This is a genomic window from Nonomuraea sp. NPDC049421, from assembly GCF_040677005.1.
GTDB lineage: Bacteria > Actinomycetota > Actinomycetes > Streptosporangiales > Streptosporangiaceae > Nonomuraea > Nonomuraea salmonea.
This window is the reverse complement of sequence record NZ_JBFAQA010000026.1, coordinates 53,651-111,321: the sequence shown is the minus strand read 5'-3', so window position 1 is coordinate 111,321 and position 57,671 is coordinate 53,651. Positions and strand designations below refer to the sequence as shown.

Genomic DNA, 57,671 nt, shown 5'->3' with positions numbered 1-57,671 from the left:
TCGGCCCCGTGCGTGAACCATGCGGCCAGCGTGATCACCGGCTGCCTCACGGGCGGTGGGCGAACAGGTGGGACAGCCGCTCGCCGAGCTCGTCGTAGGAGCCTTCGGCGGCGACGCGTCCCTCTTCCAGCAGCACGATGTGGTCGGCCTGGCGGATGGTGGACAGGCGGTGGGCGATGACGAGCGTGGCGCGTCCCGCGGCGGCTTGCCGGAGCGCCTCGGTGAGGCGGGCCTCGTTGTCGGGGTCGAGGTTGGCCACCGCCTCGTCCAGGACGAGCACCGGCGCGCTCGTGGCGAGCGCCCGGGCGACGGCCACCCTGGCGCGCTGGCCGCCGGACAGGGTGGCGCCCCGCTCGCCGACCGGCAGCTCCGGGTCGAGGGTGAGCTGCGCGGTGCGCAGGGCGGCCGCCGCGTCGGCGCCGGGGGCGCCGAGCCGCACGTTCTCCTCGATCGTGCCGGCGAACAGGCGCACGTCCTGCGGCACGACCGTGACGTGCCGGTGCAGCTCGGCGATCCGCGGCAGCGGCACGCCGCCGACCAGGATGCGCCCGCCGTCCGGGTCCCAGTAGCGCAGCAGGAGCGACACGCAGGTGGACTTGCCCGCCCCCGAGGCTCCGACCAGGGCGACCGTCTGGCCGTACGGGATGCGGAAGGACACGCCGCGCAGCACGTCGGGCCCGTCGGGTGTGTACCGGAAGCGCACGTCCTCGAAGACCACGTCCGGCCGTTCGGCCACCTGGAGGGGCTCGCTCGGCGGCGGCACGTTGGCGGGCGCGGTGACCAGGGTGTGCACGCGGCCGGCCGCCGCGCGCAACGTGCCGTACTCCTTGAGCAGCAGCGCCACCTGCGCCGCGGGGCCGAGCGCGCCGGCGGCCAGCACCATGGCCACCGGCGCGGCGGCCGGGTTCGGGATCACTGTCGCGACCAGGAGCAGCGTCCCGGCCGCCGCGACGGCGAGGAGCAGGTCGGTGAGGGCGGCCTCCAGCCCGCCGCGCGCCGCGTCGGCCGCCTGGGCGCGGGCCAGCCGGCGGGTCCTGCGCGCCAGCAGGCCCCTGCGGCGTTCGAGCGCCCTGAAGGCGGTGAGCTCGGGCATGCCCTGGACGGTGTCGATGACGTCGGAGGTCAGCTCGGCGGTGGCGGCCCTCAGTTCGTCGCCCTGCCTGCGCGAGGTGTCACGGAACCACAGCGGCACGGCCACCACGCATGCGGCCAGCGGCAGCGACACCGTCAGCAGCAGCGGATCGATCGTCGCCGCGGCCACGCTGCCCGCGACGAGCACCGTGCCGGCCGTGATGAGCTGCGCCAGCGTGTGGGCGAACAGCCACTCCAGGGTCTCGATGTCCGACAGCGCGACCGCCGACAGGTCGCCGCTGCGGCGGCCGAGCAGGCGAGCCGGGGCGATCCTGGCGATCGCGTCGTACACCTGGCCTCTGAGCCTGGCCAGCACCAGGTAGGCCAGGTCGTGCGCGACGTAGGTCTCCCACCAGGCGGCCAGGGTGGCGACGGCGACCAGCCCGCCGAGCACGGCGCCGGCCAGGTCGAGCGGGGCGCTCTGCCCGCTGATGGCGCGGCCGACGAGCCAGGCGCCGGTCACGGTCGCGCCGAGCGCGGCGAGTTGCCCGAGCAGGTTGGAGACGAGGGTGGAGATGAAGGCGCGGCGGTGCGCGCCGACGGCGCCCGCGACCCAGCGGATGGACGGGTTCATGCCACGGTCTCCAGAAGGGTGCCGTTCTCCAGGGTCACCACGTGGTCGGCCTGGCGGATGGTGTCGGGCCGGTGGGCGATCATCAGGCAGGTACGTCCGCGCCGCACCTCGGACAGGGCCTGCTCGGTGCGCGCGTCCACGTGCGAGGTGGCCTCGTCGAGCACCAGGACGGAGGCGTCGGCCAGCAGTGCCCGCGCGATGGCCAGCCGCTGGCGCTGCCCGCCCGACAGCGTCGCCCCGCGCTCTCCCAGGGGCGTGTCGTAACCGCCGGGCAGCTCGGCGATGAAGTCATGGGCGGCGGCCAGCCGGGCGGCGGCCATCAGGTCCTCGTCGGTGGCGTCCGGCCGGGCCAGGCGCAGGTTCTCGGCCACCGTGCCGTGGAAGAGGTAGGTGTCCTGCGCCACGACGGCGACATCGCCGCGCAGCGCGTCGAGCGTGAGGTCGCGCACGTCGATCCCGCCGATGGTGATCCTCCCCTGGTCGGGGTCGTGGTGACGGTGCAGGAGGGCGGCGAGCGTGCTCTTGCCCGCGCCGGACGGGCCGGTCAGGGCGACGGTGCGGCCCGGCTCGACGGTGAAGGAGACGTCGCGGACGGCGGGCCGCGGGGCGCCCGGGTAGGTGAAGGTGACGTGCTCGAACGTGATGGCGGGCGCGTCGGGGAAGTCGCGTCGCGTGCCCCGGTCCTCGACGGCCGGGGACGCCGCCAGCAGGGCCTCGATGCCGTCGACCGCCGTGATTCCGAGATATCCGGCGTGCCAGGCGTCGGAGAGGCCCTTCACCGGGCGGAAGCACTCCACGGCGATCACCAGGACCACGAACACCTCCCACGCGCTGCCCGCGGTAGCGGCGGCGAGGATGGCCGCGGCGGTGCCCGCCTGGACGAAGAACGTGCTGATCCCGGTCTCCACCAGCGAGATCCTGAGCTGGCGCATCGTCGTCAGGTAGAGGCCGTGAGCTCGCCCGGCCAGCCGCGCGCCCAGCGTGCCGTCGGCCCCGAACGCGCGCAGCGTCGCCATGCCCTGCGTCGCCTCCAGGTAGTCGGAGGCGAGCGCGGCGAACGCGGCCCACCGGCCGCGTCCCCTCCGCAGCAGGGTCGCGTCCCAGAACCGGGGAATGACCAGGACCCCGGCCACGGCCGCGGCCAGGACCGCCGCGGCCGGCGGGTTGACCGTGAACAGCCAGCCGACCAGTGCCACGGGCACGCAGCAGGTGACGACGACCTGCGGCAGGTAGCGGCTGAAGTACGGGTCGAGTCCCTCCACGCCCTCGACCACGGTGGTCTGCACGTTGCCGGTGCGCGTGCCGGTCAGGTGAGCGGGCCCTAGCCGGCTCAGGTGGACGATCAGCCGGTCGCGCAGCCTGGCCTTGATCAGCCCGCCCGCCCACACGGTCACGACCTGCCTGGCCCACAGGAGCACCGCCCGGGCCGCGATCACCGCCAGGGCCCAGGCCACCAGGCGAACGGCGATCATGGAGTCCCCGCGCGCCAGAGCCGTCAGGGCCGCGGCGAGCAGGACGGCCTGGGCGACGTACGCGCCGCTGACGGCCAGGCCCAGGCCCACGCAGGCCGCGATGGGCCCGCTCACGCTGCCGGCCAGTTGCAGCAGCCGGCGATGGACGATCACTCGCTGTCCTTCCGATCCGTTCGAGGCATGGATTGCCCCTGATGTGAAGCGAGCGTAAATGATAACTATTTTCACAGTCCAGCCGTGCTGACGCCGTGCTCACGCGGGGCGAGCGCCCGATCGCTCATCGCAGGGCGCCGAGGACGAGGCGGATCATCGAGCGGGCCAGCGCCTCCGGGTCTTCGTGAGTACTCTCGGGCAGCGCGCCGCTGAGCCACAGGCTGGTGAAGCCGTGCGCCAGCGACCAGGCGGCGATCGTGGTCATCCGGTCGTGCTCGGGACCAGGTGACAGGGCGCGGGCGCTGGTGATGAGCACGTTCGCGGCGCGTTCGTGCGCGGCCTGGACGGCCGGGTCGTCGGCGCGGTAGAGCTCGGGCCGGAACATCACCTCGAAGTAGGGCCGATGGTCGATGGCGAAGCGGACGTAGGCGACGCCGACCTCCCACACGTCATCGGCCGCACGCTCGAGCGCGTCGCCGAACAGCGCGAAACCCTCGACGGCCACGGCGGTCAGCAGGCCTTGCTTGTCGCCGAAGTGGTGGGCGGGCGCGGCGTGGGAGACGCCCGCGCGACGGGCCAGCTCACGCAGGCTCCAGCCCGCCGGGCCCGACTCGCCGATGGCCTGCAGCGCGGCGTCGATGATGACGCGTTTCAGGTTGCCGTGGTGGTACTGATCGATCTCTCTCACCTCCGGGTCCGGTGCGACGACCTCACCTTATCTTGACATTGACAAGATGCGCATCCTCCTCCAATCTTGCCAGCGACAAGATTGGAGGACGGGATGGTTCCGTTCATCGCCCTCACCGGGGGCTTCGTCGTTCTGCGTCTCATCGGCCTGGCCGGTGTCGACATCCTGGACGCCTGGCAGCCGGCCCTGCGCGGCGCGCTCGCCCTGATGTTCGCCTTCACCGGCGTGCCGCACTTCCTGCCCTCATGGCGACGCGACTTCGTCGCCATGATCCCGCCGGCGATCCCGCACAAGGAGCTCATGGTCACGCTCACCGGCGTGCTGGAGCTGGCCGGCGCCGCCGGGCTGCTGTACCCGCCGCTCGCGCCCTACGCCGCGATCGGGCTGGCCCTGCTCATGCTCGCCATGTTCCCGGCCAACGTCTCGGCCGCCCGCCGCGGTCTCACCCTGGCAGGCAAGCCGGTGACGCCCCTGCCCACCCGTACGGCCCTGCAAGTGCTGTTCATCGCCGCCGCCGTCGCGGCGGCCGCCTGACCCACCGAATTCTTGAGGACGATCCACATGACCGCCGACATCGGCTCCATCGACCACACGGTGCTCATCACCACCGACCTCGCCGCGGCCGCCGCCCGCTTCGAGGCTCTCGGCTTCACGCTCAGCCCCGTCTCACCTCACCACCTGGCCGAACGACCCGGCGGCCCGCTCGTGCCCACCTGCACCGCCAACCGGTGCGCCTACTTCGGGCAGTCGTTCATCGAACTGCTCGGCATCGTCGACCCGGCCGCCCCTGACCCCTGGGGCGTTCACCAGTTGCGCCGGACCTACCGCGGCCTGCTGATGACGCTCGGCTCACGCGACATCCAGACCACCGCCGACCGGCTGCACGCCGCCCGTCTGGCCTCCACCGGCATCCGCGCGCTGGAACGCGAGGTCGCCACCCCCGAGGGCGCCCGCACGGTACGCGCCGACAGCGTCCGCATCGACGCGGGACACACCCCGGAAGGAGCGCTCCAGGCCACCCAGCACCACACCCCGCAGTACGTCCACCAACCCCGCTACCTCGACCACCCCAACGGCGCCGTCGGCCTGCACGGCGTGCTGGTGGCCGTGCCCGACGACGAAATCGACGAGCACGAGGAGCGCTACGCCCGCCTCCTGGACGCCGACGTGTGGATCGACGGCCCCAAACACGTGCTCATGCTGCGACACGGCCGAGTGGAGATCATCCCGCAGTCCGCGCTCGGCGACGTCCTCCCTGGCCACACGGTGCCCGCCCTGCCCCTGCTGGCCGCCCACACCGTCGCCGTACGCGACCTGACCGCCGCACGCCACCTCATCGAGCACAACATGATCGACACCCGCACCACCCCCGACGGCTTCTACGTCACCGCCGAGGACGCCTGCGGCGTACCACTCGCCTTCACCCAGAACTGACCATCCTCTCGCGTGCGATGCGAGCGCGTCGGCGCCGTCCTGCGCTCGCCCGCGCGGAAGCCGGAGCGTCGTCGTCTGTCACGTTTCCTTCCTGGCCGCCGGATGGACCACGGCGACCGGGCAGTCCGCATGGTGCAGCACGGCGTGGCTGACCGACCCCAGCACGGCCGAGGCGAACCCGCCGAGCCCGCGCGAGCCGACCACGACCAGGTCGGCGGTCTTGGCCGCCCTGACCAGAGCGGTGGCGGGGTGGTCGCAGGGCTGTTCGTCGGTCACGACCAGGTCGGGGTTGCCGGTGCGCCAGGGCTCGGCCAGTGCACGTGCCGCGCGCGGCTCCTCCTGCACGATCTCCTCGACCAGGTTGCTGTAGCCGATGGCGTACGGGGAGAACACGGGCACCTGCCAGGCCGTCACCACGTGCAGTTCGGCCCGGCGGCTCCTGGCCTGCTCGACGGCGTACTCCATGGCCGCCCACGCGGGCTCGGACCCGTCGTAGCCGACCACGACGCGGCCGTGCTCCACCTCCTGCGGGCCACGGACGACGACGACAGGGCCCACCGCATGCCCGGCCACCGCGTTGCTCACCGAGCCGAGCAGCATGCCGGCGAACCCGCCGAGACCCCGGCGGCCCAGCACCAGGCTGTCCGCCAGAGCGGACTGGCCGATCAGTTCCTCGACGACGTTCCCTGTGCGCAGGTCCGTCGTCACCTCGATGCCGGCCGCGCGTGCGCGGGCCCGATCGGCGGCGGCCTCCAGCGCGGCGCAGTACTCAATGCCCTCGCTATGTGGCCACGACTCGCACACGTGCACCAGCCGCAGGCCCAGCCCGCGCCGCCCGGCGTCGGCCGCCGCCCATCTCACCGCCGCGCAAGCCGGGGCGGACCCGTCGACACCGACCACGATCTGCCTGGTCATCGATCTCCTCAAGCGCTCGATCTGTCGCTTTCAGCATCGAGCAGAGCCGCGGCGGAGCGCCGCGGAAGGAGGTCCCAGGAAGTCGGGTCTTTGGTCCCTTATCGGAGGGAGGAGCTCAGCCGCTCCCACGGGGACAGGCGGTCACAGGGGTTCAGGCCGGGCCGGCGGCGCGGGCGTGGGCGTCGAGGAGGTGGGCGACGGCTTCCGTTACCTGCACCGCGAACGGGATGTTCAGCCATTCGTCCGGTACGTGCGCGTTCGAGTCCGCACCCAGTGCCCCCGTGACGACGAACTGCGCCTGCGGATACCGCCTGCCGAGCATCTCCATGAACGGGATCCCGCCGCCGATGCCCAGGTTCTGGCACGGCTTGCCGAACACGCCATCGCCGACCTGCCGCAACGCCGACGCCAGCCAGGGGGTGGTCGCCGGGGCGTGCCAGCCGTTCATCACCATGTACTCACCGACCTCGACCTGCGCCCCGTACGGCACGTCGGTCGTGAGGATCCGCTCCAGCGCGGCCCGCGCCGCCTCGGCGTCGGCCGAAGGAGGCAGGCGGAAGCTCAGCCGCAGGGACGTCCGGTCGCGCAGCACGGCGCCCGCCACCGCCGGGTCGGGCAGGCCGGCGGCGCCGGTGATGGACAGCGTCGGCCGCCAGGTGTTGTTCAGGACGAGCTCGACCTCGTCGTCGGACACACGACGCATGCCAGGCAGCACCGGGAGCCGGGGCACCGCGACGTCCGGATGCCGGGCGACGAGCTCCGCCGCCTCCGCGCGCCGCTCCTCCGGGATGGGCACCACCATCTCGGGCACCTTGACCTCTCCGGTCTCCGGGTCCTCCAGCCGGTCGAGCAGCAGGCGCATGACGCGGAACGAGCTCGGCACGATGCCACTCCCGAGCCCGGAATGCACGCTCGCCTCCAGAACGCGCACCGTCACGGTCGCCTGCACCGCGCCGCGCAGGCTGGACGTCAGCCACAACCGCTCGTAGTCACCGCCACCGCCGTCGAGGCAGACCACCAGCGACACCTCGCCGAGCCGGTCGGCGAGATGCTCCAGGTACGCGGGCAGGTCAGGGCTCCCGGACTCCTCCCCCGTCTCCAGCAGCATGACGGCCCTGGCATGCTCGCCGCCCGCCTCGTGCACGGCCTCCAGCGCGGTCGTGGCCGCATAGCCCGAGTAGCCGTCGTCGGCGGCACCACGGCCGTAGAGCCGGTCGTCGCGGATCACCGCCTGCCACGGACCCAAGCCCTCCGACCAGTCACCGAGCGGCGGCTGCTTGTCGAGGTGCCCGTACAGCAGCACGGTCCCGGCCGCCGTCGCGCCCGGCGTCGCGGGCACGTCCACGAACAGCAGCGGAGCGCGTCCGTCCAGCTGCACGACCTCGCAGCGCGCGCCGGGCAGCCCCCGCGCCGCCACCCAATCCCGTACGTGCTCGACGGCGGCCCGCAGCTGCCCGTTCTCCTGCCAGGCGGCGTCGTAGGCGGGCGACACGGCGGGGATCTCGACCAGCCCGGAGAGACTGGGCAGCACGTCCGTCGCCCAGGCCTTGCCGATCGATTCGCGAAGTTTCTCAGAGTCCATCCCGCCATACTGTCGCAAACCCCACACCACTCACGCACCTCGGGCCCTGCCTTGGAGAAGGGACGCAGGTACGCCCGGCTCCGGCTGCCGTCAGTCTGGAAGACCGACGAACCACCGCGATCCAGCCCGGCATTCGGCGCGGGCTGAGCAAGACTGATGCCTTGACGGTTCAGAGACCGCCCACACGACAGGAGCCCGGTATGGCACGTCTTCAGCAGGTCGTCGTCGATTGCGAGACGCCGGCCGCGCTCGCCCGGTTCTGGGCGGCCGCGCTGGACGAGTTCGACATCCGGCCCTACGACGAGGCGGAGATCGCCCGCCTCGCCTCGCTCGGCTACACGCCGGAGACCGACCCGAGCGTCATTCTCGACGGGCCCCACCTCGAGATCTGCTTCCAGAAGGTCCAGCTCGAGCCGCGGTCGAAGACACCCGTGCATTTCGACATCGTGTCCGCGGCCTGGCTGTCGGAGATCGACCGCCTGGTCGGCCTTGGCGCGAACGTCAAGGAGCGGTTCGAGGCCCATGCCTGGATGCGGGATCCGGAGGGCAACGACTTCTGCGTCGTCGACGGCGATCACGGAGGCTCCGGCCTGCAGCACGGGGACGAGTTGACGTGAAGACCTGATCCCGGTGGATCACCGCCGCGACCGTCCGTGCCGCACAAATGCCACAACCGGACAAATCCCGAAATGTCACCTTGAATGCCCGAGCGTTTCAGGGAAGATCTTTTCTTGCATATCCGCCGGACTTTTGAGTGGGTCGACTAATTCCTTGGAAATACTTGCCGCCGCCTCATTTCGCGAGTCCAATGAACTCGTAACTTGCGAGCCGAGATGCGCAGTCATCCCGACCGAATGAGGTGATGCGCGTGGCATCTCCCATGAAGGGCACCACTTCAGCCCGTTCTCGCGGGCAGACAAGATGAGTGACGACCCCGTCGGTGGTGAAGGGCGACTTTCCCTCCACGAGCTGCTCGAACCGCGCGCCGTCCCGCACTCCAGCACGCCCAGCGTGCATGCGGGAAAGGGAGTGACACGCGGCAAACTCGGCCATTTCGACCAGGGCACAGCCGGGCTGATCGTCAGGAAGCCGGGCGCGCCGGGCCGGTACATGCTGACGTGCGCGCACGTCCTCGGCCTGGCGCCGTCCGCGGACGCGGCCGAGGACACCAAGGTGGTGTACTCACCGGAGCTGAGCAAGTGCTGCGAGATCGAGTGCAACAACCCGATCGGCACCGTGGTACGGGAGACCCTTGATCAGCTGATGGACAAGTCCATCCAGGCCAAGGTCAGGATCGGGCAGGTCGATTTCGCGGTGGACGCCGCGCTCGTCGCGCTCGCCGCCAAGACGGACGCGTCCAACGAGCTGCCGAAGATCGGCATGATCGCGGGGGTCCGTGACCTCATCGCGGAATGGACGCTCTCGGCGTCCGAGCCGTCGCCCGACGGCGCGGCGTCGTTGCCCGTCGAACGCCACATCGCGGTGCAGAAGTACGGCGCGAAAACCCAGTTCTCCCGCGGCAAGATCGTCGCGCTGAAACGGGTGCCGATCAAAGAGGTCGGCGGCGATGGACAGGCGTGGGTGTTCGAGGTCGAGGTCGTGCCTCCTCCCGGTCAGGAGCCGGTCACCGAGTACCGGCTGGACATGGAGCGGTACCTCACCGCGGACCCGACGAGCACCCCGCAGAAGATCAAGGCGCACTTCGACCAGTCCGGTCTGACCGTTACGGTCGGCGGCACCGCCGCCGAGCCGACGCTGATCGTCAGGGGCAAGCACTTCTCGGAGCCGGGAGACTCCGGCACCCCCATCGTCGACGACGACCGCAAGGTGGTGGGCATCCTCGCCCAGGGCCTCAAGCAGATCATTCTCGTCAAGGGGATGAGCGCTCCTGTGGAGATCCTCACCGGACGTTCCCAGGGCATCTTTGTCGGGGCCGCGTTCAAGCACCTGAATATCGAGCTGGCTCCGCCCGGCGTGACCACGGCCGGCCACGCGGTCGCCGTTCCCGGCATGGCCATCAGGCGCGGCGGGCGTCCGCTGGACTGGTCGGCGGTCCACGCCGCATGGACCCATCTCGAGCGCAGCGAGCTGGGCGAACGGCTCGGCAGGGTGATCCGCCGGCACGTGGCCGAGGTCCGCGAGCTGGTGCATCACAACCGGCGCGTCATGGTCACCTGGCACCGCCGCAAAGGGCCTGCGTACGTCAATGCCGTCCTGCGCGGCGCCGAGCGGCCGGACCGGCCGCTCCCGGCGGAGATCGACGGGGTGAGCCCGGTGGACACGCTGACCGCGATGCGCGACGTGCTGATGAGGGAGGGCAGTGAGGGGCTGCGCGCCGACCTCGCCACCCATGGCGAGTACATCCTGGACCTGGTGCGACGGGCGACCTCGCCCGACGGCAGGCTGAGCCTGCCGGGTCTTTTGGGGCCGCCGGCCGTGCGGATCGTCAACGCCCGCGGTGTGCCGGGCGTCGCCTCCGTCCTCGTACGCGACGCAGAAGGCGCCCTGCACCTGCTGACCGGGCACCACGTGCTCCACGGGTCCGGAGCGCAGCCGGGGGACGTCGTCTGGGCGCTGCCGTCCGACGGCGACGAGCCCGTCCGGCTGGGGCAGACCGGGCTCGGCCACCTCGGCACCGTCAAGCATGACGGCGAGGAGTACTTCGTCGACGCCGCGCTCATCAGGCTCGACGACGTACGGCACCTGCCCGGCTGGCTGCGGCTCGCGCTCGCCGGCCCATGGCCGGTGGAGATCGCCCGCCCCGAGCCGAAGGCGCTGGTGTGCAGGCACGGGCCGGGCACCGGCCGCACCGACGGCGTCCTCCTCGACGTCGCCTACCCCGACCGGCCGTTCATCGACGGCCGCGAGTTCCGCGCGCCGGGGCAACTGCTGGTCGGGCCGCGCGATCCAGGACGGGTCTTCTCGACCTCCGGCGACTCGGGCGCGGCGCTGCTGGACGAGCGGCGCCGCCTCGTCGGGCTGCTCTGGGGAGCCACCGCGGGCGGCGACGGTGTCGCCTGCCCCATCGCACCGGTGCTGGACCGCCTCGGCGTGACACCGGTCGGATCGGCCGAACCCGCGGGAGCGGGCCGGGAGGAGTCGCCATGAGCACGGTGGAGAATCTCACGACGCCACTCCCGTTCGCGGCGGCCGCTCCACCGTCCATCACGGCCGGCGCCAGTATCGAGACCAATCACGATAAAGGGCCCGGCTCGCTGGGCTGCTTCGCCCGCGACAGCAGCGGCCATCCCGTTCTGCTGAGCTGTTCCCACGTCCTGTTCCCCGGGTTCAAGGTGATCGACAACATGGCCGTCCACTCCCCCGACTACAGCTCCTGCTGCTCGGGCGGCGTACGGATCGGCCGTCCCGTCCACGACCCGAACCAGAAGGCCCAGCCCGTCGAGGGCGGCGAGTGGGTGGGCGGCTACCGCGAAGGCCAGTGGACGGGCGGCTTCAACTGGATCCCCGCCAAGGTCCGGGTGATGGGGACGGTGGTGAACGGCCACGCCAGCGAGACCGACTGCGCGATGGCCCGGCTCGACCCCGGTGTCATGTTCCGCAACGCCTGGCAGGTCGACCTCGGTGGCACGGTGACCACGATCCCGATCAGGGGGGCGGTCACCGACGGTCTCGGCATCGGCAAGGGACCTGCCCTGGGCACGTTGCCGAGTCGCGAGCAGTACGTGCGGGTGTACAACGCCGTCAACGGGCGGCTCAGGTACGGCACCATGCTGAGCAACACGCTCGCCGAGCCCGACGTCTCCGACCCCGACCGCATCATCATGCGGGTGGGGATCTCCGATCCCAGTGATCGCGCGGCCGGGTCCATGACGAACGTCAACCAGTTCCTGATCCTGCCGAGGCCCAGCCCGATCCCCGGGCAGTCGCTGATCGACAGCTACCGCAACGGTGAGGAGCTGACCTTCGAAAGCGGCGACTCGGGCAGCGTGGTGATCAACCACGAGAACCGCGTCGTCGCGATGATCATCCGGGCGGGGCCGATCGACCAGTACTTCAAGCTCGACCAGTCCGCGCCCGAGTTCGCGCACATCGGCAACATCGGCATCGCCACGCCCATCGGCCCGATACTCCAGCGGCTCCAGGTGGAGATCCCCGCCGTCGAGGACGGCTGGTCGGGCACCGCTCCCAGCGCCGGCGGCGCGGTCCACATCGTCATGGGCCGGCCTCCGTCCGCGGCCGAGCTGGCCCAGCGGCGCGGGGTGGCGGAGTTGCGCGACCAGCTGCGTACCAGCCTGCTCGGCCGGCTGCTGCTGGGCAAGATCGGACAGCACCGGAGGGAGGTGCGGGAGTTGCTCAGGTCCGAACGCCACGTCGCCGCCGCCTGGCAGGCCCTGCAGGGGGCGGCCTTCTACCATCACTGCGTGCGGGGCGTCCGCACTCCCGGGCACCCGGTCCCGACGGTGATCAACGGCGTGAGCCGCGCCCGGCTGGCCGGCACCATGCTCTCCCTGCTGATCCAGCACGCCGGGCCCGCGCTCCGCCGCGACCTCGAACGCTACGGGCAGAAGCTCATCGACGCGCTGCTGCCGGTCGAGACGATGCAGGACGTCCCCGCCGCGCTCGCCCGCCCGCGAGCACGGTCATGACCGGTGAGCGGGGCAGCCTCGACGGGCTGCTCGGCCAGCTTTCCACGCTGCTGTCGCCGCTGACCGGCCTCTCCCCGGCCGGGGCGCGCGAGTTCTTCGCCGGCGTCGGGCTGCCGCTGACGGACGCGCAGGCCACCACCATCGCGCCGGCGCTCAACGCCACCACCGGGTCCGTCGGCTTCCTCCTCGAGTTGCTGCGCGAGATCGAGGAAGCGGTCGAGGCCGAGCAGTGGGACGAGGTCCTGCGCCGGATCGCGCGCGCCGGCGGCCAGGTCAGCACGGTCATCTCCGGCTTCGACGGGCTGAAGACCGCGCTCACGGGCCTGAACCTGCCCGGCGCGGAGCCGATCCTGGCGACCTTCCCGCAGCGGGTGTTCAACCTGCTGCTCGCCGACTACCTGGGCCGGCAGCAGGGCGTCAACGAGCTGCTGGAGTTCTTGGGCGTCCTGGTGCGTACGGACCGCAACGTCGGCCTGTTCGACCCGCAGAAGCCGTTCCACACCGAGAACGACTTCCGCTTCGACCGCATCGGCGGCTGGCTGCGCGACCCGAACGCCCAACTGGCCGCCCTGTACGACTGGAACGTGCCAGGCTTCGACGGCACCGAGCTCCTCGCCGTGCTCGACCGGATCGCCGCGTACGCGGGACTGCCCTCGCTCTTCGACCAGAGCGCCACACCGCCCACCCTGGACCTGATCTTCGCCTCGTTCGTCCCGCGCACCGACCTCGACCCGCCGGGCATCGCGCTAAAGCTGCCGCAAGGGCTGAGCACGGGGTCGATCGAGCGCAGCGGCGAGGCATGGACCCTCACGCTGCGCCTCGACGCGGACATCCCGGTGGACACGACGCTGGTGTTCCAGCCCGGCGGAGCCAAGGTCGAGCCGCCGCCCGGCACGACCGTCGCGGGAACGGCCGAGGTGACCCACAGCTACCGCCGCGATCCCGCCGACCCGGTGGTCCTGCTGTCGCTGCCCGGCGGCAGCCGCATCTCAGTGGAGCAGGTGGACGTGACGCTACGCCTGCGCGCCGAGCCGGACGGACGGCTGGAGGTGCAGCTGGGGGCGCTGCTGCAGCGCGGCAAGGTCCTCATCACCCTGGGGGGCGGTGACGGGTTCGTCGCGAAGCTGCTCGGTGACGTACGGATCGAGAGCGGCTTCGAGCTGGGCGCCCGCTTCGGCCTGGCCGACGGCCTGCGCTTCGACGGCAGCGGCGGCCTGGAGGTGCGGCTCGCCTCCCACGCCGCCCTCGGCCCCGTCGACCTGTCGGCGCTCACGCTCCGGGTGGACATCGAGGACGGCGCGTTCACCCTCGGCCTCACCACGGATCTGAAGGCCGCACTCGGGCCCATCACGGGCGCCGTCCAGGGGCTGGGCATCGAGATCCCGTTCGCCTTGACGCCCGACGGCAAGGGCAGCCTCGGGCCGGTCGACGTGCGGCCGCGCCCGAAACCGCCGACAGGTGTCGGCCTGTCCATGGACCTCGGCATCGTCAGCGGCGGCGGGTTCCTCTTCTTCGACCCCGACCGCGGCGAGTACGCGGGCGCCCTGGCCTTCCGGCTGGCCGGGTTCATCGACGTGAAGGCGATCGGGCTGATCTCCACCCGCATGCCGGACGGCACGCAGGGCTTCTCGCTGCTGATCATCCTGACGGCCGAGTTCGGCGGGATCGGCCTGCAACTGGGGTACGGCTTCACTCTGCTCGCCGTCGGCGGCCTGCTCGGACTCAACCGCGGCATGAACCTCGGGGCGCTGGCCGAAGGGGTGCGCACCGGCGGCGTCGAGTCGGTCATGTTCCCCAAGGACGTGATCGCCAACGCGCCGCGCATCCTCAGCGACCTGCGGGCCTTCTTCCCACCTGAGCAGGACACCTTCCTGGTCGGCCCCATGGTGAAGCTCGGCTGGGGCACCCCGACCCTGATCAGCGTCTCGGTCGGCGTCATCGTCGAGATCCCGGGCAACATCGCGATCATCGGCGTGCTGCGCTGCGTCCTGCCCGCCAAGGAGCTGCCGCTGCTGGTGCTGCAGGTCGCCTTCATCGGCGCGCTGGAGTTCGACAAACAGCGGCTGTGGTTCTACGCCCAGCTGTTCGAGTCGCGCATCCTGTTCATGACGATCGAGGGCGGCATGGGCCTGCTCGTCGGCTGGGGCGAGGGCGACCTCGTGCTGTCGGTGGGCGGCTTCCATCCCTCGTTCAAGCCGCCGCCGCTGCCGTTCCCGGTGCCGCCGCGCATCTCGGTGGACATCATCAACCAGCCGTTCGCCCGCATCCGCGTGTCCGGCTACTTCGCCGTCACCAGCAACACCGTGCAGTTCGGGGCGAGCGCCGAGCTGGTGCTGGGCTTCGAGGACTTCGGCCTGCAGGGCCACCTCAGCTTCGACGCGCTGTTCCGGTTCTCGCCCTTCGCGTTCGTCATCGACGTCGCGGCGCACCTGTCGCTCAAGGCCTTCGGCGTCGGCCTGTTCAGCATCCACCTCAGGTTCCAGCTGGAGGGCCCGGCTCCGTGGCGGGCGCGCGGGCGCGGGTCGATCTCGCTGCTGTTCTTCGAGATCTCCGCGGACTTCGAGCTGACCTGGGGCGAGAGCGACAATCCGACGCTGCCGCCGATCGACGTCCTGCCGCTGCTCTGCGACGAGATCGGCAAGGTGGAGGGGTGGGCGACCAGGCTGCCGAACGGCGCCACCCAGGCGCTGGTCAACCTGCGCACGCTGCCGGAGACCGATCAGCTGGTCCTGCACCCGCTCGGCACGCTCTTCGTCCACCAGCGGCTGATCCCGCTCAATGTGCGCATCGACCGGGTCGGCGCGCAGCGGCCGCGCGACGGCAAGCGGTTCAGCATCGCGCCGGCGCCCGACAGCGGCCTGGTACAGGTGTCGGTCCAGGACGACAAGTTCGCCATGGCGCAGTTCCAGGACGTGGACGACGCCGCCAAGCTGACCATGGCCCCGTACGAGGACCAGGACGCCGGCCTCGAACTCACCGCCCTGCAGGGGACGCTCGCCTCGGCGCGCGCGGTGCGCCGCAGCGCCCGCTACGAGCTCATGGTGATCGACAGCAAGGCCCGCGGCGCGACCGAGCTGCGGGCCGCGCGCACGGCCCCGCTGCCGGACACCACGCCAACCCGCACGAAGCGGCTCTACAGCGTCAGCCCCGCGGTGTTCCAGCCGCTGCTCGACGGCGCCAGCACCAGCCGCTCCCCGCTGTCCCGGCACGAGGCGACGCTCCGCCAGCCTTTCGCCACGGAGGACACCCTCCAGGTGACCGGGCAGCGCTACGTCGTCGCCCACAAACGCAACAACCAGCAGGCGTTCCCGCCGGTCTCCGCCGGCGCGTCGAGCTTCCGCAGCAGGACCACGGCGGCCGAGGCGCTCGCCGCGTGGGTGGAGGCCGAGCCGAGCCTGGCCGGCACGCTGCACGTCATCCCCTCGTCGGAAGCGGCCGGCACCGCACCCGTCCCCGGCGGCTGGAGCGACGGCGCGGCACTGCCGGCCGCCGCCGCCACGGACACCGAGGTCCTGCTGTCCGGAGGCCGGGTGCTGCTCGCCGGCGGCGCGGACGTGACCGGAGCACCGCTGACCGCCAGTACGGTCTTCGATCCCGTGGCCGGTACGTGGACGCCGACCGGCCAACTGACCACCGCCCGCCACCTGCACTCCCTGACCCGGCTCTCCGACGGGCGAGTGCTGGCCTTCGGCGGAACGGCAGAGGACGGCTCCGCCCTGGCCACCGCCGAGGTGTACGACCCGATCGCCGAACGCTGGACGGCCGTCCCGGCGGGGACGTTCACGCCGACCGCCCGCCACGGACACACCGCCACGCTCCTGGCCTCGCAGAAGGTCCTGGTCACCGGAGGCACGGGACGCCGTGACGGCGAACCGGCCGTCCTGGACTCCGCCCACCTGTTCGACCCCGCCACGGGAACCTGGCAGGACACCGCGCCGATGACCGACGCCCGTACCGGGCATCAGGCCGTCCGGCTGCGTGACGGCCGGATCCTCGTCATCGGCGGCGCGCTGCTCACCGGCACCGGCCGCGCCGCGCTCGCCTACTGCGAGATCTACGCCCCGGCCACCGGCACCTGGACCCCGGCCGGCAGCCTCACCACTCCGCGCGCCGGCCACCAGGCGACCCTGCTGCCCAACGGCACGGTCCTGGTCACCGGGGGCGACACCCTCGCAGGACGGCACGGCACCACGTACAGGGCGGGCAGCCTGGACAGCGCGGAGCTCTACAACCCCGCCACCGACACGTGGACAGCGGTCGCGCCCATGCCGGGCGGGCGCAGCCGCCACCGCGCGGTCCTGCTGCCGAGCGGCAAGGTGCTGGTCCTCGGCGGCACGAGCGGCCCGCGCTTCGCCGCCGGTTTCCGCAACGCCGCCACCTACGACCCCGGCACCGACACCTGGACGAGCACCGGCGCCCTGGCAACCGGCCGCTGGGACTTCGCCGCGCTGCTCCTCACCGACGGGCGGGTCCTCGCCGCGGGCGGCCGCGTACGGGCGGGCGCGGCGGCACCGGAAGGCCAGGACGTCCTGACGGCCACGGCCGAGATCTTCACCCCATGAACGCACCGACGACGAAGGGTCTGCCAGCCATGACCAGCACAACCTTGGCGGCCGCCACCGGAGAATGGCGCGACACCGGCGCGCTGCCGGCCGCCGCCGCATGGTACGGCCAGCACGACGGCGCGATCGTGCTCGGCACCGGCAAGGTCCTCGTCACGGGCGGCGCGGACGGCGCGTCCGCCGCGCTCGGCCAGGCCGCGCTCTACGACCCCGAGGACGGCACCTGGTCGGCCACCGGTTCCCTGCGCACACCCCGCCGGCTGCACACCACGACCCTGCTGCCCGACGGCAAGGTCCTGGTCGTCGGAGGCATCAGCGGATCGGCGCAGTTCCCCGCGCCCGGCCTGGCCGCGGCGGAGATCTACGACCCCGAGTCCGGGCAGTGGACCAGCACGGGAGCGATGAAGGGCGCCCGATGGGGCCACAGCGCCGTCCTGGTGGACGGCAAGGTCCTGGTCGCCGGGGGCACGACGCTCCGTTCCGGGCAGTCGGTGAAGGCGCTGCGCACGGCCGAGCTGTACGACCCGGACGAGGGAACCTGGACCGAGACCACCGACATGACCGACGCCCGCAGCGGACATCCCGCGGTGGTCCTCGCGAACGGCCGGGTCATGGTCGCCGGCGGCACCGTGCCGATCGCCCGCGACGAGGACGCAGCCCTGGCCTACTGCGAGCTCTACAACCCGGACGACGAGACCTGGACGCCGACCGGCGCGCTGCTCGCGCCCCGTGCCTGGCACCAGGCCACGGCGCTGTCCGGAGGCGCGAGCGTGCTGGTCACGGGCGGGCGTGCGCCGGGCGGGCCGGGCGACGGCACGTTCGACCCGTTCAGCCGGGCGGGCGCCGAGCTGTACGTCCAGGACACCGGGACGTGGACCGCCGTGCAGGACCTGCCGGGCGGGCGCGCGCTGCACCGCGCGGTCCCGCTCGGCTCGGGCAAGGTGCTGGTGGTGGGCGGCGGCGACAACGCCCAGAACGACGTCGGCTTCGCCAGCGCCGCCGTCTACGACGCCGCGACCCGCAGCTGGGCGCCGGCGGGCGGGCTGGCGACGGGCCGGTGGGCGTTCGCGGCGGCCCCGCTGTCCGGCACGCTCGTGCTGGTGGCCGGCGGAGTCGTCCGGTCCGGGATCGCGGCCGCGCAGCCCGGCGCGCAGGAGCTGACGGCGAGCGCGGAGATCTTCGACCTCGAAGGCACCCCATGACCGACAACGCCTACACCTTCCTGCCCTGGCTGAGGTCGGGCATCGCCACCAGGATCACCAGCGACCCGGTCGACACGTCACGCGCCACCATCCCGGTCACGCTGCGGGTGAGCGGCGAGGCCATCGGCTCGGCGGCCCCGATCAGCCGCGACGTGTCGCGGACCGTGCAGATCTACGGCCCCGGGGACGTCGTCGGCGTGGATCCGCGGGCGATCTCCCGTACCGAGCCGCGGCCGTGGATCACCAACGTCGAGCCCAACTACCTGGCGCACATCGAGTTCTACGACGAGGACTTCCCCTGGCGCTACAGCCCGGCCGCGCCCGACGCCGCCACCAAGCGGCTGCGGCCCTGGCTGGCGCTGATCGTGCTGGCCGGCGGGGAGGACTCGGCGGCGGTGGACGGCGCCGAGTTCAAGGACGGCACCGCCACGGGCCGGCCGCTGCCGTTCATCACGGTCACCGAACCGGCCGCGCTGCCGCCGCCCGCGCAGCTGGGGGCGTGGGCGCACGTCCACGTGGACGGCTCGCTCGACACGCCGGTGGCCTCCGACGACATGGCCAGGGTCCTGCCGGCACTGCAGCGGGTCCTCGGTGTCAACGCCGACCGGGCCTGCTCCCGGCTGATCTGCCCGCGACGCCTCGAACCGAGCACCGCCTATCACGCGTTCCTGGTGCCGGCGTTCGAGACGGGACGGCTCGCGGGTCTCGGCCTGGATCCGGCGCGTGCGCCCGGCGCTCTGCACCCGGCGTGGAGCCAGACGTACCCGGGCCAGGAGGCGGCGGGCGACCTGCCGTACTTCCACCGGTGGTTCTTCTCCACCGGCAGCGCCGGCGACTTCGAGTACCTCGTACGGCTGCTCGTCCCGAAGGAGCCGCTGGACGAGAGCGTCGGCCGCCGGGACCTCGACGTGCACCGGCCGCCCGGCGCCGGGCTGCCGGGCATCACCGTGCCGGCCGAGCTGGGCGGAGTGCTGAAGCTGGGCGGCGCCCTGCGGGTGCCCGAACGACCGGAGGACCTCCACGACAAATGGGACGACCTGCGAGAACTCGGCTTCACCTATCCGCACCCCTTCCAGCAGGCCCTGGCCGGGCTGATCAACCTCGCCGACGACTACCTGCGGCAGGACCCGGTCTCGGCGCACAACGCTCTGGCCACCGAAGCCACCGGGCCCGACCCGGTCATCACGCCACCTTTGTACGGCCGCTGGCACGCGCCGGCTTCCCGGCTGCTCACCGAACGCGACGGCACTCCCATCGCGGACGATCGCAACTGGGTGCACCGGCTCAACCTCGACCCCCGCTTCCGGGTGGCGGCGAACCTGGGCGCGCAGGTCGTCCAGAAACGTCAGGAGGAGTTCATGGCGGCGGCGTGGGCGCAGGTCGGGGACGTCCTGGCGGCCAACGCCAGGATCCGGGCCGCGCAGGTCGCCAGGGAGGTGGGCGAGACGCTGCACGGCAAGCATCTGGTGCCGCCGCCCGCCGCCACAGCGCGTGCGCAGGCGGCGCCGTCCGGCAGGTCGCTCATCCTCACCGCCCCCGCCCACTCCCGGGTGGTCACGCCCGCGGCGGCCTCCGGCCTCGCCGCCGCGACCTCGATGGCGGAGGGCCTCGCCGCCGCGACCTCGGTAGTGGAGGGCCTCGCCGTCGGGTTCCGGGTGGCGGCGAGCCGGGTCACGTCCGCACCGGTGTCGGCGCCGATGCGCCGCATCACCCGGCCGGGGTCGCGGCTGATGCGCGCGCTGCCGTTCAGCGCGGAGCTGCCGCCGGAGGCGCTCGTGCCGAGGATGGACGAGGACACCGGCGGCGTCACCGCGGCCCCGCCCAAGACGCGGCCCGCCGCCGTCGTCACCCCGGCCCAGCTCGACCTGCACCTCCATCCGCCCGGCCCCGCCGTGGCGGACGCGACCCACCCTGTGGACCGGCTCCCTACGAGCAGCGACTTCGTCCTGACGATGCCGGGCGACTCGTTCGTCCCTACCCCGGGCGGCCCGGACAGCGCCGAGGCGGCGGACTTCAAGAAGGCGCTCAGAGAGCTGTACGAGGCGTGGGACGAGGCCGCCCTGGGCGGCAAGGCCGGCGAACGCGGCAAGCTCGACGTCCCCGACGCCACGGACGCGATGCTGTCCGGCCTGCGCGCCGACGAGAGCGTGCCCCAGCGGCTGCTCAGCTCGGTGCGGCTGCCGGAGCGGCTTGCGCCGTTCGCCGAACGGTTCCTGGAGGCGATGGCCTATCCCGTCTTCGACCTGCCCATGTACCAGGCGCTGGTCGAGCAGTCGGTGGACCTGTTCGTGCCGAACCTGCACAAGGTGCCGCCGAACTCGATCAGCCTGCTGGAGACGAACCAGGAGTTCATCGAGTCGTACATGGTGGGGCTCAACCACGAGATGGCCCGCGAGCTGCTGTGGCGCGAATACCCCACCGACCAGCGCGGCACCCCGTTCCGGCAGTTCTGGGACGTCCGCGCGGTGCGGCCGCTCCAGGGCGAGACGCCCGAGCAGCGGCGCGAGCGGCTGTACGACATCCCGCCGATCGCGGCCTGGACCAGGCAGTCGAAGCTCGGCGACCACGACCACCGGGACAAGGGCGGCGCGGAGGAGGAACTCGTGCTGGTCATCCGCGGCGAGCTGCTGAAGAAGTACCCGAACGCGGCGATCTACGCCCACCGGGCACGATGGGAGCCCAGCGACGCCCAGCCCGATCCCACGAAGGAGCGGGTGCCCGTCGAGCTGGTCGACCCGGCGAACCCGTCGCTCGACGAGATCCGGCTGCCGCTGTACGAGGCCAAGATCGACCCCGACATCTACCTGCTCGGCTTCGACCTCACGGCCAAGGCGGCGAAGGGCGAGCCGGCCCCGGGCCGCGCGGGATGGTTCTTCGTCATCAAGGAACGTCCCGGGGAGCCCCGGTTCGGTGTGGACGTCTCCCCCGCCGAGCAGCCGTCGCGGGTGGAGGTGTGGAACGACCTGTCGTGGCCCGACCTCGACCCGAACGGGACCGGGTTCATCGAGCTCGACGAGGCCACCGCCCCGGTCGTGCTGCAGGAGTTCGACGACCCGGTGGCGGATGAGGAGAAACGCCTCCAGCACGTCGAGGATCTGTCCCTGCCGCTCTGGCACGGGGCGCTGAGCTCGGCGGACGTCGCGTACATCCTGTTCCAGGCGCCGGTGCTGATGGCCGTACACGCTCAGGAGATGCTGCCGTGACCCTGTCCGACCCGCGCGCGGCGCTGACGCTGAGTGACGACTTCCCGCTCCTCCTCGGGCCGGTCAGGATCGAGACGCGCTTCACCGCGACCGAGTTGCTCATCCGGGTGTTCCCCGACGAGTGGTCGATCGACGCGTTCGAGCCGCGTCCCACGACGGCGGAGATCGCCGCGGTCGACGCCTATTGGATAGCCGTGTGGCGGGCCGGAGGCGATCCGGCGGCCGAGAGCGCCGCCTGGCACGAGCTGACCGGGCGGATCCCGGCGGGCCGCGCCGGCTGGCTGGTGCAGTCGCGCGGGCCGGCCAATCCCGCCGAGCAGCCCGCCGGGGTGCGGCCCGGCACGACCGTGCTCGTCGTCGTGACCCCCGCGCCGGTCGCGGCCGGTGACCGGCAGCCGACGATCACGTACTGGAGCGCGGTCTGGCGGGCGCGCGGGGATCGGGTGCAGCTCCTCGCGGCCGAGACCGCCCTGCTGGCGTCCGTGGGGGCCACGCGCGCCGATGCGATCCGGCGCCGCCGCCCGGTCGGCGTCGACGACCCGCCGGGGGACGCCGTCCTGGTCGCCTTCCTCGTGCTGCCCGCCCCTCCCCCGGCGGACGTCGCCGCCCGGTCGTGGACGCAGGCGGCGAAGGCGCGCCTGCTGCCCGGCCGGTTCACCTTCCTCGGCCAGGTCGGCGGCGAGACGGTCTTCTCCGAGCTCGGCGGGCCGATCCCCGCCGCGCTGACCGTGAGCCCCGACCCGTCGTCCGCCGACAAACCGAAGGTCAATGAGGTGACCGGCCAGCTTCACGTCCCCGCTGACCTGCGCTGGCTGACCGACTTCGACGCCGCGATCGCGGTGGGCATGGGGATCAGGATCCCGCTGGCGGACGACTTTCGCGGCGGGCTCGACCGGCTGATCGTCTTCGGCGTACGGGAGAGCGGCACGCCCCAGCAGACCGCCACCGACCTCGGCGACCTGATCACCCGCCACCTGCGCGGCTCCACCGGCTTCGGCCTGCTGCCCCAGGGCACCCCCACCAACAACAGCGAACAGGCCAACGCCGGTCAGGACGTCGCGGAGGAGGCCGACGCCGTGCGGCGCGCGGCCGTCATCGCGACCGCCGGCTGGACGGACAAGACCGACGGCCAGTGGCTGGCCGAACTCCTGGGCATCGACCCCGCCGTGCTCGCCGGCGCGGCCAACGCCGACGGCACCGACCAGCGCGAGGCCCGCGCCGCGAACATCGCCCTGTGGCCCGCGACCTGGGGCTCGTACCTGCAGACCATGCTGCATCCGATCATCCCGCCGCCGGTGGTCAGCGAGACGCGCGACTTCTTCGTCCGGTACGTCTCCGGGCGCGGCCCGGTGCCCGCGGTGAAGATCGGGCGGCAGCCGTACGGCATCCTGCCGACGACCGCGTTCTCCCGGATGGCCTGGCCCGCGACGGCGACGCACCGGCGCGGGCTCAACGCCCTGCTGACCGCCGCGGCCGAGGACTGGCGGGCCGCCGCGCAGGACGTCCCGCACCTCGGCGCGTTCCCCGACCCGCACGGGCCCGTCACCGACCCGCATCAGACGCTGCTGGACATCCTGGCCCTGCACCCGACGTCCGCCGAGTACTTCCAGCGCTACGCCCAGAGCGTCGAGGACGTCTACAACCGCGAGAACTTCAGCAGCAACGGCCCCCAGGTCGTCCCCGCGCTGAGCGAGCTGAACATGCCGCAGCCGATCCGCGACCTGCTGCGCAGGCTGGGCCATACGGGCGCGTCGGCGCCCGACCCCGATCTGATCAGGCGGCTGTTCGTCGAGGAGCAGTACCCGCTGTTCGGCCCGCTCGTCGACGACCGCCCGCTGTCGGAGACCCAGCCCGTGCGCGGCTACCTTCAGGACGGCCGCAACTACCTGCGGTGGCTGGCCGACCTCGCCGGCACCGACCTCGAGGACATCCGTCTGGAGCAGGGCTTCGCCGACGACCGGCGCCCGGCCGCGCTGCTCTACCTGCTGCTCCGGCACGCCGTCCTGCTCGGCTGGGAGGACGCCGCGCGCAGGCTGGCCGCCGCCGAGGGCGAGACCGTCTCGGCCGCCGATCCGCCGTTCATCCACATCAAGAAGTCGGCCCCGCGGAGCGAGAGCCGCTTCCGCAAGCTGTACGCGCCGGACGCGGACATCACCGGGGATCCCGAGAAGCTGGTCGTCGACTTCGTCCCCGACGCGCTCGCCGCCGCGAACCCGGCGACCAGGGAGCTGGCCGAGCAGGTGGCGGCGCTCGACGTGCTGGCGGACGTGCCCACCGCGCGGCTCGAACGGGTCGTGGCCGAACATCTCGACTGCGCCACGTACCGGCTGGACGCCTGGCGGCTCGGGCTCGTCAACGAGCGGCTCTTCGAGCTGCGCTACGGCCCCGACGGCGGCTCCCCCGCCCAACGCGGCGTGCATCTGGGCGCGTACGGATGGCTGGAGGACGTCCGGCCGCGCGACAAGGCGCTCACCCCCGTGCAGCTGACCGGCGACCTCGCCACGCTGTTCCAGCCGGCGGGGTCGGCGCCGCTGATGCACGACGCCGCCAACGGCGGTTACATCCATGCCCCGTCGCCCGCCCAGGCCACCACCGCCGCCGTACTGCGCGCCGGCTACCTCGCCAACGGCTCGCCCGAGAACCCGACCTGCTTCGCCGTCAACCTCAGCTCCGATCGCGTCCGCGTGGCGCTCGACCTCCTGGACGGGCTGCGGCAGGGCCAGTCGCTGGGCGCGCTGCTCGGCCGGCGCTTCGAACGCGCCCTGCACGACCGCCACCCCGACGCCGAGCTGGACGCCTTCCTGGAGGCGCTGCGCGGGGAGTTCCCGCTGCGCTCCGGCAAGCTGTCCGAGGCAGAACCCGGCACCCCGCTGGAGCTCATCGAGGCCCGCTCGGTCATCGACGGCCTGGCGCTGGTCCGGCGCGCCACCCGTCCGCCCGCCTTCCCCGAGTACCCCTTCGGCGCGAGCGGCCTGCCGGACGCGAGCGAGGCCCAGGCGAAGGCGATGAACGAGGAGGTGCAGCGGCTGCTCGCCATCCATGACGCGCTGGCCGACCTGGCCGTGGCGGAGGCCGCCCACCAGACGCTGGCGGGCAACCCGGAGCGGGCGGGCGCGACGCTCGACGCGTACGCCAAGGAGGGGTTCTCGCCCGATCCCGCCGTGGTGCGGACCCCGCGCAGCGGCGTCACGCTGACCCACCGGCTGGGCCTGAAGCTGACCTCAGGACTCGGGCCGGAGCACGGGTCGGGGCTCTTCCGCGGCAACGGCCCCCGCGCCCAGGCCGAGCCGGCGATCAACGCCTGGCTGCCCAAGCTGCTGCCGCCCCAGGGGCAGGTGGCCGCCGTGGTCCGCTGGACGGACCCGATCGACCAGCGGCCCCGCAGCCGCACGGTCACCCAGTTCGACCTCGAACTCCAGCCGATCGACCTGCTGTGGGGCGTGAAGCCGAAGGACGACGCGGCGATGACCGACCTGGACGACCGCATCATCGCCGTCGTCGTGGCCAAGGACCAGCCACGGCCCGACGCCGAGCTGACCATCCACCACACCGAGCGGGTGCCCGGCAAGCTGACCTTCTTCGAGATCTCGCCGCTCGTCACCGCGCTGCGCTCGCTGATCACCACCTCACGGCCGCTGCGGCCGACGGACCTGCTGCCCGCCGCGGGCGCGCAGCCCGTCGACCGCTCCATCGACACCGCCGTCGATCTGCCGAGGAACCGGCCCGCCGCCGTGCGCACGTCGCTCGACCGGCTGCGCCAGGACACCGCCGGCTACCTCGCCACCCTGTCCCCGTTGTTCCCGCCCGCGCCCGCCGAGCCGAACCGCACCGCCGTCGTCAACGGCATCGACACCTTCCTCACCGGGTACGCGAACCTGATCTCCACCGCCGGCGGGTTCGCCATGGTGCGCAGCGGCTGGGGCGAGATGACGCTGTGGCGGCGCACCATGTTCCGCCAGGTGCTGGACGCGGTGGCGGCGACCGCCGTCCGCATGGGCGAGTCGCTCGCCGCGGCCGACGAGCTGATCGCCGCCTACGACCGGCTGCCGTCGTCGGCGCCGGCCGACGAGCGCTTCCGCCTCCTGCAGCGCGCCGAATGGCTGCTCACCACCGAACCGGCCACGCCGCGCCCGGCCACGCCCGCCCAGCTGCGCACGATCGTCGGCTCCAGGCGCTCGGCCTTCAACACCCGGCTGACCGCGTTGCGGAACATCGCCAAGACCACGAAGAAGACACTCAGCGGGCTGCTCATCGACGTCGCCGCGCTCCTGCCGCTGACCGACTTCGATAGGACCGGCCTCGACCTGGCACCCTTCCGCGACCGGGCCGTCGCCTTCGGCGCCGACCTGCTGGCCCGCGCCCGGGCGCTGCACACCGAAATCGTCGAACGGCTCGCCGCCGCCGGCAAGGCCCTGGACTCCTACGACGAAGCGGTGACCGGCCCCGACCGCGTGCTCGCCGCGACCGACGCGCTGCGCGCCATGCTCGGCGACGACGTCTTGGTGGTGCCCGAGTTCACCGCTCCCGCCCAGCTCCACACCGACTGGAGGAAGGCCCGCAACGACAGCGGCAAGCTGCTGAGCCATCTCGTGCAGGACTCCAGGCGGGACGTCCCCGTGGACGACTGGCTGCACGGGATCGCCCGTGTACGGGACAAGCCCCGGCTTTGGGAGCAGGCCGTGATCATCGCCGACGCGCTGCGCGGCCCCGGCGGCCTGCTCGGCGACCTGCTCGGCTGGGACGAACCCGAGCTGGTGCCCATCCAGCTCCCCTACCGCCAGAACGACACCTGGCTCGGCACGACGTTCGCACCCGGCGCCAAGGTCGATGAGGACCGCCTGCTGTTCACCGCCCACTACGCGCCGGAACCGCTGCTGGGCGGCAACCTGCACAGCGGCCTCCTGCTCGACGAATGGACCGAGGTCATCCCGGCGGACAAGGAGACCACGGGGATCGCCCTGCACTACGACAATCCCGACTCCGAGCCACCGCAGGCGATGCTGCTCGTCACCCCACCGGCCAGGACGGGCACCTGGAACGGCGACGACGTGATCGCCGCCATCACCGAGACCCTCGACCTGGCCAGGACGCGCGCCGTGGAGTCAGGCCACCTGGACGGCACCGCGTACGCCCACCTGCTCCCCGCGACCGTGCTGTCGGCGACCCGGCAGCCGATCACCATCAGCACCGATCTCGCGATCTCGAACCTGCGAGGAAAGTCCCATGGCTGAGCCGCCGCGCATCGAGGACCTGCGCAAAGCGCTTACCGACCGCGCCTTCCCCACCGTCGGCCTGTGGAACAGGATCGAGAGCAGGCCGCGCACCGCCGCGTTCGACCGCGCCCTCCGCGCCGAGGTCCGTGACCCGCTGTGGCTGCTCACCCGGCAGTGGCAGCTCGGCGAGTTCCGTGGCTCTGACGCGGGTACGGCCGTCACCGCCACCTACTCCGTCGCCACCGCGACCCCCTCCCGCTTCCGGGCCGGGCCGGGCGCGCCCCAGGACTTTCCCGGGGACCGGCCGCTGGAGGCGCTGGCCGAACGGCGTGCCGTGCCGTTCGCGGCCGGAGCCGATCCCGTCTCCTACGACCTGCGCCTGATCATCGGCCGGCGCTGGCTCAAGCTCCTCGGCCGGCAGCTGGCTCTGCAGCACCTGCGCGACGACTACGTCAGCAAGTACCGGATCGCCGCGCCCGACCCCGACGTGGACGCCGACACCCCGCGCGCCGCCCACGCGGAGGTCTGGTCGTACCTGCAGGCCGTCGCGGACCGCCGCATGGACGGGTACGCGTTCTACCGGCACCTGAAGAACGGCGGCAACGCCTGGGACGGCATCTCCGGCACGCTCCTGGTGCGCCCGCAACTGGCCGATCTGGGCGCGTACCTCGTCCGCTGGTTCGACGGGCTGTTCGACCAGCCCGGCCCCGACTCCGCGTGGGACGCCTCCCGCCTCGAACACCGCTTCTCCATCGCCGCCGCATCCACCGGCGGCGAGAAGGTGCTGACGGCGCAGGAGTATCCCGGCGGGCACCTCGACTGGCACGCGTTCTCCGTCGACCCGGCCGGCCCCCTGGGCGGGACGGCCCCCGCCCACCAGCCCATCAACCGGACCGTCTTCCCCGCGCCCGTCCGCTACTCTGGCATGCCGCTGCCGCGCTGGTGGGCCGTCGAGGACGGGCGGACCAACTTCGCCGGCGTCCAGCCCGACCGTACGGACCTGGCCCGGCTGATCTTCCTGGAGTTCGCGCTCGTCTACAGCAACGACTGGCTCCAGCTGCCCTGCGACCTGCCGGCCGGCACGCTGGCCGCGATCCGCGGGCTCGCGGTCACCGACGTCTTCGGGCAGCGGCTGTGGATCACCCCGGCCGGTGCCGGGCAGGACGAGGACTGGCAGCGGTGGTCGATGTTCACCCTCGACACGATCGGCACGGAGGACGTCGCGGCCGACACCTCCATGTTCCTGCCGCCGACCGTGCCCAAGGTCGCCGAGGGGCCGGTCCTGGAGGAGGTGTCGCTCATCCGGGACGAGAACGCCAACATGGTGTGGGGTCTGGAGAAGGTGGTCCGGCTGCCTACCGGGGAAGGGCGGCGGGGCAGCGAGGTCGTCGCCGAGATCCTCGCCCACCGGCAGCGCTTCCGTCCCGTGCCACCTGAGGACCCAGCGCGTGCTCCTATCGCTTACCAGGCGATGAGCAGTGTCCCGGAGAACTGGATCCCCTTCATCCCCGTCCACGTCCCCGGCGGCAACCGGGCCATCCGGCTGCAGCGGGCCGCCATGCCGGACGCCGTGGACGGGCGGCTGGTGCGGCCTCGTACGAGCCTGCTGCGTGAAGGGCTCGACGCCGGACAGCCGTACTTCGTGCACGAGGAGGAAGTGACGCCGTCCGGCACCCTGCTGACGCTGGCCTTCAACCGGACCCGCTGGCGGAACGGCCGGGTGTCGGTCTGGCTCAGCGCCCGCCGCGGGCTCGGCCGCGGCGAGGGGTCCAGCGGCCTGTCCTTCGATCGGCTCATCGACACGTCCTGATGCCTTTGGTGGGTGCCGTGCGACCTGGGGCAGGGGCCCTGGCAAGGTCGCACGTCGAAGGAGGGCCCGATGCCCGGCACACCCGACGAAGCGCTGGCCCGGCTCGTCCGCGACGGCGTGCTCTCCGCCGAACAGGCGATGGCCGTGCGCGAGGCGCTCCGGGAGAGCGCCGCCCCGGCGCGGGCGCGGTGGGCTGAGGTCGCCGGGTACGTCGGCGGCGGCCTCGTGCTGGCCGGGGCCCTCTCCCTGGTCGCCACCTCATGGGCGGACCTGTCGAAGGTCGCGCACGTGGCGATCCTGCTGGCGGCCACGGTCGCGCTGCTGACCGCCGGAATCCTCCTGCTGGGCGCCCGGCCGAGGGGACTCGCCAGCCGGCCACAGGAGCGCGCCACCCCACCGCCGCAGGAGCCCGACGCCCCTTCACGGGAGTTCGCCGCCTCGCCGCAAGAGCCAGGTGCCCGGTCGCGGGAGCGCGCCGCGACGGTGCGGAGCCGTTCGGGCTCGGTGTCGATGGCGCTGGCGTCGGTCACGGCCGCGCTGGCCGCCGCCGAACTCATCGACGTCTCCGCGATCGCGGGCGCCGTGGGGCTGCTGGTGAGCGTGTTGGGATACGCCTTGGCGCGCACCGCGCCCCTTGCCCTGGCGTGCGCGTTCTTCGCCGCGCTGACCGTGGGGTCGCTCGCCGACGACCTCACCGGGGGCTCGGCACTAGCCGCCGCGTTGTCGCTGGTCGTCCTGGGGGTGGTGTGGACGGCGCTGGTGCTGGCCGGCGTGATCGCGCAACGGGCGCTCGGGCTGGGGCTCGGCGCGGTCATCGCCCTGGTCGGCGGGCAGCAGGATGCCGGGACGGTGTGGGCGTCCACGATGACGGCGGCCATCGCGGTGGCCTGCCTGCTGCTGTACCGGCGGGAACGGGCCTGGGTGCTGCTCGTGGCCGGCGTCGTCGGGTTCACCATCGCCGTCCCGGAGGCGATCTGGCACTGGACCGGCGGCGCGGTGGGCGGCTCCGTCATCGTGATGATCGCCGGTGCCGTCCTGGTGACCGCCTCCGTGCTCGGCATCCGCTGGCACCGTACGTGACGAAGGACCATCGTCCCGCACCGAAAGGACTTTGGCCTCCACCCGATGACCTGTCCTGCCGCCGATCCTGACAGAAACTCCCGAACGGTGGTGAGAGCATGCGGCTCAGCTGGCAGGAACATCTCAGGCTGCTGCGAATCGAGGGACGTCTCACCCGCGACGACCCCGCGTTCGTCGCCCGGGTCAGGACGCTCAGCACGCTCGCCCCCGAACCGCCCACCACGATGTTCTCGCTCATCGACCGCTCGCTGGCCTGGCTCGACCGTCACCCCGTGGTCAGCGCGCTCGGGGCCGTGACGATCCTTCTCCTCCTCCTGATGCTCTGATGGACGTCACGACGAGATAGGGACATTCGCCCCTGCCCTATGGGCAGGGGAGGAGTGGAATGGGGGTAGATGCACCCATCGTGATGGAGGGGACGACGATGGAAGCCAAGAAGTGGACCGTACAGATCCACCTCACCGAGGAGGGCGACCACACGTACGCCCGAGCGGTGCTGACCACCCGGGACGGCGAGGACCGCCTGACAGGCGAAGGCCACGCCCGGCGGAACCCGACCGACCCATCGGTGCCGGAGATCGGCGACGAGCTGGCGGCCTCGCGCGCGCTGGCCGACCTCGCCGACAAACTCGCCGTCGTCACGCAACGCGACATCAGCGAGCTCGCCGGCTCGCCGGTGCCGGGCCGTTCGTGGTGACGGCGATGGACCGCAAGCAGTGGACCGTGCAGGTCTTCGTCACGGAGGACGGTGACGACACGTTCGTGCGCGCGGTATTGATCACCAGAGGAGGCGGACGGGTCGACGGCCTGGGACGCGCACACCGCGACCCGTCCGTCCCCGAGGCCGGCGACGAGGCGGCCATGGCCCGCGCCCTCGCCGACCTGGCCAGCAAACTGTCCGCCATCAGCCGTTCGGCCGAGACGGAGCCGACGGCGGCCCACCTCCTCACAGCGGCCTCCTGAGCGCCCTGTCGGGTGTCCAGCCGTCGGCGTGGGAGCCGGCCCAGCAGGACCCTCCCACTGGTCATTCACGAGGCCACGTCCCGTCCGGGATGCGGCACAGCAGCCCCGGCGTGGTGAACCAGGTGTCGTCGATGAACCTGCCGGTCGTGTACGCGAGCGCGGCGAGGTGGAAGTTCATCTCCTGGGCGATGCTGGAGGAACCGACGAGACCTGCTCCCTCTCGCCTGGGGCGGTCCCAGTGCTCTGCCGGGACGTCCTCCCACTCGCCGCCGCTGAGGTAGACCGGCTCGCTGATCTCGCCCGCGTAGTAGGACAGGTGGTAGGCCCGGCCACCGGGCCGTGGCAGCGATTCAAGGGCCCGCCACGGGAACAACCCGGACACGGTGAACATCGTGACCCAGCCGGGGCTCTGCTCTGCCACCCACAGGAGACGTTCTTCCGCGTAGTCCCGATACCAGCGCCGCGCCTGGTTCAGGTCACAGGCGAGTGTCCCCTCCTCCGCTCCTCGAGATACGACCATTGATCTAATTCGTCGCACGACGAGAACCCGCCCGCCCTGGGGGCAGGGCGGGCGGGTGGCCGGGGCGCGGTTACTGGAGCCACGGGGTGCGGCGGATGATGGGGAGGTTGCCGAGCCCGATGGTCCGGCCGGCGCCGGCGAGGGCGAGGCCGATGAGGACGATCGAGTAGATGATGTGGTCGTCCATGAACGGGTTGGTGGTCAGGGGCAGCTCGGCCGCCCACATGAGCAGCAGCATCGCGGTGCCCGCGCCGGCGGCGATCCGGGTGCCGACGCCGAGGACGAGCGCCAGGCCGACGCCGGCCAGACCGGCCATGAACAGCCAGTCCACCCAAATCTGTCCGGCCAGGGCCGAGAAGAAGCCGCCGAGAGTGTTCTCGCCGGTGCCCTTGAGGAAGCCGGTGGTCGGGCTCCCGCCGTTGATCCAGGCCTTGGCCGCCGGGGTGGCGAAGCCGAAGCCGAAGGTCTTGTCGAGGAAGGCCCAGAGGAAGATCCAGCCGATCGAGATCCGGGCGGCGGCCCAGACGTAGTCGACCGGGTTCTTGTGCTCCGCCTTGCCGACATTGCTGTGCGTCACGGGCCTGTTGATGGTGGCGGCCATGGCGGGCCTCCCTTTCCGGTTTCGTGGTGTTCTCTTGTGCATCTCCATGACATCGGTTGCGGCGGCCGGGGCTCAGTGCCGTACGGCCTGAGGTACAAGGACCTTGGTCCTCCCCTCGCGCAAGGACCTTCGGCATGGCGGCGGGGCCCTCCAGCACTCATCGCGGCCTGACCGGGTGCGGCAGCGTCGGTGGCAGGAGGTGTGTGATGTCCGTTTCACTCGCTACCGAGCTCGGCGTCCGGCGGCTGCTGGTGGCGGCCGGGCAGGCGCCGTCGGTCCTCAACACGCAGCCCTGGCGCTTTCGCGTAGCACGCGGAGAGCGCGTCGAGCTGCTCGCCGACCCCGACCGACGGCTGCGGATCAGCGATCCACGCGGCCGCAGTCAATACCTCAGCTGCGGCGCAGCCCTGTTCAACCTGCGCCTGGCGGTGCGAACAGCCGGCCGGCGCCCGATGGTGTGGCTGCTGCCCTCGCCAGAGGAGGAGCTCGATCTGCTGGCTGCCGTCCGCATCGGCGGCTCGTCGCCCGTCCCCGGGGAGTACCGCGCGTTGTACGACCTCATCCCTGTCCGCCGTACCAACCGCCGCCCCTTCACCGGCCCCGCCCTCCCACGCCCGGTACGGGCCGATCTCCGACGGGCCGCCACCCGCGAGGGCGCGGCGCTGGTGTTCGTCGACCGGCACGCGACGGACGACATGCTGGACTACGCCGCCATCGCAGAGGAGGAACTGGCCCGCGACCACGACTACCGCGCCGAACTGGCGGCATGGACGATGCCGGGTGCACACTTCGACGGTCTCCCCGCCTACGTCCACGGCCCGCATCCGCTGCGGGATCCTGCGCCGGTGCGGGACTTCGGACGGCATGAAGGCGAGGCGCGCTTCGAGGAGCGGCCGCAACTCGCCGTACTCACCACGATGGGTGATCGCCCTGTGGACTGGCTGCGGGCCGGCCAAGCGCTGCAACGGGTTCTGCTGGTGGCGGCCGGACACGGCGTGGCGGCGTCGTTCCTGAACCAGCCCCTCGACCTGCGCGACATGCGCGGACGCCGCGACCCGCACCACCGCCGCGGCCACCCCCAGATGATCATCAGGCTGGGGTACGGCCTTCCGGTCGCTCGAAGCCCGCGCCGCCCGGCGAAGGAACTGGTCTCGATGTGCATGAAGGACCGTGGGAACATATAGACGTTGTGTTCCCGGCGGCGAGCGCCGCTTCGCGCTCAGCGGCGAGACGATCGCGGCCACCATGGGCAGGAAGTCGTTCAGCATCCCGCGCGGCGACACCGAGGCCGTGCTGTACGAGGCCGTCGCCGATCACGCGACGATCCGGTTCGGCACCACGATCACCGCCGTCGAGCAGGACGCGGACACGGTGCGCGTCACCCTCAGCGACGGAAGCACCGAGCACGCCGACCGATGAGCTGCACGAGCAGCTCATCCCTCCCGCTTCTATTCCGGCGGAGAAGACTCGCATCACGCGGCTGCTCCTGGGCAACGGCCGGCGGCTGCTCACCACCCAAGGTCTGCGCAAGACCTCCTTGGAGGACCTCGTCGCCGACACCGGAATCGCCAAGAGCACCTTCTACGTCTTCTTCGATGAGCGGGCTCTCTTGCCGAGGCCCGCTCGCCCGAGGCCCGCGAAGCGGTGACGGCCCCGGCACCAGCGGCGCCCCGGACGCGCCCGACGAGACCCGGCGAGGGGGTCACGACCAGCGGATGAGGAGCACGATTCCCAGCACCACCCCCACGCACAGGCTCGCGATCACGACAACGTTTCTCACCCAGGTGGTGAAACCGGAGACCATCCGGCTCCGGTAGGTGAGGTACTTGCCGTGCGCCTCCTTAGCCGCCTGCCCGTAGCGGCCGAGGGCGAAGGCGGCGGCCACCGCGATCAGGAAGGTCGCCCACGTGTTCATCGCAGATCACCAGCTCTCGCTTGCCGGGGTGCCCGCCCGCCGAGGGCGCGGGCATGACGCATAACTCTCTGCGGCCGGCGTGAGGAGCACCGCGGTGTCCTTGGCGCGCAGCGCTGCGGCCACCCTGCCGGCGGGCGGGCGCAGCCGTACGAGGTAGGCGGGCACGGCGCGGCCGACCAGCAAGTCGTGCAGCGCGCCCTGGACCAGCAGCCGCCCCTCGCGCGGGATGCCGACGGTGTCGCACACCTCCTGCACGTCCGCCAGCGCCGGATTACCGCCGTAGCGCTTCTCCAGCCCGCGCGTCTTGACGATCATCGCGGCCGCCTGCCGAACAGCAGGTAGACGATGCCGCCAATGGACACCGACGCCACGCGGACGAGCAACCATCCCCCTTTAGGGAGGAAACGCACCTTCGAGCGGGCCAGGTCCACCAGGCAGTAGCCGACGAACAGCCCGGCGATGATGATCATCGGGATGATCGCGGCGACGGGGATCGCATCGGTGCTCATCTTCCGACTTCCTTCTCCATGGCGACCTCGCGCCGGCCAGGTGGTGAGGCGCGTCCTGTGCCGGGCGGTCCGTACGACCACAACGTGCGAGAGGCGCGCTTCCAGCCTCCCGCGGCCCGCGGCAGGGCACCCGGGAATGAGGTCCTGTCCGCGGTCCAATTGGTCCTCGGCTTCGTGGGGCTTTCGGCCCCGGGCCTGGTCACAGGCCAGGTCCGGACCTGCTGAGCTAGGCCGGGAAGAAGGCGAAAGGTTCGCCATGGCGCTGCTGCAAGAGCCGGCCGGGTGGTTCCGCCTGGCCGGAACGGGAGCGCTGAGCGACACCGCCAGCCGCGGCGTCGAGCTGCTCGACCGCAAGCTGTGCATCCTGCACCAGGAACAGCAGGCCTGCGGCTGGTGTCCAGCGAGATCACAACCACGACCATCAAAATCAGGGCGCCACGGGAACACTGGCTGCCGGTCCTGACCGAAGCGCTCACCCAGCTCGACCTCCCCCTCGATGAGACCGAACGCGCGTCAGCGGTGCAGGCCCGCCGCGCCGGGCACTGACTCCGGGCTCATGCCGATACCGCCCACACTGACCGGCGTCGCCCTACGGCACGTCCGGCTCCGTCCCGCGGGAGCATGCAACCGTAAGGTCCGCGCGGGGCCAGGACACACGCAACCGTCCGGGCTCCGTGCGTGTCGCCTTTCTTGTTCTAGAGTGCGTCACCAGGCTCCCAAGTCCTGTTATTGTCCAGCTCAGCGCCTGCTTCGCGTCGTGTAAACAGAAGGTGTGGCATATGGGAGACATCCACATGTGCGGGCGCGGCAAGCGGTGCGGAATCGTGCGCTGGCGGCCATCCCGCTGGGCATGATCGCGGTGATCATGGCCGCGGACCTGCTGTCCCCGAGCCACTTCCACTTCGGCGCCCTGCTGGTGGCGGCGCCTGCGATCACGGCGTCGTTCGACGGAGCGTGGTTCACCGGCGTGATCGCGCTGCTCGCGATCGCGGGTGAGACGTTGATCGGCCTCCGCAACGGTTCGCTGGGGACCGACGGCATGAGGGCGGAGCTGGTCGCCATGGTCGTGGTCTCCGTGTTCGTGGTGCTGTTCTGCCTGGTCAGGGACCGGGAGCGACGGGTTCTGGCGCAGGTGCGCTCGGTGGCGGAGGCCGCGCAGATGGCCCTGCTGCGGCCGCTGCCCGAGGTGCTCGGCCCGCTCCGGATCGCCGGCGTCTATCTGGCCGCCGCGGCCGAGGCCCGCATCGGCGGCGATCTGTACGGCGCCGTACGCACCGAGCGCGCCACCCGCCTCATCGTCGGCGATGCACGCGGCAAGGGCCTGCCCGCCATCGCCGACGCCGCCGCACTCGTGGGCGCGTTCCGCGAGGCCGCTCGCCGGGGCCTGCCTCTGGCCGAACTCGTCGCGGATCTGGAGGACAGCGCCGAGTTTCACCCGTACCAGTTTCCCGAGGAGAGCCAGGAGGGCGAGGAGAGCTTCGTCACCGCGGTCGCGCTGGACGTCGCCGACGACGAGCCCGTGCTCAGCATGGCGAGCTGCGGTCACCCGCCGCCGCTGCTCATCCATGCTGGCCGCGTCTCCTCGCTGGCGTGCGAGCCTCCCTCCCCTCCCCTCGGTCTCGGACAGCTCTGCGACCAGGAGCCCTCCGTCTGTTCGTTCCGATTCGACGCGGGTGATCTCCTGCTGCTCTACACCGACGGGGTCAGCGAGGCCCGCGACGCGGCGGGCGTCTTCTATCCGCTGGCCGAGCGGATGGCCTCCTGGACGCAGGAGACCCCGCAACGGCTGCTGAAGCGGCTCTGCGACGATCTCCTCACGTACACGGGCGGGCAGCTCCATGACGACGCCGCCCTCATCGCGATCCGCCGCCTGCCCCTCCCGGCCGCGGACGAACGGGAGCGATGCCTCGGACTGGCCGACGAGGCCGTACGTCAGTAGGGCTCGCCATCACGGCGTGCTGCCCGGTTAGCGAAGCAGGGCCACCGGACACCGCGCACGGCGGAGGATGCCGCTGCTCGATCTCCTCACCCGCTCGACCTTCCGCTTTCAACATCGAGCAGAGCCGCGGAGGAGCACCGCGGGGAGGCCCAGGAGGTCAGGCGTTTGGCCCTTATCCAAGCGGTGCGCGCGGATCGCTCGCGCGCCGGATACGAATGCGCAGCAAGGCGTTGAGCGCCATGTCATGGTCGTCGCCTTACCATTCCCCTGCACGTCCCGGGTAGGAACCCGTCCCGGGGGTGAGGCCGGATGCGTGCGCTGACGTTTGCGCCAGGCCAGAAGGGGGCGCTGGTGGTGCGGGAGGTGCCCGATCCCGAGCCGGGCGCGGGTGAGCTGCTCGTCCAAGGGCTGGCCCTGGGCATCTGTGGGACGGACAGGGAGCTGGTCGCCGCCGCGTACGGCTGGCCGCCACCGGGCAAGGAGCGGATGGTCGTCGGGCACGAGTCGCTCGGCCGGGTGCTGGAGACGCCGGCGGGGTCCGCGTTCTCGCCGGGTGACCTGGTGGCGGGTGTCGTACGTCGCCCGGATCCGGTGCCGTGCGGCGCGTGCCGGCACGGCGAGTTCGACATGTGCCGAAACGGGCGCTACGCAGAGCGGGGCATCAAAGAGTTCGACGGGTACGGAAGCGAGCGTCGGACGGTCGAGGCGGGGTACGCCGTGCGCCTGGATCCGTCGCTGGAAAGTGTCGGCATGCTGACCGAGCCCATGTCCGTGGTCGCCAAGGCGTGGGAGCAGATCGACAGAATCGGTGCACGGGCCTGGTTCGAGCCGCACATGGTGCTGGTGACGGGGGCAGGGCCGATCGGGTTGCTGGCCGCGCTCATGGGACGGCAGCGGGGACTGGACCTGCACGTTCTCGACATGGCTCCTGAGGGAGGGCTCAAGTCGAGTCTGGTCTCAGACCTGGGCGGCACCTATCACTCGGGCACGTCCCTGAAGGACTTCCGCCGGCACAAGCCCGATGTCATCATCGAGTGCACCGGTGCGGGGACGCTCGTCATCGAAGCCATGACGATGAATGCGGCGGCGGGCATCGTGTGCTTGTGCGGGCTCTCGCCCGGGGGGCGCGAGCATCGGGTGGACCCCGAAGTGATCAACCGGCAGATCGTGCTGGAGAACGACGTGGTCTTTGGCACGGTGAACGCGAACCTGCGCCACTTCAGGGTCGCGGCGACCGCCTTGGCCGAGGCCGACCGGGGGTGGCTCGAACGGCTGATCACCCGGCGGGTGCCGCTGGAGTCCGCGCTGGAGGCTCTCGAGCCCGGGGACGACGTCAAGGTCGTCATCGACCTCACCACCTAGCGGAACCGTTCATGTCGGCTACTGAGGGTGACTCTGTGGGTATGCCCCGTCGAGGGGAACTTTCATGATCACTGACCAAGCCCGTCAAGAGCGCCTTGGACGTGTCGCGTTCATCGCGGCGGCCGCGGCCGTCGGCGGTTTTCTCTTCGGGTATGACAGTGCCGTCGTCAACGGCGCGGTCGTGGGTATCCAGAACCGCTTCCGGGTGGGACCTGTCGAGACCGGGGTCGTGGTGGCGATCGCGCTGCTGGGGTCGGCCGTGGGCGCCTGCACGGGCGGAAGGCTGGCCGACCAGTTGGGGCGTACGAGGTCCATGCAGTTGGCGGCGCTGCTGTTCGCCGTCAGCTCGATCGGGCAGATGCTGCCGTTCGCACTGTGGGATCTCGGTTTCTGGCGAGTGGTGGCGGGTTTCGCGATCGGCATGGCGTCGATGCTTGCGCCCGCGTACATCGCCGAGGTGGCACCGCCCGCCTACCGTGGTCGGCTGGGCTCGTTCCAGCAGTTGGCCATCGTGCTGGGCATCGCCGTCTCACAGCTCGTCAACTATGTGATCGCCGGCATCGCCGGCGGCAACGTCAGCAACCATCTGGGGCCGCTACAGGCCTGGCAGTGGATGCTGGGCGCCTGCGCGATCCCTGCCGTGGTGTATCTGCTGCTCGCGCTGAAACTCCCCGAATCGCCCCGCTATCTGATCATGTCGGGCCGCACTCAGCAGGTGCGCGAGGTGCTGACTCAGATCGAGGGTGAGGACGTGGACCTTGACCAGCGCATCGCAGAGATCCAGCACGTGGTGCGTGTCGAACGCATGCCGGGGGTGAAGGACCTGCGCGGCCCGGCGCTCGGGCTGCTACCGATCGTCTGGATCGGGATCATCCTGTCGGCCTTCCAGCAGCTGGTCGGCATCAACGTGATCTTCTACTACTCGACCGTACTGTGGCAGTCCGTCGGCATCAACCAGAGCGACTCCCTGCTGATCAGCTTCTCCAGCTCGATCATCAACATCGTCGGCACACTGATCGCGATGGCGCTGGTCGACAAGATCGGCCGCAAGCCACTGCTCCTGATCGGCTCTCTGGGGATGGCGATCGCGCTGGCCACCACGGCATGGGCGTTCAGCGCGGCCAAGGGGACCGGCGACAAGATCACGTTGCCGGATCCGCAGGGGCTGATCGCGCTCGTCGCCGCCAACGTGTTCGTACTGTTCTTCGCACTGTCGTGGGGGGTGGTGGTCTGGGTGCTGCTGGGCGAGATGTTCCCCAACCGTATCCGCGCCGCGGCCCTGGGCGTCGCCGCTGGGGCACAGTGGATCGCCAACTGGTTGATCTCGGTCTCGTTCCCGGCACTCGCGGAGTGGAACCTTCCGCTCACCTACGCCGGCTACGCCGTCATGGCGCTGTTGTCCTTCATCTTCGTCGCCAGATGGATCAGGGAGACCAAGGGCCGCAGTCTGGAGGAAATGGGTTAACCCGGTCGCTACAGCGGTGGCGCCCCGCAGGGGACCGGACAGCACGAGGCGGGCAGGTGAGTCAGTGTCGCGGACGTGACGTGAGCCGGGCCGCTTGTTCACGGGCGCGTGGAGAAATGGCCGCGCGATGTGGCCCGTCGTCGGGATCGACCTCGTAGCGCAGCTGGACGCAGTCGTCGAGCAGCGCGCCGTACAACGTCCAAAGGGGTGAAAGCGGATCGATCTTCGCGATCTGCATGCGGGCAGCGCGTTCGAGGCGCTCACCTTCCGCCACGAAGCCGCGCAGGCGAACCAGGTCCGCCCCGCCGCCAGGGGCGACCAGCAGGTGCTCGAAACACGCATAGGCCTTGCCGATCGTGTCCAGCAGGTCGGCGAAGGCCTGGGGGAAACTGCCGGTCTCACGCTGTCCTGGAAGGCCGCGGACCCCGGCAGCCAGGTCCGCGAGGGCACGGGCGACGCCGCGCATCTGATGGCAGGCGTGCTCCAGGCACAGGACGGCCTGCATGATGCGGCGCAGGCGCTGGCGGGTTCGCTCCCGGCGCACGGTGAGACGCAGGGACTCAATGGCTCGTTCGGCGCTCTCGTGGGCCGATCGCAGCCTGGTGGACATGCGTCTGGCGCGGGCCAGCCATTTCTGCGCCTGGTGTGCGGTCCAGGGTTGCCTGACGCCTTCCGCCAGATCGGAGCAAAGGTCTGCGAGATCATCGGCCAGGTCGGCCATGTCCTTGGCGGCCCTGCCCACGTGACGGGGCGGGATCATCAGCATGAGCGTGGCTCCGACGAGGGCGCCGACGACGATGTCGAGCAGCCGTGCCATGCCGTACTCGCGGCCCAGGGCGAACACCAGGAGGGCGGTGATGGGAGCCTGCGTGTTCTGCCAAGGTATGCCGACTGTTCTGCTGGCCACCAGCGCGACCGCGACGAGGACGGCCATGGTGGTGGCGTCGGTGCCGAACACCTGCACGAAGCCGAGTGCGGCCGCCAGTCCGACGAGCACCGCGATCGTCTGCTGGATGGCCTGGACCACGGTGCTGTAGGCGGTCACCGTCACCGACAGCAGCACGCCGGTGGGAGCGAGCACCGGCTGGGGCGAGCCGATGAGTTCGGTGGAGACCCGCCAAGCCACCAGGCAGCCGACGATGACCGTCACCGTCGGCAGCAGCAACTGCCTCTCACGCCGCACCCAGCGGCGTAGCCCACGCCGCCGCCATCGAACCGAGTCGGAGATTCGGTCGCCCCATCGGTTCAGCCATCGCCTCACGGCGGAAAGTACCATCACTGAACCCCTAGACGTGGTGCCTCGCCTGGCGGCTTCCGGGTCGTCTTCCACCTTTTATCGTGAGGCCGCCCTATCGGGTGGCGGGCGCTCCGTACCCGAACAGCACATTGCCTTCACCATGCCGCCAGGTCACCTCGATGAGGTCACGAGCCCTCATCTAGATCACGAAGTCACAGAGCGTGTCCCGCACGTGGGTACGACTTCCTCGTGCGAGACCTTCCTGAGTACTCACCGACGCTGGCGCGGCTGGGGGAACTGCCTGCGTCGGCCGAGGATCGGCCGTTCGTCTACGAGATGAAGTGGGACGGTGCACGGGCGCTCGGGTACGTGGACGGCGCCGCGCTGCGGCTGGTCTCGCGCAACGGCCTGGGAAGAGCGTTGACGGCGCGGATCGGTCAGCCGTCATCCGGAAGCGCTGGATGGACCCGGCGGCGGACGGGGTGAGCGCCGCTGCGACCATCGCGCCAGCGCCAGCGCCGCCACCAGTATGAAGGCGCTTCCCGCATAGACGGCAAGCTCCGTGAGCTGCTGGCGGCTCTCTGTCGGGCTCACCGATACCGTCAGCCGGACGACCACCGACAGAAGGTGCCGGATGATCGCGATGATGCCGACGATGATGAACGGTTCCAGCTGCAGGCGGCCGCCCGCGAGGTGGGTCTGCACCGTGACGAAGATCTCCAGGACGATCAGTACGAGGAGTAGCTCTTCCAGGATGACAATGATCTTCTCCGCACCGGATGCCCCTCCTTGGACGATCGTGAGGGTCAGCAGGACGAGAATGCCGACGCCCAAAGCCAGCAGCGCAAGTGATACCAGGTAGAGGATCCCGTGCTCGGCAGAGACCATGATGGCCAGCAGCCTGCTGTTACCCGGCGTGTGGGCGACCTCGTGTGCCACGGCTTCGGCCGCAGACGGAGGTCCGGGCGCACCTGATCTGTCCGTTGGGTTGTTCATGAGCCATACCTGGGATTGATGCTGTGTGCTGCGACTGTCGTACAGGGTGGCCTCTACCCTCGGTCCGGCACGTGTGAATCTCCCGCTCCTGTGCGGCGCTGTCCATGATCTGCCCAGCTCGGGTCCTGCGCCCGCAGCTGATCGCAGCCCGGCGTCATGGTGACCATGGGTTACTGGCCCAGGTCGGTGACGAGGTTGATGGCCACGGCCAGGATGCCGGTGTTGAAGAAGTAGGACAGCAAAGCGTGCCCGAGGACCACCTTACGAATGTGTGTGCTGACCACGCGGTCGTCGGTGAGGCCGAAAGTCACGCCGATCGTGAAGGCGAGGTAGGCGAAGTCGCTGTACGCCGGCGGATCGTCCTGCGCGAAGTCGATGCCGCCGTCCTCGTCCACGTAGTAGAGCCGGGCGTACTTGAACGCGAACACCGTGTTCACCAGGCCCCACGACACAACGACCGTCACCACGCTCAGGATGACCAAGACCGTCGCCAGCGGGTTGTGACTGGCAGTGCGGACCAACGCGAGTGCGACCGCTCCCAGGCTGGCCACCGCGCCGATCAGCACGCCGGTGTCGGTGGAGCGAGCGTCGCCCTCCTCCTTGGCCAGCCGTTTGGTCTCCTGGTGATCCTTGGACCAGGTGATCAGCCACACCCAGACCAGGCCCACCGTCGCGGCCGCACCCCAGCCGAGCAGCGGCGACAACTCCGGGGCGCCCACGCGCCAGGCACCAGCCGCTGTCACGAGCCCGACTCCCAGGGATGTCAGCACGCGACGCACCGACATGACGCGCCTCCCCGCGTTTCCCCTGGACGCAAGCCTCATCGCTCCAGCATCCCAACGCGCCTCCGCAGCCGTAGTACCCCGGCCGGTGTGTCGCCGATCGGTCTTCAGGGCCGCTCAGGGCAGGATCGAGGTCAAATCCTTCGGCATGGCGGACTTCACGTCCTCCCACTCGCCATCGCTGATGTGCCTTCTGAGCGCTTGCAGAACCTTCTGGACCAGGTCTTCCTCGCTCTCCTGGAGCTCGAAGGCCAGCTCATCTGAGACGCGGTCGAGGAACTCCTTGCGATGGGCCTTGACCGGCACGGTGCTCGGCCGCCAGCCGTCGTAGTAGATTCCGCGGATCAGCAACGGCAGCTGAGCGGCGAACTGGGCGCTCTCCTCCACGGTCAGCCGGTCCCGTAGCGCATGCAGCACGGCGCGCAAGGCGGCGTAGGACTGGTTGCGGCGCTCAGGCGTCCAGCCGTGCGCCTCCTCGATCTCCCGCAGCACGCGGTTCGTCTTGTCCACCGTACGGTTGAACGGCGCATAACCGGTTTCCGCCATCGCCTTGACTCCTTCCACACCTGTGCGGGGCTCCCGTCAAGTCTCGGCACACCGGGCATGGGGCCACATCCCCCAGCCGGGTAGTTGTCGCGTCAGGAACGAAAGATCTCAATGGGCATGGGATTTCCCGTCTTCTGTCGTGGCAGGCGTTCCGTGGGAGGGAATCATGCGGGGACGCGATCCTGAATGGTGTCACGTCGAGGGCCTGCTGCAGAAGTTGCGGCAAGGTGGAGGCGGGACACTGCTGGTGGACGGAGAGCCGGGGTCGGGCAAGAGCCGGCTGCTCGCCGAGGCCGTCGCTGAAGCCTCCGAACGCGGGATCGGGGTCCTGCACGCCAGGGTGGAGGAGCTGGGCGAGCTCGCCCCGTGCAGCATGTTGCTGGAGGCACTCGGCCTGCGGTCCGAGCCGGAAGGCGTCGACGCCTCCACCCGCTTCGGCCCGCAGGTCCTGGAGCGGTTGCGCGTGGGCCTCGAGCGACTCACCACGGGGCCCGTGCTGGCCGCCCTCGACGACCTGCAACGCGCGGACCCGGCGACGCTGCGGATCCTGCACACCCTGCACGGCCTGCTGGCCGACAGGCCCATCAGCTGGCTGATGACCCGCTCGACCGCGCCGAACGCGTGCCAGGCCGTGTCACTGTTCGACATCCTGGAGCGGGAAGGGGCCGACAGGATGACGCTCGCGCCGCTGTCCCCGGCCGCGGTCGCGGCGCTGACCGAGGAGGCCCTCGGGAGGTCGTCCGACCCGGCGACACAGGCACTGGCGGCGACCGCCGGTGGCAATCCGCTGCTGCTCACGGAGCTGTTCGCGGGGCTGCGCGAGGAAGGGCTGCTGCGGGAGGCGGCGCGTGCCCGCACGCCCAGCCGGCTGCGAATCGTGGTGCGGGGCTGGATCGACACCCTGAGCACGAAGGCCAGGAGCCTGGTGGAGACGATCGCCGTGCTCGGCCGCTCATTGTCCTTGGAGCACGCCGCGTCGCTGCTCGACACCACGCCGGCCGCGCTGCTCCCAGCCACGGAGGAGGCCACGGCCGCCGGCATCCTGATCGTGACCGAGCACGGCCTGGCCTTCCGTCACGAACTCGTCGCGGACCTCGTCGCCACGGGCATCCCATCGTCGGTACGGCAGACGCTGCTCGACCAGTCCGGCGTTCTCATGAGCTCCGAGAAAGTGGCGCCGGCTCGCCTGCTCACCGGCCCGGGCTCCACCGCCATAGACGCGGCGATCGCCAGTGGACGGCTCCACGAGGCCGAGGAGATGGTACGCAGCCGCCTCGCCGAGCACGGCTCCCTGTACGGCTCAGCCGAACTGCGCTGCCTGCTGGCCGACACGATGTACTTGACGGGCCGGCGCGACGAGGCGATCCACGAGGCCGAGACGGTACTGTCGGTCCCGGGTCTGCCCGGACACGTACGCGAGCGGGCGACCCAGGTGCAGCTGTACGCCACCGCGCGCCTGACGGACGACGGCACCGCGCGGGCGTACGCCCAGGAGATCATCGACGGCAAGGACCGCTATGGCCCCGGGGCCAGGAGTGCCGCGCTGGTCGCCCTGGCCATCGCGGAGCGGCGCGAGGGCAGGCTGTCCGGTGCGCTGGCCCTGTCGGAGAGCGCCTGCCGGCCCGCCGGTGCCGGCTCTCCGAAGGAACGCCGCTACGAGGCCTGCCTGATCGCAGCCGGTGTGCTCGTCGACGTCCACCGGTTGGACGAGGGACGGGCGATGCTCCGCCAGGCGCGCAAGGACATGTTCGGCGAGGGTCATCTGGCCTGGGCCGCCGATGCCTCGGCGCTCGAGGCCCGCCTGGAGCTGCTCGCGGGCCGTTTCGACGACGCGGTCACCGAGGCGAGGCGGGCCTTGGACCTGGCCGGCGCGCTCAACACGCCGCTGTCGGTCGCAGCAGCCTGTGCGGTTCTCGCCGCCGTCGCGCTGCGGCGCAGCGACCTGCAGGGAGCGGCGCATCATCTTGGGGTCAAGCCCGAGGGAGCGGCCGAGGCACGCTTGCGGCACGCCCTGCTGGCCGCGCAGGTCGCGGAGGCCCGTGACGGGCCGGGCAGCGCGATGAGCCTGCTCGCCGAGCTGGCCTGCCCGCTGCTGCTCACTCTGGAGCCCGGGGCCGGCCCCTGGATGGTCCGGGTCGCCCTGGGCACGGACGACCGGGCGGCGGCCGAGTCCGTGGTGGTCGCAGCAGAGGCGCTCGGCGAGGCCAATCATGAGTTCCCAGCGTTGGGCGCTGCCGCGGCACATGCCCGGGGCCTGCTCGACGGGGATCGCGAAGCGCTCACACTGGCCGCCGGACGGGCCGAGGACGCATGGGCGCGCGCCTCCGCCGAGGAGGACCTCGGCAAGCTGCTCGCCGCCGCACAAGTCGTGGAGGCCACAGAGAGCCTGCAGCGCGCCCTGGGCACGTACGACGCGCTCGGCTCGGCGAGGGACGCCGCGCGCATCCGCCGGAGGCTGCGCGGCATGGGGGTACGCCACCGGCACTGGAGCTACGCCGAACGGCCGGTCTCCGGCTGGGACAGCCTGACCGAGACCGAGCACGCTGTCACCTTGCTCGCGGCGGACGGCTGGACCAACCCGCAGATCGCCGAACAGATGTTCATCAGCGTCCACACGGTCGCGTTCCACCTCAGGCAGGTCTTCCGCAAGTTGAGCATCAGATCCCGGGTCGAGCTCGCGCGGCTCGCGGCGGAGCAGACACGGGACGGCTTCGACCCGCCGTCAGGCGGCAGGCGCGCTTGAGCCGCGTCAGCACGACGAGGACTACCCATCTGGGGGATGTGGCCGCGAAACGCGTGCGGAAGGCTCGAAAGCGAGGAGGAGCGGAGAACCATCGCCGTGCCCAAGGCGCAGGCTCAGTGTGGGGGGAAGGAGGAGCCGTGTCGGTCGCGCCGTCAGGGCCCATCATGGCCCAACGCGAACTGATTGGAAGTTACGGCAGCTACGAGGAGGCGCAGAAGGTCGTCGACCACCTGTCCGATCACGGGTTCCCTGTGAGCGGAACACTGATCGTCGGCACCGGCCTGCACTCGCTGGAACGGGTGCTCGCGCGCATGACCCACCTACGGGCGGCCGGCTGGGGCGCGGCGGGCGGAGCATGGTTCGGAGTCCTGATCGGCCTGTTCCTGGCGATCTTCTCCACCACGGCCGCAGCCGGATTGCCCCTGGTGCTGTGGGGGCTGCTGTGGGGTGCGGTGGCTGGAGCGGTCTTCGGCCTGATCTCGCATGCGATGTTGCGCGGTCAGCGGGACTTCATCTCCGAGAGCGCCCTCGTCGCCGACAGGTACGACGTCCTCGTCGAGTCAGAGCATGCGGCCCGGGCCCATGAACTGCTCCGAGGAATGACCGGATAGAGCCCGAAAGGGAGTGCGAGGGGGAAGCGAGACATGGCGAAGGCAGTCGGCATCGATCTCGGTACCACCAACTCGGTGATCGCCGCCACAGAGGACGGACACCCCACGGTGATACCCAACGCTGAAGGCTCCCGGACGACGCCGTCCGTGGTGGCGTTCACCGATCAGGGCGAACGGCTGGTCGGCCAGCTGGCCCGCCGCCAGGCCATACTCAACCCGAAGGGAACGATCTATTCCGCCAAACGCTTCATCGGCCGCCGCTACGACGAGATCCAGAGCGAGCAGCACGCCGTCTCCTTCGACGTCGTGGAGGGGCCCGAGGGAGCCGTGCGCTTCCAGGTCGGGGACAAGCAGTACGCGCCGGAGGAGGTCTCGGCCCTCGTCCTGCGCAAACTCGTCGCGGATGCGGCGAAGTACCTGGGTGAGAAGGTGACTGAGGCGGTCATCACCGTGCCGGCGTACTTCAACGACGCTCAACGCCAGGCGACCAAGGACGCGGGACGCATCGCGGGGCTCGAGGTCCTGCGGATCATCAACGAACCGACGGCGGCGGCGCTCGCGTACGGGCTGGACAAGAAGTCCAACGAGACCGTGCTGGTCTTCGACCTGGGCGGCGGCACCTTCGACGTGAGCATCCTGGACATCGGTGAAGGCGTGGTCGAGGTCCGCGCCACCTCCGGAGACGGGCATCTCGGCGGCGACGACTTCGACCGCCGGATCGTCGACCACCTGGCCGACGAGTTCCAGCGGGACCAGGGCATCGACCTGCGCAACGACCCACAGGCTCTGCAGCGCCTGTTCGAGGCGGCGGAGAAGGCCAAGGCCGAGCTCTCCGAGGTCACCCAGACCACGATCAGCCTGCCGTTCGTCACGGCGGACGCCTCGGGGCCGAAGCACCTCAACACCACTCTCATGCGCTCCACGTTCGAGCAGATCACGGCTGACCTTGTCGAGCGCTGCATCACTCCCGTCAAGCAGGCGATGGAGGACGCCAAGCTCAGGCCCGCCGACATCGACGAGGTGATTCTCGTCGGCGGGTCGACCCGGATGCCCGCCGTACAGAACCTCGTGCGTCGGCTGACCGACGGCAAGGACCCCAACATGACGGTGAACCCGGACGAGGTCGTCGCCATCGGCGCGGCGGTCCAGGCCGGGATCATCAAGGGTGAGGTGCAGGACGTCGTTCTGCTCGACGTGACGCCTTTGTCACTGGGCGTGGAGACGCTCGGCGGCCTGATGACCAAGGTCATCGAGCGCAACACGACGATCCCGGCGCGCCGTACCGAGGTCTTCAGCACGGCCGAGGACAACCAGAACGCCGTCGACATCGTCATCCTGCAAGGCGAGCGGGAGCGCGCCGCCGACAACCGGGTGCTCGGGCGCTTCCGGCTGGAGAACATCCGGCCTGCGCCGCGGGGGGTGCCGCAGATCGAGGTCACCTTCGACATCGATGCCAACGGCATTCTCAACGTCTCCGCCCGGGACAAGGACACCGGTGCCGAGCAGCGGATCACCATCAGCGAGAGCTCCAACTTGGACAAGTCGGAGATCGAGCGGATGGTCGCCGACGCCGAGCAGCATCGTGCGGAGGACGCCAGGCTCCGGGAGGCCATCGACGCGCGTAACGAGCTGGACTCGGTCGCCTACCAGGTGGAACGCCGGGTGGAGGAGCTCGGCGACGGCGTGCCCGTGCACGAGAAGGCCCGGGCGGAGCAACTCGTCCAGGAGGCCAGGCAGGCGATCAAGGAAGAGGCGCCGGCGGACCGGCTGCGCTCGCTCAGCGGGGAGTTGCAGCAGGTCTATCACGGACTCGGGGCCACCGCGGGCGGAGGGGCGAGCGTACCGCCCCAGAGCAGGACGGAAAGCGCCCCCGGCGGCAGCGACGAGGACGTGATCGACGCCGAATTCACGACCTCGGAGCCCGAGTGACATGAACGAGCACGGATCCGAGGCCCAGGACCAGGCCGAGACGGCCATAACGTCAAGTGAACAAGCTCCTGTGGAGACCGCCGCGCCCGCGGAGACCGACGCGAAGCTGGCGGAACTGGAGGACCGGTGGCTACGCGCGGTCGCGGAGCTGGACAACCTGCGCAAGCGCATCGCCCGCGACGCCGAGCGGATCAGGGCTGAAGAGCGGTCCAAGGTGGCAGCAGAGTGGCTGTCCGTTCTGGACAACCTGGAGCTCGCGCTCAGCCACGCGGTCCATGGCAACGGTGGCGCGGACGCCGTCCTCGAAGGGGTACGAGCGGTACGAGACCAGGCAGTCACCCTGCTCAACAAGCTCGGCTACCCCCGCCACGACGAGACCGGTGTGCCCTTCGACCCCGCCCGCCACGAGGCGGTGACAACAGTCGAACGGGACGACGTCGATCCGGGCACCGTGGTGGAGGTGCTCAGGCCCGGGTACGGCGACGGTGAGCGGCAGCTCAGGCCGGCGATCGTGGCCGTCGCGAAGAAGGTGGAGTGATGGCCGAACGCCGGGACTTCTACGAGGTGCTCGGCGTCGACCGGAACGCCGACGCCGACGAGATTCAGCGGGCCTACCGCAAGCTCGTGCGCACCCACCACCCTGATGTCAACAAGGATCCCGGCGCCGAGGACAGGTTCAAGGAGATCTCGGAAGCCTACAGCGTGCTCTCCGACCCCGAGACGCGTCGCCGCTACGACGCTTTCGGGCACGATTTCCGTCAGGTGCCGCCCGACGTCGATCCGGCGGACTGGGCCCGCGCACGCAGCCGCGCGGGCGCGGGCGCGGGGGCCGGTGCAGGGGCCGGAAGCGGCCCGTGGCGCTCGACCGGCGCCGAGGGCTTCGGCTTCGGCACGGAAGAAGGCATCGATCTGGAGGACCTGCTCGGTGGCATGTTCGGTGGCCGGGGCAGACGGCAGTGGGGGCCGATGCCCGGCGCCGACCAGGAGGCGGAGCTGACGCTGACCGTGGAGGAGGCGTATCGCGGCGGACGCCGCAGCATCACCCTGCCTGGAGGCAGGCGAGTGGATGTCACCATCCCGCCCGGTGTGACGAGCGGGCAGCGGATCAGGCTCGCCGGCCAGGGCGGGCACGGCAGTGGTGGAGCCAGGGCAGGTGACCTTTACCTGATCGTGCGGATCGCCGGCCATCCCCGCTACCGCGTGGAGGGCCGCGACATCTACGCGCCGCTGCCCCTGGCTCCCTGGGAGGCGGCGCTCGGCGCCATGGTCGCGATCGACACGCCGGGCGGCGAGGCGAAGGTGAAGGTGCCGCCGGGCACGTCCACGGGTCGCCGTCTTCGTCTGAAAGGCCGCGGCATGCCCGGCCCGGGCGGGGCCGCGGGCGACTTCTACGCCGAGTCACGGATCATGGTGCCACCCAGGCTCACCGACGAGGAGCGGCGCCTGTTCGAGCAGCTCGCCGCCGTCTCGCACTTCGACCCCAGGAGGCGCTCATGAGCTACGCGCTCGTTCGCCCGGTCCGGCTCGACCTGGATGCCTACGCGCGGGTCACGGGCCTGCACCCGCAGGTCGTGCGCCGGCTGGTGGCGCTCGGCCTGCTGGAGCCGGTCAGGAACGCCAGGGGGGAGCTGTGCTTCACGCCCGCCCAGGTGGCGGCGGCGGGCCGCATCCAGCGGTTGCACGAAGGACTGTCCATCAACTACGCCGCGATCGGCGTGGTGATCGACCTCCTCGACCGGATCGGGGAGCTGGAGGCCGCCCTGCGCGACCGTCCCACGACCACGCTAGGGGGCTGAAGTGGACCCGAACAGGATGACGCAGAAGTCGCAGGAAGCCCTGCACGACGCCCAAACCAAGGCCTTGCGCTTCGGGCACACCGAGGTCGACGGCGAGCACCTCCTGCTCGCCCTGCTCGACCAGCCGGAAGGGCTGGCGCCCAGGCTGCTGGAGCAGGCCGGCGCCGATCCGAGCCGCCTGGAGGCCGATGTGGAGGACGAGCTGTCGCGACGGCCCAGGGTCAGCGGCCCGGGCGCCGCCCCTGGCCAGGTGTTCGTCACCCAGCGCCTGTCGCGGCTATTCGACGCCGCCGACCGGGAGGCACGCCGGCTCAAGGACGAGTACGTCTCCGTCGAGCACCTGCTGCTGGCCCTCATCGAGGAGGGATCCGCGACCGCGTCCGGACGTGCCATGCACGGCCAGGGCCTGAGCAGGGATCGGTTCCTGGAGGCGCTCACCGCCGTGCGGGGCAATCAGCGCGTCACCTCGGCCATGCCGGAGGTGGCCTACGAGGCGCTGGAGAAGTATGGGCGCGACCTGGTCGCCGACGCTCGGGCGGACAAGCTCGATCCGGTGATCGGCCGTGACGGCGAGATCCGGCGGGTGATCCAGATCCTCTCCCGCAAGACCAAGAACAACCCGGTGCTGATCGGTGATCCCGGCGTCGGCAAGACGGCCGTCGTCGAGGGCCTGGCGCAGCGCATCGTCCGCGGCGACGTCCCGGAGGGACTGCGCGACAAGACCATCTTCAGCCTGGACATGGGCGCGCTCGTGGCCGGCGCCAAGTACCGCGGGGAGTTCGAGGAGCGCCTCAAGGCCGTACTGAACGAGGTCAAGGCGGGCGAGGGACAGATCCTGCTGTTCGTGGACGAGCTGCACACGGTGGTCGGAGCCGGGGCGACCGAAGGCGCCATGGACGCCGGCAACATGCTCAAGCCGATGCTGGCGCGCGGCGAGCTGCACATGATCGGCGCGACCACGGTGGACGAGTACCGCAAGCACATCGAGAAGGACGCCGCCCTGGAGCGCAGGTTCCAGCCGGTGCTGATCGACGAACCCTCGATGGAGGACGCCATCTCGATCCTGCGCGGCCTGCGGGAACGCCTGGAGGTCTTCCACGGCGTGAAGATCCAGGACAGCGCGCTCGTCGCCGCCGTGACGCTGAGCCACCGCTACATCGCCGACCGGTTCCTGCCGGACAAGGCGATCGACCTGGTGGACGAGGCGTGCGCGATGATCCGGACGGAGATCGACTCCATGCCGGCCGAGCTGGACGCCCTGACGAGGCGGGTACGGCGGCTGGAGATCGAGGAGGCCGCGCTGGACAAGGAGGAGGACCCGGCCAGCCGGGAGCGTCTCGCCGAATTGCGCGAGGAACTGGCGGCCGCGCGTGCCGAAGGCGACGCGATGCGGGCACAGTGGGAGGCGGAGCGCTCGGCCCTGCGCAAGGTCCAGAGCCTGCGACAGGAGATCGAGGCCGTGCGGCGCGAGGCCGAGCAGGCCGAACGCGACTACGACCTCAACCGCGCCGCCGAACTGCGACACGGCAGGCTGCCCGAGCTGGAGCGCCGCCTGCATGCGGAGGAGGAACGGCTGGGCACCCGGCAGAACGGCCACCGGCTGCTGCGCGAGGTGGTGACCGAGAGGGAGATCGCGGACATCGTCTCCCGCTGGACCGGCATCCCCGTGTCCCGGCTGCAGGAGGCCGAACGGGACAAGCTGCTCAAGCTTGACCAGATCCTGCACGAGCGCGTCGTCGGTCAGGAGGAAGCCGTGCGGCTGGTGGCCGACGCCATCATCCGCGCCCGCTCAGGCATCAAGGACCCCAAACGTCCCATCGGGTCGTTCCTCTTCCTCGGGCCGACCGGTGTCGGCAAGACCGAGCTGGCCAGGTCCCTCGCGGAGGCCCTGTTCGACACCGAGGACAACATGGTCCGCATCGACATGAGCGAGTACCAGGAACGCCACACGGTCAGCCGCCTCGTCGGCGCCCCTCCCGGCTATGTCGGCTACGAGGAGGGTGGACAGCTCACGGAGGCGGTGCGGCGCAAGCCGTACTCGGTGGTGCTCTTCGACGAGATCGAGAAGGCCCACGCGGACGTCTTCAACACGCTGCTGCAGGTCCTGGACGACGGCCGGTTGACGGACGCGCAGGGCCGCACCGTCGACTTCCGCAACACCGTGATCATCATGACCTCGAACATCGGCTCCCAGCACCTGCTCGACGGGATCACCTCCGACGGCGAGATCAAGCCCGAGGCCCACGACGGCGTGATGGCAGAGCTGCGCCGGCACTTCCGGCCCGAGTTCCTCAACAGGATCGACGACGTCGTGCTGTTCAAGCCGCTGACCGAGGCGGAGATCGAGCGGATCGTCGAGCTGATGTTCACCGACATCAGGCAGCGGCTGGCCGACCGGCGGCTCACCCTGGAGGTCACCGAGGAGGCCCGCAAGCTCATCGCCAACCAGGGCTACGACCCGGTCTACGGCGCCCGGCCGCTGCGCCGGTTCATCGCTCGCGAGGTCGAGACCCGGATCGGCCGCGCCCTGCTCGCCGGAGACGTCCCCGACGGCGCGACCATCGTGGTCGGCGCCGACAAGGGCGAACTCAACGTCACCTTCTACGCCCCGGAGAGCTGACATGCACGCTGCGCGCTGCGCCAACTGCGGACGACCGAACCGGGTTCCCGACTCCGCCTCGGGAACGCCCCGCTGCGGCAACTGCCACCAGCCGCTGCCGTGGATCATCGACGCCGGCGACAGCACCTTCGCGCAGGTCGCCGAACAGGCCGACCTGCCGGTGCTCGTCGACTTCTGGGCGGAATGGTGCGGGCCGTGCCGGATGGTCACGCCCGCGCTCGAACAACTCGCCCAAGAGCTGGCGGGACGGGTGAAACTCGTCAAGGTCGACGTGGACCGGTCTCCGGCCCTCTCGCAGCGCTTCGCGATCACCGGCATTCCGGCGCTCATGATGCTCAACGAGGGCCGCGTCGTGGCGCAACGCGTCGGCGCGGCCCCGGTGCCCCAGCTGCGCGAATGGGTCGAGCACACGCTGAGGACGCCGTCATGACGCAGCCGGAGGCCACCCTGCCCGAGACACCGGACCTGTACGGGGCCTATCCCCGGCTGGACGAGCGGCGCATCGCGGACCTGTCGCGGTGCGGAGAGCGCAGATCCGTCTCGCCCGGCGAGGCCCTCTACCGGGAAGGCGAACCGGTCAGCGAGTTCATCGTGATCCTGCGCGGCACGGTGGCCACGATCGAAGGGTACGGCAGCGAGCAGGAACGCACGATCGCCGTCCACGGCCCCGGGCGTTTCCTCGGCGAGCTGGGCCTGCTCACCCGCCAGATCGGATTTCTGACCGCGCTCGTGCGGGAGCCCGGCGAGATCCTGGCCGTCGAAGCTGACCAGGTGTGCACGCTGGTGGCCGATGATCCCGCGTTCGGTGACCTCGTCCTGCGCGCCTACCTGACCCGCCGTACCCTGCTGATCGGCATGGACGCCGGGTTCCGTATCATCGGCTCCCGCTACTCGCCCGATGCCCGCCGACTGCGCGAGTTCGCCACCCGCAACAGGCTCCCGCACCGGTGGATCGACCTGGAGGAGGACGAGGAGGCGGAGGCACTGCTGCGCCGGCTCGGCGTCTCCCCGCAGGAGACGCCGGTCGTGATCTGGCACGGAGACCAGGTGCTGCGCAACCCGACCGCCGCCACGCTGGCCAAGACCATCGGCCCGCCCGCACCGCGGCCCGGCAACGGCGTGTGCGACCTGATCGTCGTGGGCGCGGGCCCGGCCGGCCTGGCCGCGAGCGTTTACGGGGCCTCGGAGGGCCTGACCACGGTCGTGCTCGACGCGGTCGCCACGGGCGGCCAGGCGAGCACCTCCTCCCGTATCGAGAACTATCTCGGCTTCCCGTCGGGCATCTCGGGCGCCGAGCTCGCCGAACGCGCCGTCATCCAGGCGACCAAGTTCGGCGCCCGGCTGACCGTACCGGCCGAGGCGAGCGGGCTGGAGTCCGACAACGGCCATTACAAGGTGCTCGTCGAAGGCGGGCCCGCCGTGCAGGGCCACGCCGTGCTCATCGCCACCGGCGCTCGCTACCGCAAACTCAACGTTCCCGACCTGGCGAAGTACGAAGGCTGCGGCGTCTACTACGCCGCGACGCCGTTCGAGCTGCGCATGTGCCGGCAGGCGCCAGTGGTCATCGTCGGCGGCGGCAATTCCGCGGGCCAGGCGGCACTTTACCTGGCCAGGAACGCCTCGTCGGTGCACATGCTCGTCCGCGGCGGCGATCTCAGCGAGAGCATGTCCCGCTACCTCATCGACGCGATCAACCGGACACCCGGCATCGCGATCATGTTCCACACCGAGGTACGCGAACTGCTAGGGGACGGCTCCCTGCGGGCCGTCCGCGCCCAGAACAACCAGACGGGGCACCCCATCGAGATCGAGTCCATCGCGCTGTTCGTGTTCATCGGCGCGGATCCGCACACCGGCTGGCTGGCGGGCGCCGTCGCGCTGGACGAACGGGGCTTCGTCACCACGGGGGAAGGTTCGTCGCACGGGGAGGCCCTTCCCCTGGAGACCGGGCGGCCCGGCGTGTTCGCCGTCGGGGACGCTCGCAGCGGGTCGGTCAAACGGGTCGCGTCCGCGGTCGGGGAGGGCGCCATGGCGGTTCGCCTGCTGCACGAAAGATTCTCCATGACAGGGCATCGACAGCAAGGACGGTGATCCAGATGTCAGTGATCGCGATTTCCAGGTTCGAGCACTTCTTCCGCGCCGCCGCAGGACTGGACGTGGACAAGTCCGACCTCAAACGATACAGCGACTTCATCAACCGGAAGCTGTACGACATGCTCGTCGTCGCCGAGGCCGCCGCGAAGTCGAACAGGCGCGACATCATCGAATTCTGGGACCTGCCCATCACCAAAGGACTGCAGGAGAGCATCAACGACTTCCGGGATCTGAACGAGAAGCTGGAACTGGCCCCGATCCTGGCCGAGCTGAGGGCGCTGCCGCCGCTCGACCTGTCGCTCAGCGAGGAGACCGAGTCGCGGTTGCCGTGTGTGGCGGGCGGGCTCTCCCTGGCGCTCGCCAAGGCGCTCACCATCGTTCATCCCGCGCTGAAGAACCCGGCCACCGAGCACTGGAGCCGAGTGACCAGGCTCTTCGACCTGCTGTTGTGATCAGGCGGGCTCACACAGTGAGGACCACCTTGTTGCATTCGTCCTGCTTGTTCTTGAACAGATCGAACGCGTGTGGTGCCTTGTTGAGCGGCATGCGGTGTGAGATGACGAAGCTGGGGTCGATCTCGCCCGCGCGGATTCGCTGGAGCAGTGGCTCGGTGTAGCGCTGCACGTGGCACTGGCCGGTGCGGATGGTCAGGGACCGGTTCATGACACTGCCCATCGGGAACTTGTCGACGAATCCACCGTAGACGCCGATGACGGAGACCACGCCGCCGTTGCGGCAGGCCATGATGGCCTCGCGCAGCACGTAGGGCCGTTCGGTCTCCATCCGGGCGGCCTGCTTGGTGCGGTCGTAGGCGTACATGGCCGGGGTCGGGTGGTGGGCCTCCATGCCGACGGCGTCGATGCAGGCGTCGGGGCCACGCCCGCCGGTCATGTCGCGCAGCGCGTCCAGCACGTTGACCTTCTCGTAGTTGAGTACCTCGGCGCCGGTGCGCTGGGCCCGCCGCAGCCGGTACGGGAAGCGGTCGATGACGATGACCCGGTCGGCGCCGAGCAGGAACGCGCTGGCCGCGGCGAACTGCCCGACCGGACCCGCGCCCCAGATCGCGATCGTCTGGCCCGGCTTGATGTCGCACATCTCCGCGCCCATGAAGCCGGTGGGGAAGATGTCCGACAGGAACAGCACCTTCTCGTCCGGCAGGTCGTCCTCGATCTTGATGGGGCCGACGTCGGCGAACGGCACCCGCACGTACTCGGCCTGCCCGCCCGGGAAGCCGCCCAGCATGTGGGAGTAGCCGAAGATGCCGGCGGGCGCGTGACCCATCAGCTTCTCGGCCATCCCGGCGTTGGGATTGGAGTTCTCGCACACCGAGTACAGACCGTCCTGGCAGGCGAAGCAGGCGCCGCAGGCGATCGGGAACGGCACCACCACGCGATCTCCGGCGCGCAGGTTGCGCACGCCGGGGCCGACCTCGACGACCTCGCCCATGAACTCGTGGCCGAGGACGTCGCCCTTCTTGACGGTCGGGATGTAGCCGTCGACGAGGTGCAGATCGGAGCCGCAGATCGCGGTGGAGGTGACGCGGAGGATCGCGTCGCGCGCGTTGAGGATCTGCGGGTCCGGGACGTCTTGGATCTCCAGGCGGTTGCGGCCCGCCCACACGTTGGCCTTCATGCCCGTCCTCCGATCGGTTGTGCGGGACGCTGGTGGAGCTGGCGCCGGGCGCGGTGGCCCTCCGGGCTGCCCTCGGAGCGCACCACCTCGCCGGTCTCCATGACCTGCTTGAAGCGGCGCAGGTCGTCGCGGACCTGCTGCTCGGGGTGCTCGCCGAACATCCGGGTGACGGCGGCGGCGAGCCGGCGGTGGCCGGGGGCGCCGTACTCCAGCGAGACGTCCACGACGGTGCCACGCCCGCCGGGACCGTCGGTGAAGCTGACCAGGCCGGCGGTGGCGATGCCGGTGCCGGGCACCGAGCGCCAGGCGATCAGGTCGCCGCCCCGCTCGTCGATGATCTCGGCCTCCCATTCCAGATCGACGATCGGGCCCTTGGCCCTCCAGCGGAAGCGGCGTTGATTGATGGCGCGCACCGAGTCCAGGTGGATCATGAAGGTGGGCAGGTTCTCCAGCTCCCGCCAGAAGCGGTAGGCCTCCTCGCGTGGCTTGTTGATGGTGATGGAGGCGCGCACCTGCAGCGGGCTCTTGGCCTTGGCGGTGCCGCCCCGGGCGCAGGCGGCGTCCAGGGCGGTGAGCCCGGCGACGGCGCCGAGCGTGGCCAGGGCGCGGGTGCGCCGTGCGCCGGTGCGGTTGGCGGCGGCCCTGCCCAGGACGCCCAGGTCCATCGTGTCGCCGGCGAGCCTGGTCCACGCCCACTTGGCGGGGTTCTTGGCGCCGAGCAGCAGCGCGGCGTGCAGAAGCTCGCGCCCGCCGACGAGTCTGGCGACGGTCGTGGCTCTCGGCGCGTCGTCGACGCCGCACAAGCGGGTCACGGCCCTGGGCGCCACCAGTTGCGCCGCGCCCAGAGCGAGGCTGGTCCACCCGAGCGCACGGGCGAATCTGTCGGTCATCATGCGTCCTAACGCAGGTTGTGATGGGTACGTGCGTACGCCGCAGGCGGCCCCCGGTCTGCTGACGCCCCCGCGTGCTCCGTTCCTTGCCCCTGACAAACCGGATGACACCAGCGAACTCAAGCATCGGCCAGCGCCGACGCCAGCTCGACGATGCATGTGCCGCACGACTGCGGGTACTCGGTTGCGGGGTCCACCCGGCTACCGGCGAGGAGCACCATGGCCATCAGCGAGCGGCATCGGCCGGAGGTCGTCGTCGGGCTTGTGGCGACCCCGCCGGACTACGCGGCGGAGGTCGTCGCCCGGCTCGCCGCCGAACTGGCCGACCGGCTCGCCGAGCGGGTCAATCCGAACGTGCAGTGGACCATCCGGCAAGGATGGGGTGACGTGGCGCCGCGGCGCGACGGCGGCGTTGAGGCACTGCTGGACGACGTCGCCCGCCGGCGCGCCGACGCCCAGTGGGACGTGGCGATCTGCCTGACCGACCTACCGCTGCACACCGAGCGGCAGCCGCTGATCGCGCAGACGTCCGCCCAGCGCCGGGTTGCGGCGGTGTCCCTGCCCGCGCTGGGGCTGCGCCAGCTGCCGGCGCTCCGCGCCGCCCTCCCGGATCTCGTGGGCCGGCTCCTGCCCGACGTCTCCCAGGAGTGGACGCCGCTGCCCGGCACAGCGACCGGACTGACCGGCCAGGTCACCGCCGTTCAGGGGGTGGTCGGCGAGGCGGCTGCCGGGGAGCTGGGTTACGTCGCCTCGCCGCTGATCGGACGCATGCGACTGCTGAGCGGAATGGTTCGGGCCAACCGCCCGGGGCGCGCCTTGCTCGGCCTGTCCAAACTGCTGGCCGGCGCCTTTGCCACGGCCGCGATCTCCCTCACCTCCAACACCGTCTGGGAGA

General features: G+C 71.0%; 47 protein-coding genes (1 of these 47 cut by a window edge). 31 read left to right on the top strand and 16 right to left on the bottom strand.

Annotation, left to right across the window (positions count from 1 at the left end):
* Window positions 1-46: 46 nt before the first annotated feature.
* The 3 genes from AB0K18_RS35765 to AB0K18_RS35755 form a co-directional block, all read right to left on the bottom strand.
* A complete protein-coding gene (locus AB0K18_RS35765; RefSeq protein ID WP_364923560.1) occupies window positions 47-1,705 on the bottom strand; it encodes an ABC transporter ATP-binding protein in 1,659 nt (552 codons plus the stop codon).
* Complete coding sequence (locus AB0K18_RS35760; RefSeq protein ID WP_364923558.1) at window positions 1,702-3,330, bottom strand: ABC transporter ATP-binding protein; 1,629 nt, start codon at window positions 3,328-3,330, stop codon at window positions 1,702-1,704. Before AB0K18_RS35760 ends, AB0K18_RS35765 begins: the two co-directional genes overlap by 4 nt.
* A 124-nt stretch (window positions 3,331-3,454) precedes the next feature.
* A complete protein-coding gene (locus AB0K18_RS35755) occupies window positions 3,455-4,018 on the bottom strand; it encodes a TetR/AcrR family transcriptional regulator (protein ID WP_364923556.1) in 564 nt (187 codons plus the stop codon).
* A 93-nt stretch (window positions 4,019-4,111) separates the two neighbouring features.
* On the opposite strand from AB0K18_RS35755, the gene AB0K18_RS35750 reads away from it, so the two are divergent.
* A complete protein-coding gene (locus AB0K18_RS35750) occupies window positions 4,112-4,552 on the top strand; it encodes a DoxX family protein (RefSeq protein WP_364923554.1) in 441 nt (146 codons plus the stop codon).
* Between the two features lie 27 nt (window positions 4,553-4,579).
* Window positions 4,580-5,452 (top strand): VOC family protein, encoded by an 873-nt coding sequence (locus AB0K18_RS35745; RefSeq protein WP_364923551.1) that lies wholly within the window; start codon window positions 4,580-4,582, stop codon window positions 5,450-5,452.
* A 78-nt stretch (window positions 5,453-5,530) separates the two neighbouring features.
* Here the strand turns inward: AB0K18_RS35745 and AB0K18_RS35740 are convergent, their stop codons facing one another.
* Together AB0K18_RS35740 and AB0K18_RS35735 are read right to left on the bottom strand one after the other, a co-directional pair.
* Window positions 5,531-6,367 (bottom strand): universal stress protein, encoded by an 837-nt coding sequence (locus AB0K18_RS35740; protein WP_364923549.1) that lies wholly within the window; start codon window positions 6,365-6,367, stop codon window positions 5,531-5,533.
* Window positions 6,368-6,518: 151 nt separating this feature from the next.
* The gene (locus AB0K18_RS35735) at window positions 6,519-7,949 is read right to left on the bottom strand and encodes a M20/M25/M40 family metallo-hydrolase (protein ID WP_364923546.1); all 1,431 of its coding nucleotides are present in this window, start codon (window positions 7,947-7,949) and stop codon (window positions 6,519-6,521) included.
* Window positions 7,950-8,149: 200 nt separating this feature from the next.
* Between AB0K18_RS35735 and AB0K18_RS35730 the strand changes: the two genes are divergently transcribed.
* The 12 genes from AB0K18_RS35730 (at window position 8,150) to AB0K18_RS35675 (ending at window position 30,589) form a co-directional block, all read left to right on the top strand.
* On the top strand, window positions 8,150-8,566 hold the full coding sequence (locus tag AB0K18_RS35730; RefSeq protein ID WP_364923544.1) for a VOC family protein: 417 nt from the start codon (window positions 8,150-8,152) through the stop codon (window positions 8,564-8,566).
* A gap of 304 nt (window positions 8,567-8,870) precedes the next feature.
* On the top strand, window positions 8,871-11,057 hold the full coding sequence (locus AB0K18_RS35725; protein WP_364923542.1) for a hypothetical protein: 2,187 nt from the start codon (window positions 8,871-8,873) through the stop codon (window positions 11,055-11,057).
* Window positions 11,054-12,556 (top strand): hypothetical protein, encoded by a 1,503-nt coding sequence (locus AB0K18_RS35720; RefSeq protein ID WP_364923539.1) that lies wholly within the window; start codon window positions 11,054-11,056, stop codon window positions 12,554-12,556. Before AB0K18_RS35725 ends, AB0K18_RS35720 begins: the two co-directional genes overlap by 4 nt.
* Window positions 12,553-17,118: a DUF6603 domain-containing protein gene (locus tag AB0K18_RS35715; protein WP_364923536.1), complete on the top strand. Its 4,566-nt coding sequence runs from the start codon at window positions 12,553-12,555 to the stop codon at window positions 17,116-17,118. The genes AB0K18_RS35720 and AB0K18_RS35715 overlap by 4 nt, the downstream gene beginning before the upstream one ends.
* Window positions 17,119-17,147: 29 nt before the next feature.
* A complete protein-coding gene (locus tag AB0K18_RS35710) occupies window positions 17,148-18,320 on the top strand; it encodes a kelch repeat-containing protein (RefSeq protein WP_364923533.1) in 1,173 nt (390 codons plus the stop codon).
* On the top strand, window positions 18,317-21,523 hold the full coding sequence (locus AB0K18_RS35705) for a hypothetical protein (protein ID WP_364923530.1): 3,207 nt from the start codon (window positions 18,317-18,319) through the stop codon (window positions 21,521-21,523). Before AB0K18_RS35710 ends, AB0K18_RS35705 begins: the two co-directional genes overlap by 4 nt.
* Complete coding sequence (locus tag AB0K18_RS35700) at window positions 21,520-26,754, top strand: hypothetical protein (protein WP_364923528.1); 5,235 nt, start codon at window positions 21,520-21,522, stop codon at window positions 26,752-26,754. The genes AB0K18_RS35705 and AB0K18_RS35700 overlap by 4 nt, the downstream gene beginning before the upstream one ends.
* Entirely contained in the window at window positions 26,747-28,546 is a 1,800-nt protein-coding gene (locus AB0K18_RS35695) for a hypothetical protein (RefSeq protein WP_364923525.1), read from the top strand. Before AB0K18_RS35700 ends, AB0K18_RS35695 begins: the two co-directional genes overlap by 8 nt.
* A gap of 69 nt (window positions 28,547-28,615) precedes the next feature.
* On the top strand, window positions 28,616-29,626 hold the full coding sequence (locus tag AB0K18_RS35690) for a DUF2157 domain-containing protein (protein WP_364923522.1): 1,011 nt from the start codon (window positions 28,616-28,618) through the stop codon (window positions 29,624-29,626).
* Window positions 29,627-29,724: 98 nt separating this feature from the next.
* Window positions 29,725-29,952: a DUF3040 domain-containing protein gene (locus AB0K18_RS35685; protein WP_364923519.1), complete on the top strand. Its 228-nt coding sequence runs from the start codon at window positions 29,725-29,727 to the stop codon at window positions 29,950-29,952.
* 98 nt (window positions 29,953-30,050) lie between these two features.
* On the top strand, window positions 30,051-30,323 hold the full coding sequence (locus AB0K18_RS35680; protein WP_364923516.1) for a DUF1876 domain-containing protein: 273 nt from the start codon (window positions 30,051-30,053) through the stop codon (window positions 30,321-30,323).
* Window positions 30,324-30,328: 5 nt separating this feature from the next.
* Window positions 30,329-30,589 (top strand): dsRBD fold-containing protein, encoded by a 261-nt coding sequence (locus AB0K18_RS35675; protein WP_364923513.1) that lies wholly within the window; start codon window positions 30,329-30,331, stop codon window positions 30,587-30,589.
* Window positions 30,590-30,650: 61 nt separating this feature from the next.
* Here the strand turns inward: AB0K18_RS35675 and AB0K18_RS35670 are convergent, their stop codons facing one another.
* Both AB0K18_RS35670 and AB0K18_RS35665 read right to left on the bottom strand, forming a co-directional pair.
* A complete protein-coding gene (locus AB0K18_RS35670; protein WP_364923511.1) occupies window positions 30,651-31,010 on the bottom strand; it encodes a hypothetical protein in 360 nt (119 codons plus the stop codon).
* A gap of 169 nt (window positions 31,011-31,179) precedes the next feature.
* Window positions 31,180-31,710 (bottom strand): DoxX family protein, encoded by a 531-nt coding sequence (locus tag AB0K18_RS35665; protein ID WP_364923508.1) that lies wholly within the window; start codon window positions 31,708-31,710, stop codon window positions 31,180-31,182.
* 206 nt (window positions 31,711-31,916) lie between these two features.
* Between AB0K18_RS35665 and AB0K18_RS35660 the strand changes: the two genes are divergently transcribed.
* Window positions 31,917-32,894, top strand: coding sequence for a hypothetical protein (locus AB0K18_RS35660; RefSeq protein ID WP_364923505.1), 978 nt, complete (start codon window positions 31,917-31,919; stop codon window positions 32,892-32,894).
* Entirely contained in the window at window positions 32,881-33,129 is a 249-nt protein-coding gene (locus AB0K18_RS35655) for a hypothetical protein (RefSeq protein WP_364923503.1), read from the top strand. The genes AB0K18_RS35660 and AB0K18_RS35655 overlap by 14 nt, the downstream gene beginning before the upstream one ends.
* A gap of 283 nt (window positions 33,130-33,412) precedes the next feature.
* Here AB0K18_RS35655 and AB0K18_RS35650 read toward each other — a convergent pair whose 3' ends face one another.
* From AB0K18_RS35650 to AB0K18_RS35640, 3 genes are read right to left on the bottom strand one after another with little or no spacing between them, the layout of a single operon-like run.
* The gene (locus tag AB0K18_RS35650) at window positions 33,413-33,625 is read right to left on the bottom strand and encodes a hypothetical protein (protein ID WP_364923497.1); all 213 of its coding nucleotides are present in this window, start codon (window positions 33,623-33,625) and stop codon (window positions 33,413-33,415) included.
* Window positions 33,626-33,631: 6 nt separating this feature from the next.
* A complete protein-coding gene (locus AB0K18_RS35645; RefSeq protein ID WP_364923494.1) occupies window positions 33,632-33,940 on the bottom strand; it encodes a hypothetical protein in 309 nt (102 codons plus the stop codon).
* The gene (locus AB0K18_RS35640) at window positions 33,937-34,134 is read right to left on the bottom strand and encodes a hypothetical protein (RefSeq protein WP_364923491.1); all 198 of its coding nucleotides are present in this window, start codon (window positions 34,132-34,134) and stop codon (window positions 33,937-33,939) included. Before AB0K18_RS35640 ends, AB0K18_RS35645 begins: the two co-directional genes overlap by 4 nt.
* Before the next feature lie 393 nt (window positions 34,135-34,527).
* On the opposite strand from AB0K18_RS35640, the gene AB0K18_RS35635 reads away from it, so the two are divergent.
* From AB0K18_RS35635 to AB0K18_RS35620, 4 genes are all read left to right on the top strand, one after another.
* Window positions 34,528-34,680 (top strand): hypothetical protein, encoded by a 153-nt coding sequence (locus AB0K18_RS35635; protein ID WP_364923488.1) that lies wholly within the window; start codon window positions 34,528-34,530, stop codon window positions 34,678-34,680.
* A gap of 268 nt (window positions 34,681-34,948) precedes the next feature.
* On the top strand, window positions 34,949-36,073 hold the full coding sequence (locus AB0K18_RS35630; protein ID WP_364923485.1) for a PP2C family protein-serine/threonine phosphatase: 1,125 nt from the start codon (window positions 34,949-34,951) through the stop codon (window positions 36,071-36,073).
* Window positions 36,074-36,382: 309 nt separating this feature from the next.
* Window positions 36,383-37,435, top strand: coding sequence for a glucose 1-dehydrogenase (locus tag AB0K18_RS35625; RefSeq protein WP_364923482.1), 1,053 nt, complete (start codon window positions 36,383-36,385; stop codon window positions 37,433-37,435).
* A 64-nt stretch (window positions 37,436-37,499) separates the two neighbouring features.
* The gene (locus tag AB0K18_RS35620) at window positions 37,500-38,900 is read left to right on the top strand and encodes a sugar porter family MFS transporter (protein WP_364923478.1); all 1,401 of its coding nucleotides are present in this window, start codon (window positions 37,500-37,502) and stop codon (window positions 38,898-38,900) included.
* A 61-nt stretch (window positions 38,901-38,961) separates the two neighbouring features.
* Here the strand turns inward: AB0K18_RS35620 and AB0K18_RS35615 are convergent, their stop codons facing one another.
* From AB0K18_RS35615 to AB0K18_RS35600, 4 genes are all read right to left on the bottom strand, one after another.
* Window positions 38,962-40,065 carry an FUSC family protein gene (locus tag AB0K18_RS35615; protein ID WP_364923475.1) on the bottom strand — a complete coding sequence of 368 codons (1,104 nt, stop codon included), beginning with the start codon at window positions 40,063-40,065 and terminating at the stop codon, window positions 38,962-38,964.
* Between the two features lie 516 nt (window positions 40,066-40,581).
* The gene (locus AB0K18_RS35610) at window positions 40,582-41,133 is read right to left on the bottom strand and encodes a phosphate-starvation-inducible PsiE family protein (protein ID WP_364923472.1); all 552 of its coding nucleotides are present in this window, start codon (window positions 41,131-41,133) and stop codon (window positions 40,582-40,584) included.
* 170 nt (window positions 41,134-41,303) lie between these two features.
* Window positions 41,304-41,918, bottom strand: a complete 615-nt coding sequence (locus AB0K18_RS35605; RefSeq protein WP_364923470.1) for a DUF1345 domain-containing protein — start codon at window positions 41,916-41,918, stop codon at window positions 41,304-41,306.
* 114 nt (window positions 41,919-42,032) lie between these two features.
* Window positions 42,033-42,461 (bottom strand): DUF2267 domain-containing protein, encoded by a 429-nt coding sequence (locus AB0K18_RS35600; protein ID WP_364923467.1) that lies wholly within the window; start codon window positions 42,459-42,461, stop codon window positions 42,033-42,035.
* 166 nt (window positions 42,462-42,627) lie between these two features.
* Between AB0K18_RS35600 and AB0K18_RS35595 the strand changes: the two genes are divergently transcribed.
* The 10 genes from AB0K18_RS35595 (at window position 42,628) to AB0K18_RS35550 (ending at window position 54,706) form a co-directional block, all read left to right on the top strand.
* Window positions 42,628-45,204 carry an AAA family ATPase gene (locus AB0K18_RS35595; protein ID WP_364923464.1) on the top strand — a complete coding sequence of 859 codons (2,577 nt, stop codon included), beginning with the start codon at window positions 42,628-42,630 and terminating at the stop codon, window positions 45,202-45,204.
* A 137-nt stretch (window positions 45,205-45,341) separates the two neighbouring features.
* Window positions 45,342-45,815 carry a general stress protein gene (locus tag AB0K18_RS35590; RefSeq protein ID WP_364923461.1) on the top strand — a complete coding sequence of 158 codons (474 nt, stop codon included), beginning with the start codon at window positions 45,342-45,344 and terminating at the stop codon, window positions 45,813-45,815.
* A 33-nt stretch (window positions 45,816-45,848) separates the two neighbouring features.
* Window positions 45,849-47,744: a molecular chaperone DnaK gene (gene dnaK, locus AB0K18_RS35585; protein WP_364923458.1), complete on the top strand. Its 1,896-nt coding sequence runs from the start codon at window positions 45,849-45,851 to the stop codon at window positions 47,742-47,744.
* Window position 47,745: 1 nt separating this feature from the next.
* Window positions 47,746-48,282 carry a nucleotide exchange factor GrpE gene (locus AB0K18_RS35580; RefSeq protein ID WP_364923454.1) on the top strand — a complete coding sequence of 179 codons (537 nt, stop codon included), beginning with the start codon at window positions 47,746-47,748 and terminating at the stop codon, window positions 48,280-48,282.
* Entirely contained in the window at window positions 48,282-49,241 is a 960-nt protein-coding gene (locus tag AB0K18_RS35575) for a DnaJ C-terminal domain-containing protein (RefSeq protein ID WP_364923451.1), read from the top strand. The genes AB0K18_RS35580 and AB0K18_RS35575 overlap by 1 nt, the downstream gene beginning before the upstream one ends.
* The gene (locus AB0K18_RS35570; protein ID WP_364923448.1) at window positions 49,238-49,540 is read left to right on the top strand and encodes a chaperone modulator CbpM; all 303 of its coding nucleotides are present in this window, start codon (window positions 49,238-49,240) and stop codon (window positions 49,538-49,540) included. The genes AB0K18_RS35575 and AB0K18_RS35570 overlap by 4 nt, the downstream gene beginning before the upstream one ends.
* Before the next feature lies 1 nt (window position 49,541).
* Window positions 49,542-52,160 carry an ATP-dependent chaperone ClpB gene (gene clpB / locus AB0K18_RS35565; protein ID WP_364923445.1) on the top strand — a complete coding sequence of 873 codons (2,619 nt, stop codon included), beginning with the start codon at window positions 49,542-49,544 and terminating at the stop codon, window positions 52,158-52,160.
* Between the two features lies 1 nt (window position 52,161).
* The gene (gene trxA, locus AB0K18_RS35560; protein WP_364923442.1) at window positions 52,162-52,590 is read left to right on the top strand and encodes a thioredoxin; all 429 of its coding nucleotides are present in this window, start codon (window positions 52,162-52,164) and stop codon (window positions 52,588-52,590) included.
* On the top strand, window positions 52,587-54,251 hold the full coding sequence (locus AB0K18_RS35555; protein ID WP_364923439.1) for an FAD-dependent oxidoreductase: 1,665 nt from the start codon (window positions 52,587-52,589) through the stop codon (window positions 54,249-54,251). The genes trxA and AB0K18_RS35555 overlap by 4 nt, the downstream gene beginning before the upstream one ends.
* 5 nt (window positions 54,252-54,256) lie before the next feature.
* The gene (locus AB0K18_RS35550) at window positions 54,257-54,706 is read left to right on the top strand and encodes a DUF1931 family protein (RefSeq protein WP_364923437.1); all 450 of its coding nucleotides are present in this window, start codon (window positions 54,257-54,259) and stop codon (window positions 54,704-54,706) included.
* A gap of 10 nt (window positions 54,707-54,716) precedes the next feature.
* Here the strand turns inward: AB0K18_RS35550 and AB0K18_RS35545 are convergent, their stop codons facing one another.
* Together AB0K18_RS35545 and AB0K18_RS35540 are read right to left on the bottom strand one after the other, a co-directional pair.
* Window positions 54,717-55,886 (bottom strand): zinc-dependent alcohol dehydrogenase, encoded by a 1,170-nt coding sequence (locus tag AB0K18_RS35545; RefSeq protein ID WP_364923434.1) that lies wholly within the window; start codon window positions 55,884-55,886, stop codon window positions 54,717-54,719.
* On the bottom strand, window positions 55,883-56,779 hold the full coding sequence (locus AB0K18_RS35540) for an SRPBCC family protein (RefSeq protein ID WP_364923431.1): 897 nt from the start codon (window positions 56,777-56,779) through the stop codon (window positions 55,883-55,885). The genes AB0K18_RS35545 and AB0K18_RS35540 overlap by 4 nt, the downstream gene beginning before the upstream one ends.
* A gap of 216 nt (window positions 56,780-56,995) precedes the next feature.
* Here AB0K18_RS35540 and AB0K18_RS35535 point away from each other — a divergent pair, with 216 nt between their 5' ends.
* On the top strand, window positions 56,996-57,671 hold the 5' portion of the coding sequence (locus AB0K18_RS35535) for a hypothetical protein (protein WP_364923428.1). It continues 431 nt past the right edge of the window; only the first 676 of its 1,107 coding nucleotides appear in the window; the start codon lies at window positions 56,996-56,998; the stop codon falls past the right edge of the window.

Coding starts and splice junctions, on each gene's coding strand:
- AB0K18_RS35705 (WP_364923530.1), top strand. CDS start 18,317: ATGACCGACAACGCCTACACCTTCCTGCCCTGGCTGAGGTCGGGCATC.
- AB0K18_RS35690 (WP_364923522.1), top strand. CDS start 28,616: ATGCCCGGCACACCCGACGAAGCGCTGGCCCGGCTCGTCCGCGACGGC.
- AB0K18_RS35605 (WP_364923470.1), bottom strand. CDS start 41,918: ATGTCGGTGCGTCGCGTGCTGACATCCCTGGGAGTCGGGCTCGTGACA.
- AB0K18_RS35735 (WP_364923546.1), bottom strand. CDS start 7,949: ATGGACTCTGAGAAACTTCGCGAATCGATCGGCAAGGCCTGGGCGACG.
- AB0K18_RS35765 (WP_364923560.1), bottom strand. CDS start 1,705: ATGAACCCGTCCATCCGCTGGGTCGCGGGCGCCGTCGGCGCGCACCGC.
- AB0K18_RS35680 (WP_364923516.1), top strand. CDS start 30,051: ATGGAAGCCAAGAAGTGGACCGTACAGATCCACCTCACCGAGGAGGGC.
- AB0K18_RS35650 (WP_364923497.1), bottom strand. CDS start 33,625: ATGAACACGTGGGCGACCTTCCTGATCGCGGTGGCCGCCGCCTTCGCC.
- AB0K18_RS35595 (WP_364923464.1), top strand. CDS start 42,628: ATGCGGGGACGCGATCCTGAATGGTGTCACGTCGAGGGCCTGCTGCAG.
- trxA (WP_364923442.1), top strand. CDS start 52,162: ATGCACGCTGCGCGCTGCGCCAACTGCGGACGACCGAACCGGGTTCCC.
- AB0K18_RS35545 (WP_364923434.1), bottom strand. CDS start 55,886: ATGAAGGCCAACGTGTGGGCGGGCCGCAACCGCCTGGAGATCCAAGAC.
- AB0K18_RS35720 (WP_364923539.1), top strand. CDS start 11,054: ATGAGCACGGTGGAGAATCTCACGACGCCACTCCCGTTCGCGGCGGCC.
- AB0K18_RS35710 (WP_364923533.1), top strand. CDS start 17,148: ATGACCAGCACAACCTTGGCGGCCGCCACCGGAGAATGGCGCGACACC.
- AB0K18_RS35665 (WP_364923508.1), bottom strand. CDS start 31,710: ATGGCCGCCACCATCAACAGGCCCGTGACGCACAGCAATGTCGGCAAG.
- AB0K18_RS35675 (WP_364923513.1), top strand. CDS start 30,329: ATGGACCGCAAGCAGTGGACCGTGCAGGTCTTCGTCACGGAGGACGGT.
- AB0K18_RS35610 (WP_364923472.1), bottom strand. CDS start 41,133: ATGAACAACCCAACGGACAGATCAGGTGCGCCCGGACCTCCGTCTGCG.
- AB0K18_RS35745 (WP_364923551.1), top strand. CDS start 4,580: ATGACCGCCGACATCGGCTCCATCGACCACACGGTGCTCATCACCACC.
- AB0K18_RS35570 (WP_364923448.1), top strand. CDS start 49,238: ATGAGCTACGCGCTCGTTCGCCCGGTCCGGCTCGACCTGGATGCCTAC.
- AB0K18_RS35645 (WP_364923494.1), bottom strand. CDS start 33,940: ATGATCGTCAAGACGCGCGGGCTGGAGAAGCGCTACGGCGGTAATCCG.
- AB0K18_RS35740 (WP_364923549.1), bottom strand. CDS start 6,367: ATGACCAGGCAGATCGTGGTCGGTGTCGACGGGTCCGCCCCGGCTTGC.
- AB0K18_RS35695 (WP_364923525.1), top strand. CDS start 26,747: ATGGCTGAGCCGCCGCGCATCGAGGACCTGCGCAAAGCGCTTACCGAC.
- dnaK (WP_364923458.1), top strand. CDS start 45,849: ATGGCGAAGGCAGTCGGCATCGATCTCGGTACCACCAACTCGGTGATC.
- AB0K18_RS35725 (WP_364923542.1), top strand. CDS start 8,871: ATGAGTGACGACCCCGTCGGTGGTGAAGGGCGACTTTCCCTCCACGAG.
- AB0K18_RS35555 (WP_364923439.1), top strand. CDS start 52,587: ATGACGCAGCCGGAGGCCACCCTGCCCGAGACACCGGACCTGTACGGG.
- AB0K18_RS35575 (WP_364923451.1), top strand. CDS start 48,282: ATGGCCGAACGCCGGGACTTCTACGAGGTGCTCGGCGTCGACCGGAAC.
- AB0K18_RS35540 (WP_364923431.1), bottom strand. CDS start 56,779: ATGATGACCGACAGATTCGCCCGTGCGCTCGGGTGGACCAGCCTCGCT.
- AB0K18_RS35730 (WP_364923544.1), top strand. CDS start 8,150: ATGGCACGTCTTCAGCAGGTCGTCGTCGATTGCGAGACGCCGGCCGCG.
- AB0K18_RS35685 (WP_364923519.1), top strand. CDS start 29,725: ATGCGGCTCAGCTGGCAGGAACATCTCAGGCTGCTGCGAATCGAGGGA.
- AB0K18_RS35550 (WP_364923437.1), top strand. CDS start 54,257: ATGTCAGTGATCGCGATTTCCAGGTTCGAGCACTTCTTCCGCGCCGCC.
- AB0K18_RS35660 (WP_364923505.1), top strand. CDS start 31,917: ATGTCCGTTTCACTCGCTACCGAGCTCGGCGTCCGGCGGCTGCTGGTG.
- AB0K18_RS35620 (WP_364923478.1), top strand. CDS start 37,500: ATGATCACTGACCAAGCCCGTCAAGAGCGCCTTGGACGTGTCGCGTTC.
- AB0K18_RS35640 (WP_364923491.1), bottom strand. CDS start 34,134: ATGAGCACCGATGCGATCCCCGTCGCCGCGATCATCCCGATGATCATC.
- AB0K18_RS35625 (WP_364923482.1), top strand. CDS start 36,383: ATGCGTGCGCTGACGTTTGCGCCAGGCCAGAAGGGGGCGCTGGTGGTG.
- AB0K18_RS35600 (WP_364923467.1), bottom strand. CDS start 42,461: ATGGCGGAAACCGGTTATGCGCCGTTCAACCGTACGGTGGACAAGACG.
- AB0K18_RS35750 (WP_364923554.1), top strand. CDS start 4,112: ATGGTTCCGTTCATCGCCCTCACCGGGGGCTTCGTCGTTCTGCGTCTC.
- AB0K18_RS35715 (WP_364923536.1), top strand. CDS start 12,553: ATGACCGGTGAGCGGGGCAGCCTCGACGGGCTGCTCGGCCAGCTTTCC.
- AB0K18_RS35580 (WP_364923454.1), top strand. CDS start 47,746: ATGAACGAGCACGGATCCGAGGCCCAGGACCAGGCCGAGACGGCCATA.